Source organism: Klenkia sesuvii, from assembly GCF_037083825.1.
GTDB classification, from domain to species: Bacteria; Actinomycetota; Actinomycetes; order Mycobacteriales; family Geodermatophilaceae; genus Klenkia; species Klenkia sesuvii.
The window spans coordinates 1-56,040 of record NZ_JBAPLU010000007.1; the positions used below are offsets into that span (position 1 = coordinate 1).

Annotated in this window: 58 protein-coding genes, 1 tRNA gene, 1 pseudogene and 1 riboswitch; of the genes and pseudogenes, 25 read left to right on the forward strand and 35 right to left on the reverse strand. The window is 74.5% G+C overall.

What is annotated here, in order from left to right; genetic code table 11:
• Positions 1 to 51 precede the first annotated feature (51 nt).
• Positions 52 to 411 carry a type II toxin-antitoxin system VapB family antitoxin gene (locus TEK04_RS08435; RefSeq protein WP_432277324.1) on the reverse strand — a complete coding sequence of 120 codons (360 nt, stop codon included), beginning with the start codon at positions 409 to 411 and terminating at the stop codon, positions 52 to 54.
• Positions 412 to 538: 127 nt separating this feature from the next.
• Here TEK04_RS08435 and hrcA point away from each other — a divergent pair, with 127 nt between their 5' ends.
• From hrcA to TEK04_RS08480, 9 genes are all read left to right on the forward strand, one after another.
• Positions 539 to 1,585, forward strand: a complete 1,047-nt coding sequence (hrcA, locus tag TEK04_RS08440) for a heat-inducible transcriptional repressor HrcA (RefSeq protein ID WP_336403888.1) — start codon at positions 539 to 541, stop codon at positions 1,583 to 1,585.
• A gap of 14 nt (positions 1,586 to 1,599) precedes the next feature.
• The gene (dnaJ, locus tag TEK04_RS08445) at positions 1,600 to 2,739 is read left to right on the forward strand and encodes a molecular chaperone DnaJ (RefSeq protein ID WP_336403889.1); all 1,140 of its coding nucleotides are present in this window, start codon (positions 1,600 to 1,602) and stop codon (positions 2,737 to 2,739) included.
• Entirely contained in the window at positions 2,736 to 3,491 is a 756-nt protein-coding gene (locus TEK04_RS08450; protein ID WP_336403890.1) for a 16S rRNA (uracil(1498)-N(3))-methyltransferase, read from the forward strand. The genes dnaJ and TEK04_RS08450 overlap by 4 nt, the downstream gene beginning before the upstream one ends.
• 17 nt (positions 3,492 to 3,508) lie before the next feature.
• Complete coding sequence (locus TEK04_RS08455) at positions 3,509 to 3,868, forward strand: HIT domain-containing protein (RefSeq protein WP_336403891.1); 360 nt, start codon at positions 3,509 to 3,511, stop codon at positions 3,866 to 3,868.
• A 19-nt stretch (positions 3,869 to 3,887) separates the two neighbouring features.
• Positions 3,888 to 4,709, forward strand: a complete 822-nt coding sequence (locus TEK04_RS08460; RefSeq protein ID WP_336403892.1) for an enoyl-CoA hydratase/isomerase family protein — start codon at positions 3,888 to 3,890, stop codon at positions 4,707 to 4,709.
• An 89-nt stretch (positions 4,710 to 4,798) separates the two neighbouring features.
• Entirely contained in the window at positions 4,799 to 5,854 is a 1,056-nt protein-coding gene (locus tag TEK04_RS08465) for a PhoH family protein (RefSeq protein WP_432277325.1), read from the forward strand.
• 3 nt (positions 5,855 to 5,857) lie between these two features.
• Positions 5,858 to 6,349 (forward strand): rRNA maturation RNase YbeY, encoded by a 492-nt coding sequence (gene ybeY / locus TEK04_RS08470; protein ID WP_092803647.1) that lies wholly within the window; start codon positions 5,858 to 5,860, stop codon positions 6,347 to 6,349.
• Positions 6,346 to 7,830 carry a hemolysin family protein gene (locus TEK04_RS08475; protein WP_336403893.1) on the forward strand — a complete coding sequence of 495 codons (1,485 nt, stop codon included), beginning with the start codon at positions 6,346 to 6,348 and terminating at the stop codon, positions 7,828 to 7,830. Before ybeY ends, TEK04_RS08475 begins: the two co-directional genes overlap by 4 nt.
• Positions 7,827 to 8,159, forward strand: a complete 333-nt coding sequence (locus TEK04_RS08480) for a cytidine deaminase (protein ID WP_336403894.1) — start codon at positions 7,827 to 7,829, stop codon at positions 8,157 to 8,159. The genes TEK04_RS08475 and TEK04_RS08480 overlap by 4 nt, the downstream gene beginning before the upstream one ends.
• 89 nt (positions 8,160 to 8,248) lie before the next feature.
• On the opposite strand, the gene TEK04_RS08485 is transcribed toward TEK04_RS08480, so the two are convergent.
• From TEK04_RS08485 to TEK04_RS08495, 3 genes are all read right to left on the reverse strand, one after another.
• A complete protein-coding gene (locus TEK04_RS08485) occupies positions 8,249 to 8,713 on the reverse strand; it encodes a GNAT family N-acetyltransferase (protein ID WP_336403895.1) in 465 nt (154 codons plus the stop codon).
• Positions 8,710 to 9,756: a tryptophan--tRNA ligase gene (trpS, locus tag TEK04_RS08490; protein WP_336403896.1), complete on the reverse strand. Its 1,047-nt coding sequence runs from the start codon at positions 9,754 to 9,756 to the stop codon at positions 8,710 to 8,712. Before trpS ends, TEK04_RS08485 begins: the two co-directional genes overlap by 4 nt.
• A gap of 234 nt (positions 9,757 to 9,990) precedes the next feature.
• Positions 9,991 to 10,587 carry a hypothetical protein gene (locus TEK04_RS08495; protein ID WP_336403897.1) on the reverse strand — a complete coding sequence of 199 codons (597 nt, stop codon included), beginning with the start codon at positions 10,585 to 10,587 and terminating at the stop codon, positions 9,991 to 9,993.
• A 50-nt stretch (positions 10,588 to 10,637) separates the two neighbouring features.
• On the opposite strand from TEK04_RS08495, the gene era reads away from it, so the two are divergent.
• Genes era through TEK04_RS08510 form a run of 3 tightly spaced genes read left to right on the forward strand, consistent with a single transcriptional unit; the run spans position 10,638 to position 13,100 of the window.
• Positions 10,638 to 11,552, forward strand: a complete 915-nt coding sequence (era, locus tag TEK04_RS08500) for a GTPase Era (RefSeq protein WP_336403898.1) — start codon at positions 10,638 to 10,640, stop codon at positions 11,550 to 11,552.
• Between the two features lie 28 nt (positions 11,553 to 11,580).
• Entirely contained in the window at positions 11,581 to 12,327 is a 747-nt protein-coding gene (recO, locus tag TEK04_RS08505; RefSeq protein ID WP_336403899.1) for a DNA repair protein RecO, read from the forward strand.
• Complete coding sequence (locus tag TEK04_RS08510; protein ID WP_336403900.1) at positions 12,324 to 13,100, forward strand: isoprenyl transferase; 777 nt, start codon at positions 12,324 to 12,326, stop codon at positions 13,098 to 13,100. The genes recO and TEK04_RS08510 overlap by 4 nt, the downstream gene beginning before the upstream one ends.
• Position 13,101: 1 nt before the next feature.
• On the opposite strand, the gene TEK04_RS08515 is transcribed toward TEK04_RS08510, so the two are convergent.
• From TEK04_RS08515 to TEK04_RS08530, 4 genes are all read right to left on the reverse strand, one after another.
• Positions 13,102 to 14,631, reverse strand: a complete 1,530-nt coding sequence (locus tag TEK04_RS08515) for a serine/threonine-protein kinase (RefSeq protein WP_336403901.1) — start codon at positions 14,629 to 14,631, stop codon at positions 13,102 to 13,104.
• 95 nt (positions 14,632 to 14,726) lie between these two features.
• On the reverse strand, positions 14,727 to 16,502 hold the full coding sequence (locus TEK04_RS08520) for a serine/threonine-protein kinase (RefSeq protein ID WP_336403902.1): 1,776 nt from the start codon (positions 16,500 to 16,502) through the stop codon (positions 14,727 to 14,729).
• 98 nt (positions 16,503 to 16,600) lie between these two features.
• The gene (locus tag TEK04_RS08525) at positions 16,601 to 17,008 is read right to left on the reverse strand and encodes a Fur family transcriptional regulator (RefSeq protein ID WP_336403903.1); all 408 of its coding nucleotides are present in this window, start codon (positions 17,006 to 17,008) and stop codon (positions 16,601 to 16,603) included.
• A complete protein-coding gene (locus tag TEK04_RS08530) occupies positions 17,008 to 17,349 on the reverse strand; it encodes an ArsR/SmtB family transcription factor (protein WP_336403904.1) in 342 nt (113 codons plus the stop codon). The genes TEK04_RS08525 and TEK04_RS08530 overlap by 1 nt, the downstream gene beginning before the upstream one ends.
• A gap of 59 nt (positions 17,350 to 17,408) precedes the next feature.
• Here TEK04_RS08530 and TEK04_RS08535 point away from each other — a divergent pair, with 59 nt between their 5' ends.
• The 8 genes from TEK04_RS08535 (at position 17,409) to TEK04_RS08570 (ending at position 25,243) form a co-directional block, all read left to right on the forward strand.
• Positions 17,409 to 17,669: an antibiotic biosynthesis monooxygenase gene (locus tag TEK04_RS08535; RefSeq protein WP_336403905.1), complete on the forward strand. Its 261-nt coding sequence runs from the start codon at positions 17,409 to 17,411 to the stop codon at positions 17,667 to 17,669.
• A 63-nt stretch (positions 17,670 to 17,732) separates the two neighbouring features.
• Positions 17,733 to 19,130 (forward strand): glycine--tRNA ligase, encoded by a 1,398-nt coding sequence (locus TEK04_RS08540; RefSeq protein WP_336403906.1) that lies wholly within the window; start codon positions 17,733 to 17,735, stop codon positions 19,128 to 19,130.
• A 176-nt stretch (positions 19,131 to 19,306) separates the two neighbouring features.
• On the forward strand, positions 19,307 to 20,455 hold the full coding sequence (dusB, locus tag TEK04_RS08545) for a tRNA dihydrouridine synthase DusB (protein ID WP_336403907.1): 1,149 nt from the start codon (positions 19,307 to 19,309) through the stop codon (positions 20,453 to 20,455).
• On the forward strand, positions 20,452 to 20,904 hold the full coding sequence (locus TEK04_RS08550) for an Rv0361 family membrane protein (RefSeq protein ID WP_336403908.1): 453 nt from the start codon (positions 20,452 to 20,454) through the stop codon (positions 20,902 to 20,904). Before dusB ends, TEK04_RS08550 begins: the two co-directional genes overlap by 4 nt.
• A gap of 28 nt (positions 20,905 to 20,932) precedes the next feature.
• Positions 20,933 to 21,553: a YdcF family protein gene (locus TEK04_RS08555; protein ID WP_336403909.1), complete on the forward strand. Its 621-nt coding sequence runs from the start codon at positions 20,933 to 20,935 to the stop codon at positions 21,551 to 21,553.
• Positions 21,550 to 21,762, forward strand: coding sequence for a hypothetical protein (locus TEK04_RS08560; protein WP_336403910.1), 213 nt, complete (start codon positions 21,550 to 21,552; stop codon positions 21,760 to 21,762). Before TEK04_RS08555 ends, TEK04_RS08560 begins: the two co-directional genes overlap by 4 nt.
• A gap of 113 nt (positions 21,763 to 21,875) precedes the next feature.
• Entirely contained in the window at positions 21,876 to 24,710 is a 2,835-nt protein-coding gene (gene dnaG / locus TEK04_RS08565; protein WP_336403911.1) for a DNA primase, read from the forward strand.
• Positions 24,707 to 25,243: a hypothetical protein gene (locus TEK04_RS08570; protein WP_336403912.1), complete on the forward strand. Its 537-nt coding sequence runs from the start codon at positions 24,707 to 24,709 to the stop codon at positions 25,241 to 25,243. The genes dnaG and TEK04_RS08570 overlap by 4 nt, the downstream gene beginning before the upstream one ends.
• A gap of 38 nt (positions 25,244 to 25,281) precedes the next feature.
• On the opposite strand, the gene TEK04_RS08575 is transcribed toward TEK04_RS08570, so the two are convergent.
• Positions 25,282 to 25,482 carry a hypothetical protein gene (locus TEK04_RS08575; protein WP_336403913.1) on the reverse strand — a complete coding sequence of 67 codons (201 nt, stop codon included), beginning with the start codon at positions 25,480 to 25,482 and terminating at the stop codon, positions 25,282 to 25,284.
• Positions 25,483 to 25,598: 116 nt separating this feature from the next.
• Between TEK04_RS08575 and TEK04_RS08580 the strand changes: the two genes are divergently transcribed.
• Positions 25,599 to 25,671 (forward strand) — tRNA-Asn (locus TEK04_RS08580).
• A gap of 205 nt (positions 25,672 to 25,876) precedes the next feature.
• Here the strand turns inward: TEK04_RS08580 and TEK04_RS08585 are convergent.
• From TEK04_RS08585 to TEK04_RS08610, 6 genes are all read right to left on the reverse strand, one after another.
• Positions 25,877 to 26,050, reverse strand: a complete 174-nt coding sequence (locus TEK04_RS08585) for a hypothetical protein (RefSeq protein ID WP_336403914.1) — start codon at positions 26,048 to 26,050, stop codon at positions 25,877 to 25,879.
• Positions 26,051 to 26,198: 148 nt separating this feature from the next.
• Positions 26,199 to 26,609, reverse strand: a complete 411-nt coding sequence (locus tag TEK04_RS08590; RefSeq protein WP_336403915.1) for a PaaI family thioesterase — start codon at positions 26,607 to 26,609, stop codon at positions 26,199 to 26,201.
• A complete protein-coding gene (locus tag TEK04_RS08595; RefSeq protein WP_336403916.1) occupies positions 26,606 to 27,709 on the reverse strand; it encodes an ABC transporter ATP-binding protein in 1,104 nt (367 codons plus the stop codon). The genes TEK04_RS08590 and TEK04_RS08595 overlap by 4 nt, the downstream gene beginning before the upstream one ends.
• Positions 27,706 to 28,575: an ABC transporter permease subunit gene (locus tag TEK04_RS08600; protein WP_336403917.1), complete on the reverse strand. Its 870-nt coding sequence runs from the start codon at positions 28,573 to 28,575 to the stop codon at positions 27,706 to 27,708. The genes TEK04_RS08595 and TEK04_RS08600 overlap by 4 nt, the downstream gene beginning before the upstream one ends.
• Complete coding sequence (locus TEK04_RS08605; RefSeq protein ID WP_336403918.1) at positions 28,572 to 29,333, reverse strand: ABC transporter permease; 762 nt, start codon at positions 29,331 to 29,333, stop codon at positions 28,572 to 28,574. Before TEK04_RS08605 ends, TEK04_RS08600 begins: the two co-directional genes overlap by 4 nt.
• Positions 29,334 to 29,449: 116 nt before the next feature.
• Positions 29,450 to 30,592: an ABC transporter substrate-binding protein gene (locus TEK04_RS08610; protein WP_336403919.1), complete on the reverse strand. Its 1,143-nt coding sequence runs from the start codon at positions 30,590 to 30,592 to the stop codon at positions 29,450 to 29,452.
• Between the two features lie 208 nt (positions 30,593 to 30,800).
• Here TEK04_RS08610 and TEK04_RS08615 point away from each other — a divergent pair, with 208 nt between their 5' ends.
• Complete coding sequence (locus TEK04_RS08615) at positions 30,801 to 32,051, forward strand: inorganic phosphate transporter (protein ID WP_336403920.1); 1,251 nt, start codon at positions 30,801 to 30,803, stop codon at positions 32,049 to 32,051.
• Positions 32,052 to 32,100: 49 nt separating this feature from the next.
• On the opposite strand, the gene TEK04_RS08620 is transcribed toward TEK04_RS08615, so the two are convergent.
• A complete protein-coding gene (locus TEK04_RS08620) occupies positions 32,101 to 34,194 on the reverse strand; it encodes a SpoIIE family protein phosphatase (RefSeq protein WP_336403921.1) in 2,094 nt (697 codons plus the stop codon).
• Between the two features lie 44 nt (positions 34,195 to 34,238).
• Positions 34,239 to 35,216 (reverse strand): helix-turn-helix transcriptional regulator, encoded by a 978-nt coding sequence (locus TEK04_RS08625; protein WP_336403922.1) that lies wholly within the window; start codon positions 35,214 to 35,216, stop codon positions 34,239 to 34,241.
• Between the two features lie 430 nt (positions 35,217 to 35,646).
• Here TEK04_RS08625 and TEK04_RS08630 point away from each other — a divergent pair, with 430 nt between their 5' ends.
• Positions 35,647 to 35,862 (forward strand): hypothetical protein, encoded by a 216-nt coding sequence (locus tag TEK04_RS08630; RefSeq protein WP_336403924.1) that lies wholly within the window; start codon positions 35,647 to 35,649, stop codon positions 35,860 to 35,862.
• Between the two features lie 42 nt (positions 35,863 to 35,904).
• On the opposite strand, the gene TEK04_RS08635 is transcribed toward TEK04_RS08630, so the two are convergent.
• The 8 genes from TEK04_RS08635 to aztB form a co-directional block, all read right to left on the reverse strand.
• Entirely contained in the window at positions 35,905 to 36,786 is an 882-nt protein-coding gene (locus TEK04_RS08635) for an energy-coupling factor ABC transporter ATP-binding protein (protein WP_336403925.1), read from the reverse strand.
• The gene (gene cbiQ / locus TEK04_RS08640; RefSeq protein ID WP_336403926.1) at positions 36,783 to 37,520 is read right to left on the reverse strand and encodes a cobalt ECF transporter T component CbiQ; all 738 of its coding nucleotides are present in this window, start codon (positions 37,518 to 37,520) and stop codon (positions 36,783 to 36,785) included. The genes TEK04_RS08635 and cbiQ overlap by 4 nt, the downstream gene beginning before the upstream one ends.
• The gene (locus TEK04_RS08645) at positions 37,517 to 37,828 is read right to left on the reverse strand and encodes an energy-coupling factor ABC transporter substrate-binding protein (RefSeq protein ID WP_336403927.1); all 312 of its coding nucleotides are present in this window, start codon (positions 37,826 to 37,828) and stop codon (positions 37,517 to 37,519) included. The genes cbiQ and TEK04_RS08645 overlap by 4 nt, the downstream gene beginning before the upstream one ends.
• Entirely contained in the window at positions 37,825 to 38,511 is a 687-nt protein-coding gene (locus tag TEK04_RS08650; protein ID WP_336403928.1) for an energy-coupling factor ABC transporter permease, read from the reverse strand. The genes TEK04_RS08645 and TEK04_RS08650 overlap by 4 nt, the downstream gene beginning before the upstream one ends.
• A 94-nt stretch (positions 38,512 to 38,605) precedes the next feature.
• A riboswitch (cobalamin riboswitch) is annotated at positions 38,606 to 38,730 on the reverse strand.
• Between the two features lie 176 nt (positions 38,731 to 38,906).
• Positions 38,907 to 40,151: a zinc metallochaperone AztD gene (aztD, locus tag TEK04_RS08655; RefSeq protein WP_336403929.1), complete on the reverse strand. Its 1,245-nt coding sequence runs from the start codon at positions 40,149 to 40,151 to the stop codon at positions 38,907 to 38,909.
• 44 nt (positions 40,152 to 40,195) lie between these two features.
• Entirely contained in the window at positions 40,196 to 41,107 is a 912-nt protein-coding gene (gene aztC, locus TEK04_RS08660; RefSeq protein ID WP_336403930.1) for a zinc ABC transporter substrate-binding protein AztC, read from the reverse strand.
• The gene (locus TEK04_RS08665) at positions 41,104 to 42,318 is read right to left on the reverse strand and encodes a hypothetical protein (RefSeq protein ID WP_336403931.1); all 1,215 of its coding nucleotides are present in this window, start codon (positions 42,316 to 42,318) and stop codon (positions 41,104 to 41,106) included. The genes aztC and TEK04_RS08665 overlap by 4 nt, the downstream gene beginning before the upstream one ends.
• A 29-nt stretch (positions 42,319 to 42,347) precedes the next feature.
• Positions 42,348 to 43,187: a zinc ABC transporter permease AztB gene (aztB, locus tag TEK04_RS08670; RefSeq protein ID WP_336403932.1), complete on the reverse strand. Its 840-nt coding sequence runs from the start codon at positions 43,185 to 43,187 to the stop codon at positions 42,348 to 42,350.
• A 49-nt stretch (positions 43,188 to 43,236) separates the two neighbouring features.
• Between aztB and aztA the strand changes: the two genes are divergently transcribed.
• A complete protein-coding gene (aztA, locus tag TEK04_RS08675) occupies positions 43,237 to 43,890 on the forward strand; it encodes a zinc ABC transporter ATP-binding protein AztA (protein ID WP_336403933.1) in 654 nt (217 codons plus the stop codon).
• Here the strand turns inward: aztA and TEK04_RS08680 are convergent.
• From TEK04_RS08680 to TEK04_RS08715, 8 genes are all read right to left on the reverse strand, one after another.
• A complete protein-coding gene (locus TEK04_RS08680; RefSeq protein ID WP_336403934.1) occupies positions 43,878 to 44,681 on the reverse strand; it encodes a TIGR03943 family putative permease subunit in 804 nt (267 codons plus the stop codon). The two genes, aztA and TEK04_RS08680, sit on opposite strands and share 13 nt — an antisense overlap.
• The gene (locus TEK04_RS08685) at positions 44,678 to 45,607 is read right to left on the reverse strand and encodes a permease (RefSeq protein ID WP_336403935.1); all 930 of its coding nucleotides are present in this window, start codon (positions 45,605 to 45,607) and stop codon (positions 44,678 to 44,680) included. Before TEK04_RS08685 ends, TEK04_RS08680 begins: the two co-directional genes overlap by 4 nt.
• 209 nt (positions 45,608 to 45,816) lie before the next feature.
• The gene (locus tag TEK04_RS08690) at positions 45,817 to 47,076 is read right to left on the reverse strand and encodes an MFS transporter (protein ID WP_336403936.1); all 1,260 of its coding nucleotides are present in this window, start codon (positions 47,074 to 47,076) and stop codon (positions 45,817 to 45,819) included.
• Entirely contained in the window at positions 47,073 to 47,783 is a 711-nt protein-coding gene (locus TEK04_RS08695; RefSeq protein ID WP_336403937.1) for a class I SAM-dependent methyltransferase, read from the reverse strand. Before TEK04_RS08695 ends, TEK04_RS08690 begins: the two co-directional genes overlap by 4 nt.
• 5 nt (positions 47,784 to 47,788) lie before the next feature.
• Positions 47,789 to 49,000 (reverse strand): GTP-binding protein, encoded by a 1,212-nt coding sequence (locus TEK04_RS08700; protein ID WP_336403938.1) that lies wholly within the window; start codon positions 48,998 to 49,000, stop codon positions 47,789 to 47,791.
• A complete protein-coding gene (locus TEK04_RS08705) occupies positions 48,997 to 49,983 on the reverse strand; it encodes an ABC transporter substrate-binding protein (protein ID WP_336403939.1) in 987 nt (328 codons plus the stop codon). Before TEK04_RS08705 ends, TEK04_RS08700 begins: the two co-directional genes overlap by 4 nt.
• On the reverse strand, positions 49,980 to 50,780 hold the full coding sequence (locus tag TEK04_RS08710) for an ABC transporter ATP-binding protein (protein WP_336403940.1): 801 nt from the start codon (positions 50,778 to 50,780) through the stop codon (positions 49,980 to 49,982). The genes TEK04_RS08705 and TEK04_RS08710 overlap by 4 nt, the downstream gene beginning before the upstream one ends.
• Entirely contained in the window at positions 50,777 to 51,922 is a 1,146-nt protein-coding gene (locus TEK04_RS08715) for a FecCD family ABC transporter permease (protein ID WP_336403941.1), read from the reverse strand. Before TEK04_RS08715 ends, TEK04_RS08710 begins: the two co-directional genes overlap by 4 nt.
• A gap of 47 nt (positions 51,923 to 51,969) precedes the next feature.
• On the opposite strand from TEK04_RS08715, the pseudogene TEK04_RS08720 reads away from it, so the two are divergent.
• Positions 51,970 to 52,428: pseudogene (locus TEK04_RS08720) on the forward strand (class I SAM-dependent methyltransferase); the annotation flags it as partial.
• Positions 52,429 to 52,715: 287 nt separating this feature from the next.
• Here TEK04_RS08720 and TEK04_RS08725 read toward each other — a convergent pair.
• Complete coding sequence (locus tag TEK04_RS08725; protein WP_336403942.1) at positions 52,716 to 54,467, reverse strand: ABC transporter permease subunit; 1,752 nt, start codon at positions 54,465 to 54,467, stop codon at positions 52,716 to 52,718.
• 28 nt (positions 54,468 to 54,495) lie between these two features.
• Entirely contained in the window at positions 54,496 to 56,013 is a 1,518-nt protein-coding gene (locus TEK04_RS08730) for an ABC transporter substrate-binding protein (protein ID WP_336403943.1), read from the reverse strand.
• Positions 56,014 to 56,040 lie beyond the last annotated feature (27 nt).

Genomic DNA, 56,040 nt, shown 5'->3' on the forward strand with positions numbered 1-56,040 from the left:
ACGCCGCGGGGGGCGGGGGACGCCGGGGGCGGCAGGGACGCGGGACGGCGGTCAGGCGCCGGGCATCAGGGAGTCGAGGTCGAGCACGCGCACGTGGATCACGTTGCGCTGCTGCAGGGCCGCCCGGAGCGCGCGGTGCAGGCCGTCCTCCAGGAACAGCTCCCCGTGCCACTGGACGGCGTGCGGGAACAGGTCGCCGTAGAACGTGGAGTCGTCGGCCAGCAGGGCGTCGAGCTCGAGCTGCCGCTTGGTGGTGACCAGCTGGTCGAGCCGGATCTGCCGGGGCGGGATCATCGCCCAGTCCCGGGTCGAGAACCCGTGTTCGGGGTAGGGACGCCCGTCGCGCACCGCCTTGAAGATCAGTGCCCGACTCCCCTCAGACCGTGGCCCGGGGTCCCCGGGCCGCACCACCGCGACCCACCCTAGTGGGGTCCGCCCGCGGCCCGAGGTGCGGGACGGGGTGCGTGTCCGGTCGTATGCTGATCGCTGGCACTCGGGATCGGTGAGTGCCAGACGGACGGCGGACGGGAGGTGGCACGTGGCCCACGAGGACCGCCGGTTGCAGGTCCTGCGGGCGATCGTCCAGGACTACGTCTCGACCAACGACCCGGTCGGGTCCAAGGCCCTGGCTGCCCGGTACGACCTGGGCGTGTCGCCGGCCACCATCCGCAACGACATGGCGGTGCTGGAGGAGGAGGGGTACATCGCCCAGCCGCACACCAGCGCCGGGCGGGTGCCCACCGACAAGGGCTACCGCTTCTTCGTCGACCGGCTCTCGCAGGTCAAGCCGTTGTCGGCGGCCGAGCGGCGGGCGATCGAGCGCTTCCTCGACGGCGCCCTGGACCTCGACGACGTGCTCAGCCGCACGGTGCGCCTGCTGGCCCAGCTGACCCGCAACGTGGCCGTCATCCAGTACCCGACGCTGTCGCGCTCCGCCGTCCGGCACCTGGAGGTCGTGCAGCTGGCCAGCAACCGGCTGCTCGTCGTCCTCATCACCGACACCGGCCGGGTCGAGCAGCGGGTGGTCGAGATCCCGCCGGTCACCGACGCGCCGACCGGCGTCGACCCGGTCGCCGAGCTGCGCACGCTGCTCAACGGGGCCTTCGTCGGCGTCAAGCTGGCCGAGGCCGGGCTCACGGTCGCCGACCTGCTCGACACCGCGCCCCAGCACCTGCGCGGGCTGGTCGCCGCCGTCAGCGCGACCCTCGTCGAGACCCTCGCCGAGCCCGGTGAGGACCGCCTGCTGGTCGGCGGCACCGCCAACCTGACCCGCGGGGGAGCGCTGGACTTCCCCGGCTCGCTGCGCCCGCTGCTGGAGGCGCTCGAGGAGCAGGTCGTGGTGCTGCGGCTGATGGGCGAGGTCGACCCGGGCCACGTGCTGGTGCGCATCGGCGAGGAGAACGCCCACGAGGGCTTCACCGGCGCGTCGGTGGTGTCGGTGGGCTACGGCTCGGCCGGGGGCACCACCGACCTCGCCCTCGGGGGGCTCGGCGTCGTCGGGCCCACCCGCATGGACTACCCCGGGACCATGGCTGCGGTACGAGCCGTGGCCCGCTACGTCGGCCAACTGCTGGCCGAGAGCTGAGGACTGAGAAGACAGTGGCAACGGACTACTACGGCGTGCTCGGGCTGGCCCAGGGGGCCACCGACAAGGAGATCAAGAGCGCGTACCGCCGCAAGGCCCGCGACCTGCACCCCGACGTGAACCCCGACCCGGGTGCGAAGGAGGAGTTCCAGCAGGTCAGCCGGGCCTACGAGGCGCTGACCGACCCCGACAAGCGGCGCATCGTCGACCTCGGCGGCGACCCCTTCGAGACCGGCGGCGGGGGCGGGGGAAACCCCTTCGGCGGCGGCGCCGGCTTCGGCGGCCTGGGCGACATCATGGACGCCTTCTTCGGCGGCGGCACGGCCACCCGCGGCCCGCGCAGCCGCACCCGGGCCGGGGGGGACGCCCTGATCCGGGTCGAGCTCGACCTGGCCGAGACCGTCTTCGGCACGACGACCGACATCACCGTCGACACCGCCGTCCTGTGCACCGCCTGCACCGGCGCCGGCACGGCCCCGGGCACCCACCCCGCGCAGTGCACCACCTGCAACGGGCGCGGTGAGGTGCAGAGCGTGCAGCGCTCGTTCCTCGGCCAGGTGGTGGCCTCCCGGCCCTGCCCCACCTGCGCCGGCACCGGCCAGGTCATCCCGCAGCCGTGCCCGCAGTGCGCCGGCGACGGCCGGGTCCGCGCCCGCCGCACGATCCCGGTCAAGGTCCCGGCCGGGGTGGAGGACGGCATGCGCATCCGGCTGTCGGGCCACGGCGAGGTCGGCCCCGGCGGCGGCCCCGCCGGTGACCTGTACGTGGAGGTGCACGAGCGCCCGCACGACGTGTTCACCCGCGACGGGGAGGACCTGCACTGCCGGGTGACCCTGCCGATGACCGCCGCCGCCCTGGGCACGACGCTCACCCTGCGCACCCTCGACGGCGACGAGCCGCTGGACATCAAGGCCGGCACCCAGTCGGGCAGCGTGCTCACGCTGCGCGCGCACGGCGCCCCCCGGCTGCGGGCGACCGGCCGCGGCAACCTGATGGTGCACGTCGACGTGCAGACCCCCACCAAGCTCGACGGCGAGCAGGAGGAGCTGCTGCGCACGCTGGCCGCCGCCCGGGGCGAGGACCACCCCGAGGCCAGCCGGGCCCAGCACAACGGCCTGTTCGGCCGGGTCCGCGACGCCTTCAACGGCCGATGAGCGAGCCCGCCGAGCTCGCCCCGGACGGCGCCCCCCTGTTCCTGGTGGACGAGCTCCCACCCGGGGACACGGTGCTGGTCACCGGGCACGAGGCCCGGCACGCCGTGGACGTGCTGCGCCTGACGGCGGGGGAGCGGGTGCGGGTCGCGGACGGCGCGGGCACGGTCGTCGCAGGCGTCGTCGCCGCGGCCGGCACCGAGGGCCTGCAGGTGGAGGTGCTGAGCCGGCACGAGGTGCCCGTGCCCGAGCCCGAGCTGGTGCTGGTGCAGGCCCTGCCCAAGGGTGACCGCGGTCCGCTGGCCGTCGAGCTGGCCACCGAGCTGGGGGTCGACCGCATCGTGCCCTGGACGGCGTCGCGGTGCGTGACCCGCTGGCGCGACGACCGCGTCGACAAGGGCCTGGCCAAGTGGCGCTCGGCCGCCCGGGCCGCCAGCAAGCAGGCCCGCCGCCCGCGCGTCCCCGAGGTCACCGAGCCGATGAGCACCCGGGAGGTGTGCGGGCTGCTCGGCGACACCGACCTCGCGCTGGTGCTGCACGAGCAGGCCCGCCGCCCCTTCGCCGCCGTCGACCTCCCGGCCGAGGGGGTCGTGGCCGTGGTCGTCGGCCCCGAGGGCGGCATCACCGACGGCGAGGCGGTGGCCTTCCGGGCGGCCGGCGCGGTCGTCGTGCGCCTCGGCGAGGAGGTGCTGCGGACCTCGACCGCCGGCCCGGCGGCCCTGGCCGCGCTGAGCGCCCGCACCCGCTGGACCTGACATCTAGGGTCCTGCACGTGACCGACTGCCTGTTCTGCCGCATGGTCGCCGGGGAGATCCCGGCCGACGTCGTGCACGAGACCGAGCGCACCCTCGCCTTCCGGGACATCAACCCGCAGGCCCCCACCCACGTGCTGGTGATCCCCAAGGACCACCACGCCACGGCGGGTCTGCTCGTGGGCGCCGACCCGCAGCTGCTGGCCGAGGTGGTGGCCGCCGCGCACGCGGTCGCCGTCGCCGAGGGCCTGGCCACCGCGGAAGCCCCCGAGCCCGGCTACCGGCTGGTCTTCAACTCCGGACCGGCCGCCGGGCAGACCGTGCACCACGTGCACGGCCACGTGCTCGGCGGCCGCGACCTGGGCTGGCCGCCCGGCTGAGCTGCTGCATGATCGGGGCGTGACCACCCCCGCAGCCCCCGTCCGGATCGAGCGCGACGGGGACGTCGCCGTCCTCGTGCTCGACAACCCGCCGCTGAACCTGTTCGACGCGGCCACCTTCGACGCGCTCGAGGCGCGGGTCGCCGAGCTCGCCGACCTCACCGACCCGGGGCGCCCCGACCGGGCCCGCGCCGTGCTCGTGCGGGCCGAGGGCAGGGTCGTCTCCGGCGGGGTCGACGTCACCGTGTTCGCCGGCATCGCCGAGGGTCCCGACCCCGCCGGGGAGGGTGGCGCGCTGTGGGCCCGGCTGCTGGGCATCGCCCAGGCCGTGGAGGACCTCCCGGTGCCGACCGTGTTCGCCGCGCACGCCCTCACCCTCACCGCGGCCTTCGAGCTCGCGCTGGCCTGCGACCTGCTGGTGGCCACCGAGCGCGCCTCCTTCGGCCTGGTGGAGATCGTCGTCGGGCTGACCCCGTCGATGGGCGGCCCGCAGCGGCTGGCCGAGCGGGCCGGGAGCGCCCGGGCCAAGGAGCTCGTGTTCACCGGGGAGCGCTACGACGCCGCGACCCTGCACGGCTGGGGCGTGGTCAACCGGGTGCTGCCGGCCGAGGGCTTCACCGAGGCCGCCCTGGCGTTCACCCGTCGGCTGGCCGCCGGCCCGACGGTCGCGCACGCGGCCACGAAGACGGTCGTGGCGACGGCGGTGCGCGCCGGCGTCCGGGCCGCCGACGTCGTCGTCCCCGCGGTGTCCGGTGCGTTGTTCACCACCGAGGACCTGCGCTCGGCCACGGCGTCGTTCCTGGCCGACGGGCCGGGCCGGGCCACGCACGCGGGTCGGTGAGCGCGGGAAAGCGGGCGCCGCGCCCCCGGCGACCGGCGTAAGCTCACGCCGGTCACACTCCCGTCGCAGGAAGGCAGGGTCGAGCGTTCTTGCCCGACACCTCTCCGAGCACCACCCCCGCCGAGGGCCCCGCCCCGGTGCGGACGTCGATCACCGTGCCCGAGGGCGTCCCGATGGTGGCCCTGCTCGGGTCCGCCGACGAGCTGCTCCGGCTGGTCGAGACCGAGCTGGCCGCCGACGTCCACGTGCGCGGCAACGAGATCACCCTCACCGGCGCGCCCGGTGACACGGCCTTCGCCGTCCGGGTGCTCGACGAGCTGATCGCCCTGGTCCGCCGGGGCCAGACGCTGCGCCCCGACGAGGTGCGCCGCGTCGTCGGCATGCTCCGCACCGGCGGCAGCGAGCGGCCCGCCGAGGTGCTCAGCCTCGACATCATCAGCCGCCGCGGGCGCACCATCCGGCCCAAGACGCTGAACCAGAAGCACTACGTCGACGCCATCGACCGCAACACCGTGGTGTTCGGCATCGGGCCGGCCGGCACCGGCAAGACCTACCTGGCGATGGCCAAGGCCGTGCAGGCCCTGCAGACCAAGCAGGTCGACCGGATCATCCTCACCCGCCCGGCGGTCGAGGCCGGGGAGCGGCTGGGCTTCCTGCCCGGCACGCTCAGCGAGAAGATCGACCCCTACCTGCGGCCGCTCTACGACGCGCTGCACGACATGGTCGACCCCGAGTCCATCCCGCGGCTCATGCAGTCGGGCACCATCGAGGTCGCGCCGCTGGCCTACATGCGCGGCCGCTCGCTGAACAGCTCGTTCGTCATCCTCGACGAGGCGCAGAACACCACCGCCGAGCAGATGAAGATGTTCCTCACCCGCCTGGGCTTCGGTTCCAAGATGGTCGTCACCGGCGACGTCACCCAGGTCGACCTGCCCGGCGGCGCGCAGTCGGGCCTGCGGGTGGTCCGCGACATCCTCGCCGACGTCGACGACATCCACTTCTCCGAGCTCACCAGCTCCGACGTCGTCCGGCACCGGCTCGTGGGCGACATCGTCGAGGCCTACGACCGCTACGACGTCGCCACCGCCCCCCGCACCGCCGACCCCGTGCGCGGCTCCGGGCCGCGGCGGCAGAAGGGCAGCTGACCCGTGGCCGTCGAGGTCGCCAACGAGTCCGAGATCGCCGTCGACGAGACGTCGTTGACCGGCATCTGCCGGTTCGTGCTCGCCGAGATGGGCGTCAGCCCGCTGGCCGAGCTGTCGGTGCTGTGCGTCGACGTCGAGTACATGGCCAGCCTGCACGAGCGGTGGATGGGCGAGAAGGGCCCCACCGACGTGCTCGCCTTCCCCATGGACGAGCTCGACACCAAACGGCCCGACGACCCCGAGCCGGGCCCCGAGCTGCTCGGCGACGTCGTGCTGTGCCCGGCGGTGGCGATCCGGCAGGCCCGCGCGGCCGGCCACACCATGGACGACGAACTGCTGCTGCTGGCCACCCACGGCGTGCTGCACATCCTGGGCTACGACCACATGGAGCCCGACGAGGAGAAGGAGATGTTCGGCCTGCAGGCCGACCTCCTGAAGAAGTTCGCCGCGGTGCCCCGCGACCAGGTCACCGGCGAGGAGACCGCGCCGCGATGAGCTCCACCGCGATCACCCTGTTGGTGATCGCCGTCCTGCTCGTCCCCGTCGCCGGGGTGTTCGCCGCCGTCGACTCCGCCCTGGCCGGGATCTCGCGTGCCCGGGTCGAGACGCTGCGCCGCGACGGCGTCCGGCGGGCGGAGACCCTGCTGAAGGTGGTCGAGGACCGCGCCCGGCACGTCTCGCTGCTGCTGCTCCTGCGCATCGCGTGCGAGACGACCGCCGCCGTGCTCATCGGCGTCATCCTCTTCGTCGAGTTCGACGGTGTCGGTGCCGGTGTGCTCACCGCCGCGGCGCTCATGACCGTGGTCAGCTACGTGCTGGTCGGGGTCGGGCCGCGCACCCTCGGTCGGCAGCACGCCTACCGGATCGCCCTCGCCGCGGCCGGCCCCACGCGGCTGCTGGGCCGGTTGCTGGGCCCGGTCTCCACCCTGCTGATCCTCCTCGGCAACGCGATCACGCCCGGGCGCGGGTTCCGCGACGGCCCGTTCGCCACCGAGGTGGAGCTGCGCGAGCTGGTCGACATGGCCGAGGAGCGCGGCGTCGTGGAGAGCGACGAGCGCGACATGATCCAGTCGGTGTTCACCCTGGGCGACACCATCGCCCGCGAGGTGATGGTGCCCCGCCCCGACGTGGTGTTCGTCGAGAGCACGAAGAACCTGCGCCAGGCGTTGGCCCTGGCGCTGCGCAGCGGGTTCAGCCGCATCCCGGTGATCGGGGAGAACGTCGACGACATCGTGGGCGTGGTCTACCTCAAGGACCTCGTGCGGCGGACCCAGGGCGACCAGGACGTGAGCCGCATCCGGGTCGAGGAGATCATGCGGCCGGCGTCGTTCGTGCCCGAGTCCAAGCCGGTCGACGTGCTGCTGCGCGACATGCAGGCCCGCCGCATCCACATGGCGGTGGTCGTCGACGAGTACGGCGGGTTCGCGGGCCTGCTCACCATCGAGGACATCCTCGAGGAGATCGTCGGCGAGATCGACGACGAGCACGACACCGTGCAGCGCCCACCGGTCGAGGAGCTGCCCGACGGGTCCTACCGCATCACCGCCCGGTTGCCGGTCGAGGACCTCGCCGACCTGTTCCGCGTCGAGCTGCCCGACGACGACGACGTCGAGACCGTCGGCGGCCTGCTGGCCCGAGCCATCGGTCGGGTGCCCATCGAGGGCTCGGAGACCGTCGTCGGCGAGCTGCACCTGGTAGCCGAGCAGACCGGGGGCCGCCGCAACCAGATCGACACGATGCTGGTGCGCCGGGTCGAGGATCCGACCGAGGAGCCCGAGGTCGAGGAGCCGGCGGTCGACCCCGACGACGAGGAGCGCGCCGAGCGCCGCGCCCGCCGCAAGAAGGAGAAGAAGGAAGCGGCCGCAGCCGCCGCGGCGGCCGCAGCATCCGGGTCCGAGCCGGACGAGCCGGCCGGGCCTGCGGTGGCCGAGGCCCCGGTGGGTGCCGACGGCGGAGCTGCGAAGCTGTCGGGGTGACCGACCTGCAGCCCGAGGACCAGAAGCTCGTGACGCTCGCCCGCTCGGCCCGCGGCCGCACCGGGGCGCCGGAGGGCGCCGCCGTCCGCGACACCGACGGGCGCACCTACCTGGCGGCCACGGTCGCGCTGCCCTCGCTGCAGCTGTCCGCCCTGCAGGCCGCGGTGGCCGCCGCGGTGTCCTCGGGTGTCGAGGGCCTGGAGGCGGCGGCGGTCGTCTCCGGTGCCGGCGCGGTGGAGGAGGCAGGGCTGGCCGCCGTCCACGACCTGAGCCCGGACGCCCCGGTGCACCTCGCCGGCCCCGACGGCGCCCTCGTGCTCACCACCTGAGCGCGCGGGCGTCGGATGCCGACTGTGCAGTTGCGTTCGCGACACCTCCGCCACGCCGACCCGGGCGACCGCGACTGCACACTCGCCGGTCAGAGGCCCAGCCTCTTGGTCAAGTGGACGAGGATGACCGTGGCGGTCAGGGGCTCGCGGTGGGTCTCCCGGTAGCCGAGTCGGGCATAGAGGCGCAGGTTGGCCGTGCTGCGGTGACCGGTGAACAGGGTGGCCGTGGTGCAGCTGGAGGCCTCCTCCGCGGCGGCGAGCAGACGGGAACCGAGTCCCCGGCCCTGCAGGTCGGGCGCGACCACCAGGCGCCCGACGTGCAGCACGCCGTCCACCGCACGGGTCCGGACGGCGCCCACCAGGCGTGGACCGAGCCAGGCAGCGGTGCAGGACGACGCCCTGAGCTCGGCGGTCAGCTCGTCGAGGGTCTGGGTGAGCGCGGGTAGGCGGGTGTCGTCGTACAGCTGCGCCTCGGTCACGTACGCCGCGCGCTGCAGCGTGAGCAGCTCCCCGACGTGGCCGGCCGTCAGCGGGCCGAGCACGATCTCGTTCACCGGTAGACCGTGCCCATCGCGGCGCGCACGCGGTCGAGGGTGGCCTCGGCGAGGGCGTTCGCGTGCCGGTTGCCGTCGTCGAGCACGCGCAGCAGGTACCCGGGGTCGGCGGCCAGCTCGCGGCGGCGGGCCCGCAGTGCCCGGAACCGTTCGTTGACCGCTTCGGTGGTGAGGGCCTTGAGCGCTGCCGAGCCGTCGAGACCCTCGGCGAGGTCGGCGGGGTCGCGGTCCAGGCAGAGACCGGCCAGCTGCAGCAGGGTCGCCACCCCGGGCCGCTCGGCCGGCTCGTAGGTGATGTCGCGCCGGCTGTCGGTCACCGCCCGCTTGATCGCCCGGGCCGTGGTGTCCTGGTCGTCGCCGAGCCGGATGGTGTTGCCCCGGCTCTTGCTCATCTTGTGGCCGTCGAGGCCGAGCAGCAGCGGGGTGTCGCTGAGCAGGGCGTCGGGCGTGACGAACAGCGGGGCGTAGCGCTGGCCGAACCGGCGGGCGACGTCGCGGGTCACCTCCAGGTGCGGCAGCTGGTCGCGGCCGACCGGCACCAGGTTCGCCCCGCAGAAGAGGATGTCGGCGGCCTGGTGGACGGGGTAGGTCAGCATCAGCCCGGACACGGCGCGCCCCGCGTATCCAGCGACCTCGTCCTTGACGGTCGGGTTCCGCTCGAGCTCGGCGACGCTCACCAGGCTGAGGAACGGCAGCAGCAGCTGGTTCAGGGCCGGTACTGCGCTGTGCACGAAGACCGGTGTGCGGGCCGGGTCGATGCCGGCGGCCAGCTGGTCGGCCAGCAGGTCGAGCACGCTGGCGCGCAGGTCACCGGGGTCGTCGCGGTCGTAGATCACCTGGTAGTCGGCGACGACGAGCAGCACCTGGACGCCGAGGTCCTGCAGTCGCACGCGGTTGGCCACCGTGCCGAAGTAGTGCCCCAGGTGCAGTGCGCCGGTTGGCCGGTCGCCGGTCAGCACCCGGTAGCGGTCGGGGTGGACCGCGAGGTCGGCCTCGATCTCCGTCGAGCGGATCGCAGCCTGGTGGAAGGACGAGTCATGCATCGGGGTCTCCAGCGGGGAGGGAGCGCCCGAGGGGGAGGCCCACGCGTCCGGTGAGCTGCCGACGGGCAGCTCGGGGACGGGTCAGGTCACGGCTGCGCGAGCAGCTGCCACCAGGTGGTCGGGGACACGAACACGCGGTCAGGCTAGCGGGTCGACCCACCCCGGCGTCGGTTGGTCCGCGACACGGCATGGACCAACGGGCGCTCGCGGGGGGTGACCCACTCAGCAGCAGGGTCAGGGCAGCGGGTGGCCGAGCGCGTCGGCGAACTCCTCGGGGTCGCGGACCCAGACGGTGAAGGCCCGGTCGGCCGCGCCGTCGGCGGACAGGTGCCGGACGACGACCCGGCGCCGCCCCGGCCACCACCCACCCCGTCGCCTGGCCCGCGGCCAGTCGGCCGGCGCCGGGGCGAGCACGACGTCCTCGACCAGCACGAGGGGGACGACCCCGAAGGACGACGTCTGGCGCAGCCCGGCGATGTCGGTGGACACCGCGTGGTCGGAGACGGTGAACCGACTCGTGGCCAGCACCAGCACGAGCAGCCCCAGGACGACGGCCAGCGGCGCCTCCTGCCGGGCCGCCGGCCAGCCGCTGATCAGCCCCAGCGCCACCAGCCAGACGACGACGGCCAGCACCGTGGCCAGCGCGACCCCGGGGCTGACGAGGTTGTACTGCCAGTACCGCAGCGGGGCCGGGGTGACCGTGACCGAGCGCTTGGGCCCGCGCCGGGCGAGGAAGCCGTAGCTGGTCACCTGGCTGGTGTGCCGCTCCCGGTCGCGGGCGGCGCGCACCGCGGGCGGCTCGTCGTCGGGTCGTCGCTGTCGGCGGGCCATGGCGTCCATCCTCGCAAGCGCTGTCGGACCCCGGTGGGAGACTGGTCGGCGTGAGCACCCCCGACGCGCCGTACCGCAGCGGCTTCGTGGCCCTGGTGGGCCGGCCCAACGCGGGCAAGACCACGCTCACCAACCGCCTCGTCGGCGACAAGGTCGGCATCGTCAGCAACCGGCCGCAGACCACGCGGCACGCCATCCGCGGCGTGGTGCACCGGCCCGAGGGCCAGCTGGTGCTGGTCGACACCCCCGGCCTGCACAAGCCGAAGAGCCTGCTGGGCCAGCGGCTCAACGACGTCGTGCGCGACACCCTCGCCGAGGTCGACGTCGTCGTGTTCTGCATCCCCGCCGACCAGCCGGTGGGTGCCGGCGACGCGTACATCGCCCGCCAGCTGGCGAACGTGAGCACCCCCGTCGTCCTGGTGGTCACCAAGACCGACGCGGCGTCGAAGAAGCAGATCACCGCGCAGCTGGTCGCCGCCTCCCAGCTGGTCGAGGCCCGCGAGGTCGTGCCGGTCAGCGCGGTGGCCGACGAGCAGGTCGACCTGCTCGCCGACCTGCTCATCGGCATGCTGCCCGAGGGCCCGCCGCTCTACCCCGACGACCAGCTCACCGACGACGACGTCGAACGGCAGATCGGTGAGCTGGTGCGCGAGGCCGCGCTGGAGAAGGTGCGGCAGGAGGTGCCCCACGGGCTGGCGGTCAGCGTCGAGGAGATCATCCGCAAGCCCGACCCGCGCGACCCCGAGGCGGTGTTCACCGAGCTGCACGTGCTGCTGCACTGCGAGCGCCCCAGCCAGAAGCCCATGCTGCTGGGCAAGGGCGGGGCCACGATCAAGGCGATCGGCAGCGAGGCCCGGGTGGGTCTGGAGCAGCTGCTCGGTGGCCGGGTGCACCTCGCCCTGCACGTCACCGTCCTGGGGGAGTGGCAGGACGACCCCAAGAAGCTGCAACGGCTGGGCTATTGAGCAGCCGAGGCGACGACGGAGCCGAGCCATGAGCACGGTGCCGAAGTCGTTGTACCGCGACGAGGGCGTCGTCCTGCGGGTGCAGAAGCTCGGTGAGGCCGACCGCATCGTCACCGTGCTCACCCGCCGCACCGGCAAGGTGCGCGCGGTGGCCAAGGGCGTGCGCCGCACCAAGAGCAAGTTCGGCGCCCGGCTCGAGCCGTTCAGCCACGTCGACCTGCAGCTCTACACCGGCCGCAACCTCGACATCGTCAGCCAGGCCGAGTCGCTGCACTCCTACGGCCCGAAGATCGTGGCCGACTACCGGGCCTACACCGCCGGCACCGCGGTGCTCGAGACGGCCGACCGGCTCACCGCCGAGGAGAAGGAACCCTCGCTGCGCATGTTCCTGCTGGTCATCGGCGCGCTGCGCAGCCTGGCCGAGCAGACCCACCCGCCGGGCCTGGTGCTCGACGCCTTCCTGCTGCGGGCCATGTCGGTGGCCGGGTGGGAACCGGCCCTCACCGACTGCGCCCGCTGTGCCGAGCCGGGCCCGCACCGGCACTTCTCGGTCCCCGGGGGCGGCATGGTGTGCCCGGCGTGCCGACCCACCGGGTCGTCCCTGCCCAGCCCGGTGACCGTCGAGCTGCTCGAGGCGCTGCTCACCGGCGACTGGGCGACCGCCGAGGCCAGCCAGGGCATCAACCGACGTGAGGGGAGCGGGCTCGTGGCCGCGTTGCTGCAGTGGCACCTCGAGCGCGGGCTGCGCTCGCTCAGCCTGGTCGACCGCACATGAGGCGCGGTGCAGCGCGGGAGGTCCGGCCGCCGAACCCGCACCCCTCCGGCGCCGTGCCACCGGCGATCCCGCGCGACAAGGTGCCGCACCACGTCGCCGTCGTGATGGACGGCAACGGCCGGTGGGCCAAGCAGCGTGGGCTGCCGCGCACCAAGGGGCACGAGGCGGGGGAGTCCTCGCTGTTCGACTGCGTCGAGGGCGCCATCGAGCTCGGCATCGGTGCCATCAGCGCCTACGCGTTCTCCACCGAGAACTGGAAGCGCAGCCCCGAGGAGGTCCGCTTCCTCATGGGGTTCAACCGCGACGTCATCCGGCGCCGGCGCGACGAGATGCACGAGCTGGGGGTCCGGGTGCGCTGGGCCGGTCGTCGGCCGAAGCTGTGGGGGTCGGTGATCAAGGAGCTGGAGATCGCCGAGGAGCTGACCCGCGACAACGACGTCCTGACCCTGACGATGTGCGTGAACTACGGCGGGCGGGCCGAGATCGCCGACGCCGCGGCGGCGATCGGCCGCGAGGTGGCCGCCGGCCGGCTCGACCCCGACCGGATCACCGAGAAGACCGTCGCCCGGTTCCTCGACGAGCCCGACATGCCCGACGTCGACCTCTTCCTGCGCAGCTCGGGGGAGAACCGCACCTCCAACTTCCTGCTGTGGCAGAGCGCCTACGCCGAGCTGGTCTTCCAGGACGTGCTGTGGCCCGACTTCGACCGCCGTCACCTCTGGGCCGCCTGCGAGGAGTACGCGTCCCGCCAGCGCCGCTTCGGCTCGGCCTGACTCAGCCGAAGCGGGTGCTCTCCTCCGACCACCACGACGTGAGGTCGGACAACCCCTGCCCGCCGGTGCCGGCGTCGGTGCCGGCGACCACCAGCACCCGCTGGTCGGCCTCGGTCCAGAACAGCACGGCCTGCCCGCGGGGGGTGGCGTAGCAGGCCACCCGCCCGGCGGTCTGCTGCTGCTGGTCACGCCAGTAGTAGTAGCCCTGCGACCCGGGGCAGCTCTGCGACGACGACAGCGGCGACAGGTCCTGGTCGTCGACCATCCGCAGGAACGCCGCGTCGGCTGCGCCGGCGTCCTCGAACCGGGAGACCTGCACCGAGGACGGGCCGGGGCGCTGCGGGCCGGGCCCGCAGTCCAGCCGCGCGGTCTCCCCCAGCGACGACGGGTCGGCGGAGGTGCAGTCGTCGATGGCGGCGGGGAGGACGCCGCGGAGCTCGGCCTCCGCCGCCGACGTCGTCGGCGGCGCCGAGCTGCTGGCGGACGGCTCGTCGGCGGACCCGCCGGTGGCGACCACCCCGACGACCACGGCCACCGCGGCCACCGCGGCGGCGGCCGCCCCGCCGGCCGCCCACGGGGCCCAGCGCCGCCGGCCCGTCGTCGCCGGGCCCCACCCGGGGCCGGACATGCCGATGGCCTGCGGCGCCGGGGGAGGCGGCCCCGGCGCGGTGGCCGCCTCGTGCTGCGGGACGACCCCACCGGAGGTCAGCGCGGCGCGGGCGGCGGCGGCCATCGCCCCGGCGGTGGGCCAGCGCTGCCCGGGGTCCTTGGCCAGGCCGCGGGCGACGACGGCGTCGAGGCCCGGGGGCAGCCCGCCGCGCAGCGCCGAGACCGGTGGGGGGGTGGTGTGCAGGTGGGCGAACATCGTCGTCGCCAGGTCGTGGCCGGTGAACGGACGCCGGCCGACCAGGCACTCGAACAGCACGCAGGCCAGCGAGTAGACGTCGGTGCGCCCGTCGACGGGCCGCTCCATGAACCGCTCGGGGGCCATGTAGTCGAAGGAGCCCACCGCCGAGCCGGTCTGCGTGAGCTGCCGGTCCTGCGCGTCCGCCGCCGACCACGCGATGCCGAAGTCGACCAGGTAGACGAACTCGTCGCCGGGGTCCCCGGTCACCAGCACGTTGGAGGGTTTGACGTCCCGGTGCACCAGGCCCTCCGCGTGGGCGGCGTCCAGGGCCCGTGCCAGTTGGCCGACCACCGCGACCGCCCGTGCCGGGTCCAGCGCGCCCCGGGCGTGCAGCAGCTCGGCCAGGTCGGTGCCGCTGACCAGCCGCATGTCCAGGAACAGCCGACCGTCGATCTCCCCGTAGCGGTGGATGGGGATGACGTGCGGCTCGGACAGGCGGGCCACCGCGTGCGCCTCGCGGCGGAACCGCTCGCGGAAGTCGTCGTCACCCGCGGCGCCCGCCGACAGCACCTTGAGGGCCACCGTGCGGCGGTGCTCGGTGTCGTAGGCCCGGTGGACCTCGCCCATCCCGCCGCGCCCGATGAGCTCCTCGATGCGGTAGGGCCCGAAGCGACCGGACTCCACGGGCCTCCTCCACCGACGACACCGCAGGGCTGCGACGACGGGCTGATGCTAATCGCCGCCCCGCCGTCGGCGGACCTGCCGACGCGGCGGGGCCCTCAGCCGACCTGGAAGTCGCTCTTGGTGGAGTCGACCCACCACTCCCACAGCGCGGCCAGGTCGGCCTCGCCGTCGGAGACGGCGACGTAGCCCTCGGCCAGGGCGTCCTCCTGGGTCCAGAAGATGATCCCGAAGCCGTCGGCGTCGACGAAGCAGGCCACCGAGCCCGCCTCGACGCCGTCCGCGCCGTTGTAGTCCAGCCACCCCGGGGTGCCGGGGCACCCGTCCTCGGCGGTGACCCGGGTGAGGCCGTTGCGGTCGACGTCGCCCTGGAAGGCGTCGCGGAGGGTCTCGACGTCGGGGTAGCCGTAGAAGCGGGCCGCCTCGGGCCCGGTTCCCGAGATCGACCCGCCGCACTCGACGGCGGCCTCCGCGCCGTCGGAGGGGAGCTGGTACTCCTCGCAGTCCTGCTCCTCGAAGTCGGCGGGCAGTCGCGCGAGGAGTGCCTCGGTGGCCGTGTCGTCGTCGGGCGGCGACGTGCTGGTGGCCGTGCTCGTCGGGTCGGCGCTGGTGGTGGGGGCGTCGGTCGTCGGAGCGGCGCTGACCGACGTGCCGCCGTCCCCGCCGCTGCGGGTGACGACGACGGCCACCACGACCATGACCGCGACCACGACGGTCGTGGCCAGCGCGACCAGCAGACCGGGGCTGGTCTGCTGCGGCGGCGACGAGCTCCACGGTGCCGGCTGGGCGGTGCCGGGTCCGAAGGGCGGGCCGGGCGGGACCGGCGGCGCGGACCACGAACCGGGACCCGGTCCGGGGCCGGCCGCAGGCGCGAAGCCCCCACCGGTGCCGCCCGGTGTGCCGAACCCGCCGCCGGTGCCACCACCCGTGCCCGGGGACCCGCCGGAGGGGTCGGTGAACCCGATCGTGCGCGGGTGGCCGGACGGTGCCGGCCCGCCCGGGGGCGACTGGGGGACGGCGACCGCCCAGCCCTGGCCGCCCGCACCGGCGAGGGCGGCGCGAGCGGCTGCGGCGAGCTCGCCGGCACTGGACCACCGCGCTGCCGGGTCCTTGGCCAACCCCCGGGCCACGACGGCGTCGAGCTGGGCGGGCAGGCCCGGCACCACCGCGGACGGCGGGTCGGCCTGCGTGTTGACGTGGGCGAACATCTGGGCGGCCAGGCCGGTCGTCGGGAAGGGTCGGCGGCCGGTCAGGCACTCGAACAGCACGCAGGCCAACGCGTAGACGTCGACCCGGTGGTCGATCCCGCGCTCGAGGAAGCGCTCGGGGGCCATGTAGTCGAACGAGCCCAGGGCCGCGCCGGTCTGGGTCAGCGCGGGGCCCTGCGCGTCGGTGGTCGAGCGGGCGATGCCGAAGTCGACGAGGTAGGCGAACTCGCCGTCCCCGCTGCCGGTGAGCAGGACGTTGGAGGGCTTGACGTCGCGGTGCACCAGGCCGTCGGCATGGGCGGCGTCCAGGGCCCGGGCGACCTGGCTGACGATCGAGACGGCGCGGACGGGGTCCATCCGCCCCTCGCGGGCGAGCACGGTGGCGACGTCGTCGCCGTGCACCAACCGCATGTCCAGGAACAGCCGGCCGTCGACCTCGCCGTAGCGGTGGATCGGGATGACGTGCGGCTCGGCCAGCCGCGCCGCCAGGTGGGCCTCACGGCGGAACCGCTCGCGGTAGCCCCGGTCGGCCGCCAGGTGCTCGGACAGCACCTTGAGGGCCACGGTGCGCTCGTGCTCGGTGTCGAAGGCGCGGTACACCTCGCCCATGCCGCCGCGGCCGATCAGGGCCTCGATGCGGTACGGGCCGAACTGCTCGGACTGCACCGCCCGCCCCCTCCCGATGGTGCGCGGGCACCTGCCCACCGCGACGGGAGTCTAGGGAACGGCACCGTCCCGACCAACGGGTGCGCCGGGGCCGCGGGTCAGCCGGCCGGGGCGTCCTGGGTGTCCTGGGCCCGGCACGCCGCGCACGTCCCGAAGATCTCGAGCGTGTGGCTGACGTCGGCGAACCCGTGCTCCTCGGCCGTGCGGTCGGCCCAGCGCTCGACGGCCGGACCGGCCACCTCGACCGTGCGACCGCAGCTGCGGCACACGAGGTGGTGGTGGTGACGGGTGCTGCACCGCCGGTACAGGGCCTCGCCGCTGGCGGTGCGGATGGAGTCGAGCTCGCCGTCCTCGGCCAGCGCCTGCACGGCGCGGTAGACCGTCGACAGGCCCACGCTGTCGCCGGCGGCGCGCAGCCGGGCGTGCACCTCCTGGGCGCTGTGGAACCCCTCGAGGCCGTCGAAGACCGCAGCGACCGCGGTGCGCTGGCGGGTGGTGCGGACCATCACGCGATCGTCGCAGACGGCGCGGCGGCGTGGGCGGCGTGCTCGATGGCGTCGCGCACGATGTGGCCCACGTGGTTGTCGACCAACCGGTAGTGCACCTCGCGGTGCTTGCGGTCCCCGACGACCAGGCGGGCGCCGCGCAGCACGCGCAGGTGCTGGGAGACCAGGGGCTGGGGCACCCCGAGGGCGTCGACGAGCTGGTGGACGCACAGCGTGCCGTGCTCGTCGAGCAGGGCGACGATGGACAGGCGCAGCGGGGCGGCCAGGGCCGACAGCAGCTCGCTGGCCGCCGCGACGTCGTCGGGGAGCCGGCGGGGGAGCGGGAGGGGGACGGCCGACATGGCACCATCATCCCTGCATGTGAGAACCATTGTCAAACGTGGAGGTGGCGGTGTTCGCCGTGACCAGGTTCCGCGCGCCCGACCGTGCGGCACTGCTGTCCGACGGGGCGGTGCTGCTGGCCGCGCTCCGGGCCCGACCGGGCTTCCGGACCGGTGAGTTCGGCGTCGCCGTCGACGACGAGGGGCTGTGCGCGCTGCTGACCACCTGGGACGGCGTGGGGGCCTACCGCCGCGCGCTGTCTGCGCCCGAGGTGAAGATCGCCGGCGCCCCGGTCTGGCTGCACGCCGTCGACGAGCCCGGGGTCTACCTGGCTGAATGATCTCGCAGGGGGCGTCTAGCGTTGCGGGGCAACCGCCGACCGCCAGCCGGATGGAGATCCTCCGTGAGCACCGCCAAGCACGACCCCGCCCGCCTCGACAAGGTGGTCAACCTCTGCAAGCGCCGGGGGTTCGTCTTCCCCGCCGGGGAGATCTACGGCGGCACCCGCTCCGCCTGGGACTACGGCCCGCTGGGCGTCGAGCTCAAGGAGAACATCAAGAAGCAGTGGTGGCGCACGGTCGTGCAGAGCCGTGAGGACGTCGTCGGCCTGGACTCCTCGGTCATCCTGCCCCGGCAGGTCTGGGTGGCCTCGGGGCACGTCGGCGTGTTCAGCGACCCGCTCGTCGAGTCGCTGCTCACGCACAAGCGCTACCGGGCCGACCACCTGTGGGAGGCCTACGAGGCCAAGCACGGTCACGCCCCGGAGAACGGCTGGGACGACATCCCCGACCCGGAGACCGGCGTTCGCGGGAACTGGACCGAGCCGCGCGACTTCAACATGATGCTGCAGACTCACCTCGGGCCGGTCCAGGACGACTCCGGGCTGCACTACCTACGACCGGAGACCGCGCAGGGCATCTTCGTCAACTTCGCCAACGTCATGGGCGCCGCCCGCAAGAAGCCGCCGTTCGGCATCGGCCAGATCGGCAAGAGCTTCCGCAACGAGATCACGCCGGGGAACTTCATCTTCCGCACGCGTGAGTTCGAGCAGATGGAGATGGAGTTCTTCGTCAAGCCCGGCGACGACGAGACCTGGCACCAGTACTGGATCGACGAGCGCACCCGCTGGTACACCGACCTCGGCATCGACCCCGACAACCTGCGGCACTTCGAGCACCCCGCCGAGAAGCTGTCGCACTACTCCAAGCGCACCGTCGACATCGAGTACCGCTTCGGGTTCCAGGGGTCGGAGTGGGGCGAGCTCGAGGGCATCGCCAACCGCACCGACTTCGACCTGTCCACCCACACCGAGCACTCGGGCACCGACCTGTCCTACTTCGACCAGACCACCAACGAGCGGTGGACGCCCTACGTCATCGAGCCCGCAGCCGGGCTCACCCGCTCGCTCATGGCGTTCCTGGTCGAGGCCTACCGCGAGGACGAGGCCCCCAACGCCAAGGGCGGCACCGACACCCGCACCCTGCTCGCGCTGGACCCGCGGTTGGCCCCGGTCAAGGCCGCCGTGCTGCCGCTGTCGCGCAACGCCGACCTCTCGCCCAAGGCGCGTGACCTGGCCGCCGAGCTGCGCAAGAACTGGAACGTCGAGTTCGACGACGCCGGTGCCATCGGCCGCCGGTACCGCCGCCAGGACGAGATCGGGACGCCGTTCTGCCTCACCGTCGACTTCGACACCCTCGAGGACCAGGCCGTCACCGTGCGCTCCCGCGACACGATGACCCAGGAGCGGGTCGGCCTCGACCAGGTGACGACCTACCTCGGCTCCCGCCTCCTCGGTTGCTGAACCGGTAGCTCCCGCCGTCCCCCTGCCCGGCGCGGTTCGGCACAGACTCACGCCGTCCAGGGATCCTGCGATCCTGCAGTGGCACAGGATCCCTGGACGGCGGGAGTCTCGGACGGCGGGCGCCCGGGCGGCGGGGGACGGGCGGCCGGCGCCCGGGCCCCGCCTACCCTGGAGCGGTGACCGTCCTCGACACCCGCCTGCCGCCGTTGCGGCTGGGCGCGTTGACCGTCGACCCGGCCGTCGTCCTCGCCCCCATGGCCGGCATCACCAACCCGGCTTTCCGCACCCTGTGCCGCGAGTTCGGGGCCGGGCTGTACGTGTGCGAGATGATCACCACCCGGGCGCTGGTCGAGCGCAACGAGAAGACCCTGCGCATGGTGCGGGCCACCGCCGAGGAGCGCGACGCGTTCAGCGTCCAGCTGTACGGCGTCGACCCGGCCACGGTGGGCCGTGCGGTCGAGATGCTGGTCGACGAGGGCGTCGCCGGCACCCGCCCGGCGCACGTCGACCTCAACTTCGGCTGCCCGGTGCCCAAGGTGACCCGCAAGGGCGGAGGCTCGGCGCTGCCCTGGCGCCGCCGGTTGTTCGGCGACATCGTGACCGCCGCCGTGCGCGCCGCCGGCGACGTCCCGGTCACCGTGAAGACCCGCATCGGCATCGACCCCGAGCACCACACCTACCTCGACGCCGGGCGCATCGCGCAGGACGCCGGGGCCGCGGCGATCACCCTGCACGGGCGCACCGCCGACCAGCTCTACAGCGGCACCGCCGACTGGTCCTACATCTCCCGGCTGGTCGAGGCCGTTGACATCCCGGTGCTGGGCAACGGCGACGTCTGGGAGGCCGACGACGCGCTGCGCCTGGTGGCCGAGACCGGGTGCGCCGGGGTGGTGGTCGGGCGCGGCTGCCTGGGCCGGCCGTGGCTGTTCGGCGACCTCGCGGCGGCGTTCGCCGGGTCCTCCGAGCGGGCCCTCCCGACCCTGCGCGAGGTCGCCGCGGTCATGCACCGGCACGCCACCCTGCTGGCGGCCGAGCACGGCGAGCAGCACGGCTGCGCCGACTTCCGCAAGCACGTCGCCTGGTACCTGAAGGGGTTCTCGGTCGGCTCGACCACCCGCCGGGCACTGGCCATGGTCAGCTCGCTCGACGAGCTGGCCGGGCTGCTGGCCGGCATCGACGACCAGCCCTACCCGGCCGCCGTGCTCGGCGAGCCCCGCGGGCGCACCACCCCGCCCCGGCCGGTGGCGCTGCCCGAGGGGTGGCTGGACGACCGCGACGACCCCCGCCCACCCCGCGGCGCCGAGCTGGAGGTCAGCGGCGGATGAGCGCCCCCGACTACCTGTACGACGACGACCCCCAGCCCCTGCACGCCGGGCGCGGGCGATCCCGCAAGGGGCTGCTGGTCGCCCTCGGCGTGGGCACGGTCGCGGTCGCCATGGGGGCGGCCGTGGTGCTGCCGCTGTTCCAGGGCAGCGGCGCCGAGCAGGCCGCCGAGGTGGTCACCGTGTTCACCCGCGCCATGGCCGCCGGCGACACCGAGACCTCGTGGGGCCTGCTGTGCGAGGACGAGCAGGCCCGCCTGGCCCCCGACGAGGTGGCCGGCGCCTACCAGCGCCCCGGCACGGCGAGCGTGGGCGACCCGGTCGAGGGCGAGCTCGACGGCCAGCTGGCCGAGGTCGTGCCGGTGACCTGGGACGACGGCGGCTCGCTCACCACCGTCCAGCTGACCGTCATCGCCCAGGACGGCGCGAAGGTGTGCGGCCTCTCCGCCTGATCCACCTGTCCGTGGTACCCATGACCTCGTGGTCGCAGGGTTCGTGGGGCGCGCGGTGGGGGCCGCCGTGCTCGCCGTCGCGCTCGTGGTCGTGTCGACCGCCGCGGCCATCTGGTGGACCGCCCGCCAGGACGCCGAGCCGCGCTCCGACGCGGTCGTCGTCCTGGGGTCCGCGCAGTACAACGGCGTGCCGAGCTCGATCTTCGAGGCCCGCCTCGAGCACGCGCTGGCCCTGTGGCGCGACGGGGTCGCCCCGGTCGTGGTGACCGTGGGCGGCAAGCGCAGCGGCGACGAGTTCACCGAGGCCGAGGCCGGCCGCGACTACCTGCTCGCCGCCGGCGTCCCCGCCGACGAGCTGGTCGCGGTGACCGACGGGGTCGACACCCTGGAGAGCATGCGGTTGGTCGCCGCCGAGTTCACCGAGCGCGGCTGGTCCACCGCCGTGCTGGTCACCGACCCCTGGCACGCCATGCGCGCCGAGCGCATGGCCGACGACGCCGGTCTGGACGCCGCCAGCTCCCCGACCCGGCAGGGCCCGGCCGTGCAGACCCGCGGCACCCAGTTCCGCTACATCCTGCGCGAGACCGCGGCCTACCTGCTCTACCGCGCCACCGGCGAGAGCGTCGCCGGCGCCCCGGGCATCGGGTGACCACCTACACGCTGGTCCGTCCGGGCCGGCGCGGGGCCGAGAAGGGCGTGCAGCCCGTCGTCGCCGGCGGCGAGGGTGACAAGGACGCGACCGGCGGGCTGCAGGTCGCCACCCTGGCGCCCGGTCGCTGGCGCGAGCGGGCCACCGCCGTGGTCGACGGGGTGGAGCACGTGCTCACCCGGCGCACCCAGGCGGCCGCAGCCGCGTGACACGACGTCGTCCACAGGCGCGGTGTACCGGGTGGCCACGCGCTGGGATGATGGTGTGACGGGCGGCCGCTGGGCCGGCCCGGGGAGGGGACCAGTGCAGGGGACAGGCCGTCATGGCGGGTGAGCGGCGTGGTCGCATCCGGGCCGCCGACATTGCGACCGTGCGCGAGCGGGCCAAGATCGACGAGGTGGTCGGCGAGCACCTGCAGCTCAAGCGGGCCGGCGGCGGGTCGCTGAAGGGCCTGTGCCCGTTCCACGACGAGAAGTCGCCGTCCTTCCACGTCACGCCCACGCGCGGTCTGTTCCACTGCCTGGCCGGTGAGACCAAGGTGCTGACGGAGGACGGCGCCGTGCCCATCCGCGAGCTGGCCGGCAGGACGGTCCCGGTCCTGACGAGCAACCGGACGTGGGTCGAGGCCCCGTTCCGCTCCTACGGCGTGCAGCGCTTGATGCGTGTGACGTTGAGCCGCAACGGACGGACGAAGGAGCTGTACGCGACCGACCAGCACCGCTGGTTCGTCAGGACCAGCGGGACGCGCGGACGGCGGGAGCGGCTCACCGCCGATCTCCGGCTCGGGGACAGGCTGGTCCACAACTTCACCGCTTCTCGCATCGGTCACCCGTCGACCGTCCCCTCACCGGTCGGTGTCGCGCGCGGACTCGTCTACGGCGACGGAACCCGCTCGGGAGCCGGCTCCATCGCTGTCCTGTACGGGGAGAAGGACGCGGAACTGGCGCCCTACTTCGCGGGCTGTCGTTCGTGGTCCGACGAGATCGGTACCCGCTTCTACGGACTTCCCGCCCACTACAAGGACGAGCGCCCCGCCATCCACGACGACACCGCTTACCTGCTCGGTTGGCTGGCCGGGTGGTTCGCGGCGGACGGCTGCGTCGCGGACGACGGCGACACCATCCTCAACTCCGCTGACCCCGACGACCTCGAGTACGCACGCGCACTGTGCACCAGGCTGGGCATCGGCACGTTCGGGATCGCGAAGCAGAGCCGGGTCGGCATCGACGGCGTCGTCGGCGACATCTACAACCTGCGCTTGATGACCGCTGGACTGCCCGAGTCGTTCTTCCTCCTCTCGCACCACCGGGAGCGGATCGTCCGGAGCACGAAGAAGTACGCGCGCACGCACTGGGTGGTCAGGGGCGTGGAGTGGACCGACCGGTTCGAGGAGGTGTTCTGCGCCGAGGTCCCCGGCACCCACGACTTCACCCTCGAGGACAACATCCTCACCGGCAACTGCTTCGGGTGCGGCGCCGGCGGCGACGTCATCAAGTTCGTGCAGGACATCGACCACCTCTCGTTCTCCGAGGCGGTCGAGCTGCTGGCCGGCCGGGCCGGCGTCCAGCTGCAGTACGAGGACGACGGCGGGCGGCCCACCGGGGCCCCCGACCGGGCCGCCGCGGGCCAGCGCGCCCGGCTGGTGGCCGCCAACACCGCCGCCGCCGAGTTCTACCGGGCCCAGCTGGCCACCCCCGACGCCGCGATCGCCCGCACCTTCCTGGCCCAGCGCGGCTTCACCCGCGAGATGGCCGCGGAGTTCGGGTGCGGGTTCGCCCCCGCGGGCTGGGACACCCTCACCAAGCACCTGCGGCAGGCCGGGTTCAGCCAGCAGGAGCTGGAGACCGCGGGGTTGAGCAAGCAGTCCTCGCGCGGCACGTACATCGACCGCTTCCACCGCCGGCTGCTGTGGCCGATCCGGGACATCACCGGCGACGTCATCGGGTTCGGCGCCCGCAAGCTGGTCGACGACGACCCGGGGCCGAAGTACCTCAACACCCCCGAGACCCCGCTCTACAAGAAGTCGACCGTCCTCTACGGCGTCGAGCGGGCCAAGCGCGACATCGCCCGCAAGCACCAGGCCGTCGTCGTCGAGGGCTACACCGACGTGATGGCCTGCCACATCGCCGGCGTCACCACCGCGGTCGCCTCGTGCGGCACCGCGTTCGGGGCTGAGCACATCAACGTGCTGCGCCGGCTGCTCATGGACCAGGACGAGTTCCGCGGCGAGGTCGTCTACTGCTTCGACGGCGACGCGGCCGGCCAGGCCGCGGCCATGAAGACCTTCGCCGAGGACCAGCGGTTCGTCGGCCAGACCTTCGTGGCCGTCGAGGGCGAGGGCCGGGACCCCTGCGAGCTGCGCCAGGCGCACGGGGACGCCGCCGTCCGGGACCTGGTGGCCCGGCGGGTGCCGCTCATCGCCTTCGTGCTCAAGACGACGTTGGCCGGCTACGACCTGGACACCGTCGAGGGTCGGGTGCACGCGCTGGACAAGGCGGTGCCGATGGTCGCCCAGATCAAGGACCACGCGCTGCGGCCGGCCTACGCCCGGCAGCTGGCCGGCATGCTCGGCAACACCGACGAGGCCGAGGTGCTGGAGCGGGTGCGGGCGCTGACCGGCCAGGGGGCTGGCAACGGCCGCCCCCGGCCGCGCACCCCGGTGCGCACCGCCGACGACACCGCGGCGTTCATCGAGCGGGAGGCGGTGAAGACCGCCCTGCAGTGCCCCGAGCTCGCCGGACCGGTCTTCGACGCGATCGCCCCCGAGTCCTGGACCCACCCCGAGTACGCCCAGGTGGCCGCCGCCGTCGCCGCGGCGGGCGGGGCCGCGGGGGCGACCGTCGGCGGGGCTGCCTGGATCGACCTGGTCGGCACCTCGTCCGCCTCCGAGGACGTCCGCCGGCTGCTGCCGGCGCTGGCGGTCGAGCCGCTCAAGTCCCCGGCCGAGGAGCCCGACAGCGGGTACGTGCACGCCGTGCTGACGCGTCTGCAGGAGATGGCCACCGTGCGCCGGGTGACCGAGACGAAGGGCCGGCTGCAGCGGATGAACCCCGTCGAGGACCCCGAGGGCTACGCCAAGGTGTTCGGCCAGCTGCTGGCCCTCGAGCAGGAGGCGCGGTCGCTGCGAGAACGCGCCATCGGCGGGCTGGCGCGGTGAACCTCCGCAGCCTGCTGGTCCAGCGGTTCGGCCGGCCCCCGGCGGACGTGGCGCAGGCGGCCGCCGGTGCCGACGTCCTCGCCTGGGGCTCGCGTGCGGACGGCGGCTGGCTGGTGGCGACCTCGGCCGGGCTGCAGGCGGTGCCCGGTGGCGAGCTGCTGCCCTGGCACCTGGTCGCGCACGCCCGGTGGGTGGCCGCAGCCGACGGCGGGACGTTCGCGGTGACCCCGTTGCTGGAGGTCGAGCCAGGGGTGCAGGCCCGCGGGCCGGTGAGCCGGCACGTGCTCGCCGACGCCGGCGAGCTGCCGGCGGTGGTGCGCCGGCGGGTGGACCAGACCGTGGTGGCCAGCAAGCGGCACCCGCTGCCGGGCGGGGGAGGAGTGCTGCTGGTGGCCCGGCGGGTGCCCGGTCAGGTCGCCCGCGAGTGGAGCGTGGTCTTCGACGACGACGCCGACCGCGACGACCCGGCGGCCCGGGAGGTCGCGCGCCGGCGGCTGGCCGAGGCGGTCGACGCCGAGGACGCCAGCCGCTGAGCCGGCTGCGGCCACCCGAGCCACGTCGAGGGAACCGGCTACCGGCCGCGCAGCTCGTCCTTGACGGTCTTGACCGCGGCGTCGGCCTGCGCCTGCAGGGTGCCGGCGACCGACTGCACGCGGGGGTCGTCCTTGGCGTGGTCGTAGGCGCGCCGGATCTGCTCGTAGCGCTCGCGGCCGGCCCGGGCGCCCAGGACGTAGCCGGCACCGAAGCCGGCGAGGAAGGACAACTTGGCCACGGGAGGACCTCCAGGGAGGGGATGGGGAGTGATCGACGCTACCGGTCCGACACACCCGGGGGTGCCCCCAGGGGCCGTGCCCGGTGTGGGGTAACCTTCTCGACCGGAGCACACGGTCCCCCGTAGCTCAATTGGCAGAGCATTCGACTGTTAATCGAACGGTTTCTGGTTCGAGTCCAGACGGGGGAGCTTGACCTGCAGGTACGGCCTGCAGAGCCTGCACCAGACATCATCGACTCATCGGGAACGGTGAGGAGATGATGTCTGGTGGGCGCAGGTCGACCTCCGCTGCCCGTGGGTACCTACGGCACAGCCGGCGGTTCGGCATGCCGACGAGTTAGCCAGGCGTCCGCCCCCAGGCGTCCGCCCCCAGGTGGCCGTCCCGGGGCCGGGGTCAGTCGGTCTCGGTGACCTCCGGGGTGGGGAAGGGCGTGCTGTCCGGCATCAGGTCATCCCGGTCCGCGTCGTTCGCGGACGAGGTCGGATCCGTCGCGTCCGCGACGTGGTCCGGCTCGACGTCGGTGGTCGGGTCGGCGTCGGGGCGTTCCTCGAAGGGTGTCGTCGTCATGGTGCACGAGTGCCCCGGCAGGGCCGGAGTTCACCCGTGGCCAGATGAACATTGCGGGTGGGGCCCGGCGGGCGGTGTTCGACTGACCGTCCACGTGGTGGTCGCGTGACCGTCGTCCCGGCGGTGGACGGTTCTGACCAAGGGGTGATCAGGCCCAGGGCACGACGGTCTTGGTGATCTGGGCCCGGGCGACGACCTCGTCCTCCATCTGGGCGACGGCGGTCAGGAAGGCGGTCCGCCGGCCCCGGCGGTCCAGGTGCGCGCTGGCGTGCACCCAGACCCCGGCCGGGGCCGCGGACACCAGCTGCAGGGCCACGGCGTGGGACACCGCGTGCTCCTCGGGGCCGAGGGACGGGGTCAGGGCGAGGTAGGCGGCGAGCTCCATCGCCGCCGAGAGCGCGGAGGCGTGCGCGCCGCCGGCACCGTTGGCGGCCAGACCCGAGACGGGCAGCCGGACGCCGGCCTCGGGGTGGGCGGGGTCGAGCAGCTGCACCCCGAGTGCGGCGACCAGCGGCACGGAGAGCGCCAGTAGGGCGCGGTCGAGCGCGAGGGCGGTCACAGGTCGGCCGCCGCGACGAGCAGGACCGGGCGGTCGGTGGGGGAGACGTCGACCGCGGTGCCCGGGACCAGGTGCGTGGACTCGGTGCTGACCAGGTCCGCGGCCACCTCGGTGCCGTCGGGCAGGACGGCGGTGATGCGGGTGGTGCCGCCGGAGAACGTGCGCGTCACGACGCGGCCGGTGCCGTGGTCGTCGGCGCGGACGAGGACCTGCTCGGGGCGCAGCAGCGCGACCACGTCACCGGGTGGCACCGATCCGTCCACGGGTCGGGTGGTGTCGAGCAGGTCGACCGCGCCGTCGGCACGGACCGTGGCCGGCACGATCGACGTGGTGCCGACGAACCGGGCGACGAAGGAGGTGGTGGGCCGGGAGTACAGCTCGTCGGGGGTGGCGACCTGCTCCAGCCGGCCGGCCCGCAGTACGGCGACCCGGTCGGCGACCGAGAGCGCCTCGGCCTGGTCGTGGGTGACGAAGACGGTCGTGGTGCCCAGCTCCAGCTGGATGCGGCGGATCTCCTCGCGCAGCTGCACCCGCACCTGGGCGTCCAGCGCCGAGAGGGGTTCATCGAGCAGCAGGACCTGCGGGGCGACGGCGAGGGCACGGGCGAGCGCGACGCGCTGCTGCTGGCCCCCGGAGAGCTGGTGGGGGTAGCGCCCACCGCGGTCGGCGAGGCCGACGAGCTCGAGCAGCTCGGCCGCCCGCGCCTGTCGCTCCTTCGCGGGACGACGGCGCACCTGCAGGCCGTAGGCGACGTTCTCCGCCGCGGTGAGGTTGGGGAACAGGCTGTAGGCCTGGAAGACCATCCCGGTGCCCCGCTTGGCCGGTGGGGTGCCGGTGACGTCCCGGCCGTCGATGAGCACCTGCCCGGCGTCCGGGCGCTCGAAGCCGGCGATCGACCGCAGGGCAGTGGTCTTCCCGCACCCGGACGGCCCGAGCAGGGCCAGGAACTCCCCGCCGGCGATGTCGAGGTCCAGCCCGTCGAGGGCGAGGACGTCGCCGTAGCGACGGGTCAACCCCGACAGCCGGACGCCGACCCCGCCGCGGTCGCCGGGGACGGCGGCGACCGGTGGGGTGGTCGGGTGGTCGGTGGTGGCGGTCATGGGGTGTCCTTCCCCGCCCGGCGGCGGTCCAGGGTGGAGATGAGCAGCAGCAGGCCCCAGGTGACCAGCAGGGACAGCACCGAGACCGAGACCGACAGCTGCGGCTGGGAGCCGGAGATCTCGACGATCCAGGTGGGGAACGTCTGGAAGCCGAGGATCGAGGCGATGGTGAACTCGCCGAGGACCAGGGCCACGGTCAGGAACGCGGCGTTGAGCACGGCGGTGCGCAGCACCGGGAGGACGACGCCGAGCAGCACCCGGGGCCAGGAGGCGCCGAGGTTGCGGGCGGTCTCGGTGAGGGTGCGCAGGTCGACCGAGCGGATCCCGGCGTCCAGGGCCCGGTACACGAACGGCATGGCCAGCACGACGTAGACCAGCACGAGGATCCAGGGCAGCGCGGGTTCCTGGAGGGCGAAGAACGCCTCGGCCAGCGGGGTGCCGTAGAAGTAGTCCGGCGCCCAGGCCAGCACGCTGCGCACCCCGACGACCAGCGCGATCGGCGGCAGCATCAGCGGCAGCAGGGTCAGCAGCTCGACGGTGGCGCGCAGCCGGGGCAGCCGCAGGTCGACCAGCACCATCGTGGGCAGCATCAGCAGCAGGGACAGGACGACGGTCAGCGCGGCGAGCAGCAGCGACCGGCCGAAGGCCTCGGCGAAGCCGGGTGCGGTGGGCACCCCGGTGTAGAAGCGGGCCGTCAGCTCGCCGTTGCTGCGGATGCTGAACCACACCGATGCCGCGATCGGCACCAGGAAGTACAGCCCCAGGACGGCGAGCACCGCCCACCGCCACCCACCCCCGCGCCGCCGTGGTGCCGCCGCGGCGGTGACCATGTCCGCCGACGGGGTGGTCGGCAGGGTCGCGGTCACCGCAGCCACCGCTGCGTGCGCCGCTGCACCCAGGTGTAGAAGACCAGGACCAGGCCGACCAGCACGACCATGCCCAGCGCGAGGGCCTTGCCGACGTTCTCCGACCCGACCAGCACGTTGGAGCTCAGCGCGTCGGCGATCTGCAGCGGCACCAGCGGGATGCTGGAACCGACCAGGGCGCGCGCGGTGGCGTAGGCGGCGAACGAGGAGGCGAACAGCAGCATCGTGGCGCCGATGACCGGCGGGGCCAGCACCGGGCCGCCGACCCGTCGCCAGTACTGCCAGGCGTTGCCGCCCAGGACGTCGGAGGCCTCCCGCCACTGCGGCCGCAGCCCCTCCAGCGCCGGCACGATGATGAGCACCATCAGGGGGACGAGGAAGTACAGGTAGACCAGCGCCAGGCCGGTCATGGAGTAAAGGCTGAACCCGTCGAGGCCGACGCGGCCCAGGAGCGCGGTGACGACGCCGGCGTTGCCGATGGTGGCGATGAAGGCGAAGGCCAGCGGGATGCCGCCGAAGTTGGCCAGCACCCCCGAGGCGGTCAACACGAGCCGGCGCAGCAGCTGCCCCCGGCGGGCCTGCAGCACGGCGACCGCGAGGGCGAGCCCGAGGACCGAACCCAGGACGGCCGTGATCGCCGACAGCTGCAGACTGCCCAGGTACGCCCGGCCGTAGGCGCCGCCGGTGACGGCGGTGACCGACGCCGTCGACCAGGACTCCTCGTAGGTGACCGGGTCGGTGGCGCGGAAGGCCTCCACGGCGAGCACCCCGACCGGCAGCAGCAGGAAGAGGGCCAGGTAGCCGAAGAACGGGACGGTCCCGAGGAGGGCGAGGCGGTGCGCCCGCCCTCCCCGGGACCCCGTGCGGGTGGTGCTCAGCCCGAGATCTCCGCGTTCCAGCGGGTCGCGACGACCTGCTGCGCGGCGGAGTTCTGCTCCTGGGTCGGGAACTCCGCCGTCCCCCCGACCGCGGGCAGCGCAGCCAGGGACTCGGCGTCGGCTGACCCGTCCTCCTGCATCACCGGGAGGCGGACCGGGCGGGCGCCGCCGGCCAGCCAGATGTTCTGGCCATCGTCGCTGTACAGGAACTCCTGCCACAGCCGGGCCGCGGCCGGGTGCGGGGCGTAGGCGCTGATGGCCTGGCTGTAGTAACCGCCGAACAGGCCATCAGTGGGTACGTTGACCTGCCACTCGACGCCCTGCTCGGACAGGTTCTCGCTCAGCGCGGCGTTGAGGTAGTCCCAGTCGATGGCCAGCGGGGTCTCCCCGGACTGGATGGTCGCCGGGGTGACCTCGACGGGGTTGAAGTTGCCGGCCTGCTTGACCTCGGCGAAGAAGTCGATGCCCGGGCCGATGTCGTCCAGGCTGCCGCCGTTGGCCAGCGACGCCGCCCACACCCCGCCGAAGGCGGCAGCGGCTTGGGTCGGGTTGCCGTTGAGGGCGACCTGGCCGGCGTACTGCGGGTCGAGGAGGTCCTCGAAGCTGGTGGGGCAGGTAGCGATGACCGTGGCGTTGCAGCCGATGGAGATGTAGCCGCCGTAGTCGTTGTACCAGAGGCCGGAGGACTCCTTCTGGTCCTCGGGGATGTCGTCCCAGGTGGCCACCTGGTAGGGGGCCAGCAGGTCCTGCGCGGCGGCCTGCTGGGCGAAGGAGGTGCCGAGGTCCAGCACGTCGGGGGCCCGGTCCTGACCGCGCTGGCTGGTCACCGCGTTCAGCTCGTCCTGGCTGGACCCGTCCGGGGAGGCCGAGTTGATCTCGATGTCGTACTTCTGCGAGAAGGTGTCGAGCATCTCGCCGTAGTTGGCCCAGTCCGGCGGCAGCGCGATGACGTTGAGCGTGCCCTCGGCCTGCGCCGCGGCGACCAAGGCGTCCAGGTCGCCGAAGTCGGCCAGCGACGTCGCCGAGGCGGCGTCGGTGTCGCCGCCACCGCCGTTGCCCGAGCTGTCGGAACCGCAGGCGGTCAAGGCCAGCGCCGCGGTGAAGAGCACGGCCGCCGGCCGTACGAGGGTCGTCCTCACGTCGATCTGCTCCCAGGTGCACAGGGGGCGTCGCCCAGGCCCGGTGACCCGGCACGAGGTGCCCGGGGGAAGTAGGCGGTGCCCGACTGAACCGGTGCGGGCACCGAGGTGGTCGCCAGGTGAAGAACGGATGACCGCGCCCCTGCTTCACCAGATGTTCACCCGGCTCGGCGCGCGGGGAGGTGGTTGGCAGGAGCACCTTCCTGGCGTGGACCTCGCGCTGTGGACCCTCGTCGGGCTGATCGCCCTGGCGCTGCTGTTCGACTACACCAACGGGTTCCACGACGCGGCGAACTCCATCGCCACCGTCGTCGCCACCCGGGTGCTCAAGCCCCGCTGGGCGGTGGTCTGGGCCGCGGGGTGGAACCTGGTCGCGTTCTTCTTCGTCGGCACCGCGGTCGCCAACACGGTCGGACAGACCGTCCAGGTGGAGTTCTTCGGCCCAGCCGTGGTCTTCTCCGCGCTGCTGGGCGCGATCATCTGGAACTTCACCTCCTGGCACCTGGGCCTGCCGACCTCCAGCTCGCACGCGCTCGTCGGCGGACTGGTGGGCGCCGGGCTGGCCGCCGGTGGCCTGGCCGCGATCAAGGGCGAGAGCGTGCAGAAGACCGCCCTGTTCATCGTCGTCAGCCCCGTCGCAGGCCTGCTGCTGGGCGGGGTGGCCATGACCCTGCTGCGTCTGGCGCTGCGCCGCGCGGACGTGCCGGCCACCGAGAAGCGGTTCCGGGTGCTGCAGCTGGCGTCGTCGGCGGCGGTGTCGCTGGCCCACGGCGGCAACGACGCCCAGAAGACGATGGGTGTCATCGCCGCGCTGCTCGTCAGCACCGGGTACCTCACCACCGGGGACGACGGGACGCTGCCGATCCCGCTGTGGGTGGTGCTGATCGCCTACGCCGCCATCGCCGCCGGCACCCTCTCCGGGGGCTGGCGGATCGTGCGGACGATGGGCTCGAACATCACCCACCTGCGCCCGGTCAGCGGGTTCGCCGCCGAGACCGCAGCCGCCGTCGCCATCTTCGGGTCCACCGCCCTCGGTGCGCCGGTCTCCACCACCCACACCGTGGCCGGGGCCATCACGGGGGTCGGTGCCACCAACCGCGGGGCCGCCGTGCACTGGCGGGTCTTCGGGCGGCTGACCATCGCCTGGGTGGTCACCATGCCCGCAGCGGCGCTCGTCGCAGCCTTCTCCTTCTTCCTCACCACCGCCCTGCCGCACCCCCTGTCGGCCGTCGTCATGACCCTGCTCCTGCTCGTCCTCGTCGCCGGCCTGGTCATCGCGCTGCGGTCCGCGCCGAAGGCCGCCGACGTGCAGCCCGACCCCGACGAGGAGATGCAGGTGCCCCTGCGCACCGGCGCCGGGTCGATCATCGACGCCCGGCGGGTCCCCGCGAGCCCCGAGGTGCAGCAGCGGGACGTCGCTGGCGACCGACAGTTGATGCGCAACCCGCAGCCCCTCTGACGCTGGCTCAAGCACAGACATCACGCAGCGCCGTCGATGCGTCGGACGGTCAGCCCGGGCCGCCGGGGACGGCGTGCGGGTCGTCCGTGGTGTGGGGCAGGCCGACCAGGCTCAGGATCTGGTGGGCGGTGCTGCCGACCGGCGCGTGGAGCCGCAACGGGTAGCCGCCGTCCGTCGGTGCGACCCGGTGCAGCTCGGCGACGACGGCGCTGGCCAGGTGCGTGACGCCCGCCAGGTCGACGGTGAGTTCGCGGGTGCCGGCGAGGGAGAGGCGGTCGAGCTCCGACCCGAACTCCTCGACGTTGCTGGCGTCGAGAGGGCCGTCCACGGCCAGTCGGCCCGGGTGGGCCGTGAACGTCGTGTGCTCCGGACGGTGTGCGGGTGTGTGGCGTCCGAAGGCGATCTGGTCGGCGGTGAGCAGGATCGCTGCGTGCGACGCCCGACGCCGCACCGTGACCGTCGTCCCGGTCGCGCCGCGGTCGATGTGCAGGTCGTCGACCAGCGCCGCGGTCATCGCGAGACCGTATCCGCGGTTCCCCGGCGATCCGTCGTGGTCGTGGACGGGGTCGCGCCAGCAGCCGTCGTCGGCGACGCGTACCCGTAGGTGACCGCCGTCGTCCAGCTCGGCGTCCACGGAGATGGTGGTGCGCGAGTGCTCGCCGGCATCTGCGGGCGCGTGCTCGTAGGCGTTGGTGACCAGCTCGACCACGGCGTGGTCGATGGCCACCTGGTCCTCGTCGCTGGCGTGCAACCCGGCCTGCCATGCGTTCACCGCGGCGCGGGCCAGCGAGATCGCCTGCGGTGCCGCCGGGAGGTCCAGGTGCAGCGGCGGGACCGGGGCGCGTGGCGTGACGGCGAGGAGCGTGATGTCGTCGCGGTGCCCGGTGGGGCGGATCAGCAGCTCGAGGGTCTGGGTGGTCAGGCGGTCCGCGGGCGACTCCCCGTTCCCGCGGAAGGCGCGGTCGGCGGTGACGTTGCTCGTCACCTGCATGAGGTCCACCGTGCTCGCCCTCAGGTCGCGGCCTGGGCGCTCCAGGATGCCGTCGGTGTAGAGCAGCAGCCCCTCGGTCGGGTCGATCGTCGCCGTCGCGGTGGAGAAGCTCGACCCGACGCCCAGCGGCCCCGCGCCGGTGGCCGGGAGGTACCGGGACTCGCCGAGCCCGGAGACGACCAGCGGGGGCGGGTGCCCGGCAGTGCAGTACTCCAGCACCCCGGTCTGCACGTCGACCACGACGACGCCGACGGTGGCCGCCCGTGCCCCCGGTGTCACGGTGGCGACGCGGTCCACCGCCTGCAACGCCGCCACCAGGTCGCCGGACGCCGCGAGCCGTTCGTGGAGCACGACGCGGAGCTGTCCCATGGCTGCCGAGGCAGCCACGCCGTGCCCGACGACGTCACCGACGACCAGGGCGATGCACCCGCCGCTCAGCAGCACCACGTCGAACCAGTCGCCGCCGGCGGCGTTGTCGGCATCGGCGAGCAGGTAGCTCGCGGAGATCTGCACGCCGGGGACCACGGGCAGGCGGGTCGGCAGCAACGCCTGCTGGAGCTCGATCAGCACGTCCCGTGTCGCCCGGTAGCGACGGTGGGCATCGGCTGCGATCCGGGCGTTCTCCCGCTCGGCCGCTTCCCGTTCCCGAACCCGCTCGGTCACCTCCGTGAGGTAGGCGAACGTGCCGATCACCTCACCGGCGTCATCGCGGCGTGCGGTCACGTTGAAGTCCGTGTACAGCGTCTCCGACGTCCCACCGGGGCCCCGGTCGAGCTGGTGACGCCACTCGCGCCCCACCTGCGGTTGGCCGGTCGCGTAGGCCCGATCCATGACCTCGTAGATCTGCTGCCCGGCCAGGTCGGGGAACACCTCGCGCACCGTCTTGCCGATGAGTTCCCCGCGCCCGGCCAGTGCGCGGTACGCAGCGTTCGCGGCGACGAACCGGTGCTCGGGCCCCACCATCGCCGTGAGCGCGATAGGCATCTCCTCGAAGACCTCGCGGACCACCTCGGCGTCACCTGTTCGCGCATCCGGGTCGGCATCGCTCATGCCGCCATCATGGCGCGACAGGACGACGTCCTCGACCCCCACGTCCTCGACCCCCACGTCCTCGACCCCCACGTCCTCGACCCCCACGTCCTCGACCCCCACGTCCTCCGACCCCCACGTCCTCGTCGAGCGCTCGGGGGCTCAGGTCATCGCTGCAGGGTCGTGCTCGGCGGCACGCCGTAGGTGGCTCGGTAGGCCTGGCTGAACCGTGGGGGGTCCCATCCCCAGCGGGTTGCGACGGCGGCGACGGTGGTGCCGTCGTCGGGGATGGCCGCGGTGAGCTCGTCGTGGGCGGCGGCCAGCCGTGCCCGGCGGAGGTACTGCATCGGGGTGCAGTCCAGGTGGCGGCGGAAGGCGAGCTGGACCGCCCGTGGGGTGACGCAGGCGGCCTGGGCGATGTCGGTCAGCCCGATCGGCTGGTGGGCCGAGGACTCGATGAACGCGACGGCCCGGCGCAGGGTGGCCGGGTGCGCGTCGGGCCGGTCGGGCGGTCGGGCGGCAGGGACCAGGTCGTTGCTGAAGGTGCTCAGGGTGACCGCGGCGAGGGTGCGTGCGACGGCGTCCACCAGCAGGGGGGTCGCCGACCGGGCGGCCGGTCCGGTGAGGACGCTGTGGGTGGCGTAGGCCAGGCCCCGGTGGAACCGCTGCGCGGCGACCGGGTACACGGGGTCGCCGATGGTCATCCCGGTGACGCGTTCGGTGTCGGTCCCGGTGACGGAGGCGAGCAGGTCGTTGTCCAGCACGACGGTGCGGACGCCGATCGGTGGGCCGCTCCACGCGCACCGGTAGGACGAGCGCGGGTTGGCCAGGACGAAGGCGTCGCCGGGGCCGAAGTGCTCGCTGCGGCCGTCGGTGTCGCGGGTGACGAGGCCGGTGTCGACGACGAGCAGCATCAGCTGACCGGGCGGGTCGATGTCGGCGGTCGCCCCGGTCATGCGCACGGTGTCCACCGACATCGACGGCACCGCTGCCCGGTCGTGCCGCAGGTGGTAGGACTCCTGGCCGCCGGTCAGCGAGATCGGTGTGCCGTAGGCCTGGGTCAGGAAGTGGTCGATCTCGTCGGGGTCGACGCTGGACCAGGTCGACGAGACAGGACCGCGTGCGGGGTGCAGGTCATCGGTCACGGCTGTTCCTCACGGTGTCGTGGTCCGTCCGGCGCGGTCGGCACCGATCCAACCGGCGGGTCGGGGGGCCGTCCACCGGGTGGCTCGGCCCCGTGCCGGCGTCCGGTCGGGCATCTGCGGCCGGTGCTGTCTCGTAAACGCGGCTTGCGCTGATGCTCGCCAGACCGGGTCGGCTCGGGGTCGCCGGGAACTTTCTCGGACTTCCTCGTTCCGTCCAGCGACGACGACGACGAGGGCGACGTCGCCGGCCCCGGCGCGCGGGACGTGTGCCTGCCCGCCGGGTGGGTAGGGCGGGGTGGCTCCAGGCCAGGGGTGCGCCGCACAGCCCACCAGGAGTTCTTGTGCCGAAGGTCGTGTTCACCGCCTGTCACGCCGTCGGGCAGCCCCCGGCGGGGGCCCCGTCCGCCGAGCGGTGGCCGTGGTGGTCCGCGTGAGCGCGCCGGGGACCCCGGGCCCCGGCCGCACGTGCGGGGTCGACCTGGTGGTCGCCGAGCTGCTCCGTCGGGGCCGGCGCACCGAGGCGCGGCGCGCCGAGCAGGAGCTGCCGGAGCTGGTCCACCTGCGTCGGGACCGGGCCCACCTGGCCCTGCTGGGCGTCGACGCCGACGTGTCCGATGCCCAGCACGTCGTCCTGCTCGGCGACTGAACACAGGGCTCGACGGCGGGCCCCGCCGCGCGGTGCGGTCGGTCAGGGCAGCGGCGGGCGGCCGGGGCCCAGCGGCACCGTGCTGCGCGGCGAGGGTGCGGCGGGGAGAGCGGCCAGCAGGTCGTCGACCCGGCGGGGCAGCGGGCCGGCCGGCAGCAGGCCGAGCTCGCGCAGGCGTGCGCCGACGGCGATCGTCCAGGGCTGGTCCAGCCGGGCCCGGTCGAGCACGGCCCGGTCGGCGAGCACGTCGTCGGGGGCGCCCTGCACCACCCGACCGTCGACGACGACCGCGACCTCGTCGGCCCAGCCCAGCGCGAGGTCGACGTCGTGGGTGCTCATGACCACGGTGCACCCCCGGCGGCCCAGCCGGTCGAGGGCGGTCAGCGCCTCGGTGACGGCGGTGGGGTCCAGGCCGGCGGTGGGCTCGTCCAGCAGCAGCACCCGGGGCCGCATCGCGACCGCGCCGGCGATGGCCACCCGCTTGCGCTCGCCGTAGGAGAGCTGGTGGGTCGGCCGGGCAGCCAGGTCGGTGACCGCGAGCAGCTCGAGCGCCTCGGCCACGCGCTCGCGCACCTCGTCCTCGGACAGGTCCATGTTCAGCGGCCCGAAGGAGACGTCCTGGGCGACCGACGCGCTGAACAGCTGGTCGTCGGGGTCCTGCAGCACCAGCTGCACCGCCCGGCGGTGGGCGTGCAGGCCGCGGCGGGTGTGCCGCAGCGCCGCGCCGTCGACCGTCACCTGGCCCGCCGCCGGGGTCAGGGCCCCGGACAGGCAGCGCAGCAGGGTGGTCTTCCCCGACCCGTTGGCGCCCAGCAGCGCCAGCCGCCGTCCGGCCGGCACGGTGAGCGACGCGCCGTCCAGCACCCGGCGCCCGCCCGGGTAACCCACCCCGAGGTCGGCCGCGGCCAGCGCTGCACCGCTCACGCCAGCACCAGGGTGAGCGCCGACAGAGCACCCAGGCCGACCACCGTGGCGACCACGAAGGACCGCGACGACGGGAGCACCTCGGGCAGGACCCGCAGGTCGGTGGTCATGCCGCGCCCGGCCAGGCCCTCCTGCAGCCGTCGGGCGCGGTCCCAGGAGCGGGTCAGCACGGCGGCGGCGAGCAGGCCCGAGGAACGCAGCCCGCGGCGCACGCTCGTGTGGCCCAGGCGGGCGGCCTGCGCCTCGCGGATGGTGCGCAGGCTGTCCAGCAGCACGAAGAGCAACCGGTAGGTCACCGAGGCCACCTCCACCACCGCGGCGGGGACGCGGGCGCGGCGGAGGGCGGGCAGCAGGTCCGACACCGGGGTCGTGGTGGCCAGCAGCATCACCGCGGCCCCCCCGGCGAGGGCGTGCCCGACGAGTGCACCCCCCGTGCCGGCCGCACCGGGCGCCCAGCCGATGCCGGCGCCGGACACCTGGACCACCGCGGTGAGGGCGCCGATCACCACGAAGGCCAGCGGCAGGCGCACCGCCCGCGCGAACACCCGACCGGGCACCCGCGCCGGGCCCAGCGCGAGGGCGACGGCGGTCAGCCCGACCAGCAGCGACCCGGGCCAGACCGGGAGCACCAGGGCGCAGAGCACCAGGCCGAGGGTGAGCAGCAGCTTGTCCCCGACGGCCCGGGGCCGCCAGGCGCTGGCCCAGGCCGCGTCGTCGAGGGCGAGGCCGCTCACCGCTCACCGTCGGTGGCGCCCGCCGCCGCCCGGGAGCGCCGTCCGCGCAACCGGCCCAGCACGTAGCCGAGCACGCCCCCGCCCAGTGCGGCCTGCAGCGCGAACAACCCGGACTCCACCTCGCTGGAGCCGGGGGAGAAGAGCGGGTCGAACCAGGGCACGTAGTCGGGGTTGCTGGCCTGGATCTGCTCGGTGGCCAGGCTGTCGGTGCCGGCGTAGTCGCTGGGTGCGCCGAGCAGGAGGGGGAGGGCGAACAGCGCCACGACGGCTGCGACCAGCACGACCGTGACCCAGGTGCGGCGCGTCATCGGGTGGTCTCCCCGGTGGGCTGCGGGCGCAGGATGCCCAGGCGCTCCAGCTCGGGTCGGGCGTTGACGGTGAGCACGCGGAAGAGCAGCACCCCCAGGACGCCCTCGGCGAGCGCGAGCGGCACCTGGGTGACGGCGAAGACGCCGAGGAACTTGACCGCGGCGCCGAGGAAGCCGCTCCCGGCGTCGGGGAAGGCCAGTGCGAGCTGCAGGGACGTGGTGACGTAGGTGGCGAGGTCGGCGACCGCCATGCCGGCGAAGACCCCGACGAGCAGGTTGCCGGTCGTGCGCCGGGCCAGGCGGTAGGCCCCGTAGCCGGCCCACGGCCCGATGACGGCCATGGAGAAGGCGTTGGCGCCGAGCGTGGTGATGCCGCCGTGGGCCAGCAGCAGGGCCTGGAACAGCAGCACCACCGTGCCCAGCAGCGTCATCACCGGCGGGCGGAACAGGATGGCGCCCAGGCCGGTCCCGGTGGGGTGCGACGAGGACCCGGTCACCGACGGGAGCTTGATCGCGCTGAGCACGAAGGTGAACGCGCCGGACGCGCCGAGCAGCAGCGTGGAATTCGGGTTCTCCCGGACCTCCTTCACCACCGCCCGGGCGCCGTGCACGACGAAGGGGGCCGCGGCGATGGTCCAGCCCACCGCGTGCGCGGGCGGCAGGAAGCCCTCAGCGATGTGCACGCAGCACCGCCGCGGGGTCGAGCAGGGCAGGGGTCAGCACGGTGCCGTTCCTCTCCCGGGTGTCCACGCCCGGAATCGCAGGGACGACGGCTGGAGTCTCCTGGCTCCCGGATCGACGTCCGCCCCCGACCTTCCCGGCCCGGGGGCCAGTGGTCGAGCGTGGGGGCGGACTCCCCGGTCACAGTGGCGGGACCGCGCCGGGATCGCACCGGGCTTCCTCCACTGCCGTCGTGGTGCGGCGAGCACACCACACCGAACTGCCCCCGGGAAGGGGAGCGCACGGGCGCGGTGGACATGCGCAGGTGCGCAGGTCCGAAGCCGGGACGACGACCGGGGACCCGGCGCACGTGCGCCGAGCCCCCGGTCATGCCTCCGGTGGTGGGTGGTCGAGCCGATCAGCCGGCCACGACGGCGATCTCGTTCGGGGTGACGTCGAGCTGCCCGGTGGCCAGCACCTCGCCGGTGCTCAGGTCGAGGGCGTGGACGGCGTCGGCGGCGGGGTCGGTGACGTAGGCGATGCCGTCGTGGACCTTGATGGCCGGGTGCGGGTCCTGCCACTCGGCCGGGCCCTCCCAGGCGTCGACGACGGGGTAGCTGGTGAGCAGCTCACCGGTGCCCTCGTCGAAGAGGTGCACGTTGCCGTCGGTCCCGAGGATGACGGCTTCGTCCTGCGGGCCGCGGGCGAGGTCGCGGAAGGTGTAGGCCACGCCCTCGGGCATCGCGACGACCTGGTACTGGTCGGTGCTGGTGTCGGTGAGGGTGAAGGCGGTCAGCTCGTAGCCCTCGGCGTCGGGGTCGCTGTTGTAGTCACCGAACGCGACGGGGGAGTCCTCGGTGGTGAAGATGTTCCCGGTGCGGCCGTAGGCGTCGGGGGCGCTCAGCTTGGTGAACTCGCCGTCGTAGACCAGCACGCCGTCCTCGCAGCCGAAGACCGCCACCTCGCCGGCCACGGTGCCCTCGCCGTGCACGCCCGGGCACTCCTCGGAGCGGGCGACCTCGGTGCCGTCGGCGTCGAGGACCCGTACGCCGGTGCGGCCCTCCTCGTCGCCCAGGGTGGACAGCAGGGTGCCGTCCTCGAGCTCGATGGCCACGCCGTGGTGGGCGGCCTCCGAGGTCCACTCCTGGGTCTCGGGCAGGCCGTCGGAGGTGAGCAGGTCCTCGGTGGCGAAGGAGGTGATGTCGCCGGTGCCGTCGGCGAACAGCACGGTGCGGTCGCCGTGCACGACGACGTGGCCGGCGGTGTCGGCCTCGAACACGTCGTCGGTCAGCGCGGACTCACCGGCCCAGGACTCGCCGTCGGCGGTCCAGACACCGGCGTCGAGGACCTGGAACCCCTCCTCGGTGGTGACCAGGGCGTGGCGCCCGTCGCCGGACGGGTTGACCCGCAGGAACCCGTCGCGCTCGTGGTCGCCGACGACCTCGAGGGTGTCGGCGTCGAGGACGAGGACGCCACCGTCGTAGGTGAGGGCCAGCCGGGTCTGCGGGGCGGCGACGGTCTGCGCCGAGGACTCGTCGGCCGTGCTGGTGGAGGTGCCCGAGGCGGACTCGGGGTCGGCGGAGCCGGAGCAGCCGGCGAGCAGGAGGCCGGCGGTGCCGAGGGCCGCCAGGCGCAGGGGGGACAGGTGTCGAGCTGTGGACATGCTGGACATCTTACCGAGAATGATTCTCATTACGGATGGCGGGGTCATGCGAGCCCCGCCACGATGTCCTCGGTGTTGGCGCGCATCATCTCCAGGTAGGTCGCTGCTCCGCCGCCGGGTGGCGTGAGCGACTCGGTGAACAGCGGCACGACCGCGACGTCGAGCCCGGCCTGCTCGGCCAGCACCTGCACCAGCCGGTCGGACTGCGACGAGTCGGCGAACAGGGTCGACACCCCGGCGTCGCGGATGGCACCGGCGAGCTCGTCGAGGTCGCGGGCACTGGGCGAGGCCAGGGTCGACCCGCTGGGGATGACGGCGCCGACGACGGTGTAGCCGAAGCGCTGCGCCAGGTAGCCGAACACGTGGTGGTTGGTGACCAGGTTGCGCCGCGGCTCGGGCACGCGGGCCAGCTGGTCGACCATCCAGGTGTCCAGGTCCTCCACCTCGGCGCGGTAGGCGGCCGTGTCGGCGGCCAACTGGTCGCCGTCCACGCCGTCGACGTGCTGGGCGAGCGCGGCGGACACGGTGTCGACGACGGCGAGCATCTGCGCCGGGTCGGTCCAGAAGTGCGGGTCGACACCGGTGGCGTCCTCGGTGGTCCACTCGACGGTCTGCACCGCGTCGCCGGCCTCGACGACGACCACGCCGTCCTCGCGGGCGGCCTCGACCTGGCCCGTGACGCCCTCCTCCAGGCCCAGTCCGTTGGAGACCAGCAGGTCGGCCTGGCGCATCCGCGCGGCCTCCTGGGCGGAGACCTCGAAGGAGTGCGGGTCCGCCCCCGCCGGCATCAGGGTCACCACCTCGGCCTGGTCACCGACGAGCTCGCCGACGACGTCGCCGAGGATGTTGGTGGTGACCACCACCAGCGGCCGGTCATCGGCGCCCCCGGCCCCGCACCCGGCGAGGACGACGGCGCTCGCCAGGACGGCGACCAGCCCGCCGGCCAGCCGCCTCATCGGCCGGTCTCCGCGAGGTGGGCCGGGACGACCTCGGCGGCCAGCGTGCGGGCCACCCGGGCGCCGTCGGCGTGGTCGATCTCCAACAGGTCCGTGGTCCCCGGGACGTTGAGGTACGTGCGGTCGGCGTCGACGTGCACGTCCACCTCGGCCAGCCGGTCGACCGGCAGCAGCGGACCGGTGCCGGTCACCACCCCGGTGGCGGGGTCCAGCACCACGACCTGGCCCGTGCTGTCCACGCCGACCACCCGGTCGGCGTCGTCGTCGGCGGCCACGGCGGTCACCCACGGGGTCGGGGTCGGCACCAGCTGCCAGCTGCGGGCGCGGGTGTCCAGCAGCCACACGCCCTGGTCCCCCGCCGGTGCGGCCACCGACGGCCGGCCCGGGCGGTTGTCCAGCCCGGCGGCGCGGTCGGCGTCGTCGACGGCGACCGGGTAGGGGATCTGCTCGAACTCCAGGCCGCCCTCGGCCTCGGTGGCCAGCACGGCGCCGTCCGCGCAGGAGACCACGACCCCGACGCGGGTGGCGTGCCCGCCGCGGGGGTCCGCGCAGGGCGCCTCGGCGTCGGGCAGCGGCGCACCGTCGGCGTCCAGCCCGCGCACCGACGTCCCGTCGGTGGCCACGACGTGGTTGCCGAGCGGGACCAGGGCACCGTCGTGGGGCTCGGACCCCACGGAGGCGAGCTCGGTCAGCTCGCCCTCGCCGAGCGCGGCGCGGTCGAGGACGACGCCGGTCCCGGTGGTGGGGGAGAACACGGCGGTGAGGGTCTCCGAGGACGCCGTTTGGACGTCGCCGTCCCAGGTCATCGTCCCGACCACCCGGGCGGGGGCCCGGTAGTAGTGCACGTGGTCGCCGTGGTCGACCGTCCACGTGCCGGTGTCGACGACGGTCAGCTCGCCGCCGCTCGCCGAGGTGGTGAAGAGGAACCGGCCGTCGGTGGCCATGGTGTCCACCGGCCCCAGCTCACCGAGCTCGGTGCTCTCCCCGGTCAGCAGGTCCAGGGCGTGCGCGGACCCGGCCGCGTCGGTGTAGGCCAGCTGCAGCTGGGGTTCGGACAGCTCCGCGGCGCCGGCCACATAGCCGTGCGGGGTGGCCGAGGGGGAGCTCTCGGCGGACGGGGCGGAGGGCTCGCCGCCGCAGGCGGTGAGCGCGAGCGCGGACGCCGCGCCGACCCACCAGCGGTGTCGACGGGTCCGGTTCGGGTGGTGCACGGGGTCCTCCAGGTTCGGGGGGTGGGGGGTCACGAGCGGGTGGGGACGGCGGCCGACCGGGCCGCGACGGAGCGGGCCGCGACGGACAGGGCCACCAGGGCCACGGCGCACAGGGCGATGGATGCGCCGCCGGCGGTGCCGGCGTGCCAGGACAGCAGGAGGCCGGCGGCGACGGAGACGGCGCCGAAGACGGCACCCAGGGCCACGGTCGGGGGCAACCGGTGCGTCCACTGCCGGGTGGCTGCCGAGGGGGCCAGCAGCAGCGCGACGACCAGCAGCGCGCCCAGCGCCTGGTAGGACACGACGACGGCGGTGGCGACGAGCAGCACCATCGCCACGTGGGCGGCGCGCGGGCGCATGCCCAGCACGGCGGCGGTGCGGGTGTCGAAGCACAGCGCCAGGAAGGGGCGGTGCAGCACCAGGGACGCCGCGAGCACGACGACCAGCGCGCCGGCCAGCAGGGCGATGTCCGCGGTGCGGATGGCCAGCACGTCACCGAACAGGATGGAGGTGAGGTCGGTGGCGAACGACCGTGACCGGGACACGATGACCACGCCCAGGGCGAGCATGCCGGCGAACAGCAGGCCGATGGCGGTGTCGGAGGACAACCGGGCCCGACGGGCCACCGCGCCGACACCCACGCTCATCACCGCGGCGCTGGCCGCCGCGCCCAGGACCGGCGGCCAGCCGGCCAGGGTGGCCACGGCGACGCCGGGCAGCATGCCGTGCGCGAGGGCCTCGCCGAGGAAGGCCATCCCGCGCACGAGGACCCACGTGCCGACCACGGCGCAGATGACCGCGGCCACGGTCCCGCCCAGCAGTGCCCGCTGCATGAACGGGACGGCGAACGGTTCCAGGAGCCAGGCCACGACGAGCCACCCTACTGGGAATGATTCCCGCTACCCCTAGGGTGGGGTGGTGAGCACGGGCATCGACCTCGACCGCCTCGGGGTCCGGCGTGGCGACGTCCACGCCCTCGCCGACGTCACCGCGCGGCTCGGGCCGGGCTCGGTGACAGCACTCGTCGGGCCCAACGGAGCCGGGAAGTCGACCCTGCTCGACGTGCTGGCCGGGGTCCGCGCGCCCACCTCGGGCCGGGTGGAGGGACTGGCCGGTCGGTCGGTCGCCTACGTCCCGCAACGCAGTGCCGTGCCCGACGACCTGCCGGTCACCGTCGGCGACGCGCTGACCATGGGCCGGTGGCGCGAGCGGGGACCCTGGCGGCGGCTGCGCGACGGCGACCGGGCGCTGGTCGCCCAGGTGGCCGAGCGGTTGGAGCTGACCGGCCTGCTGCGCCGGCCGCTGTCGGCGGTCTCCGGCGGTCAGCGCCAGCGCGCGCTGGTGGGGCAGGGGCTGGTGTGCCGCGCCGACGTCCTGCTGGTCGACGAACCGACGGCCGGCGTCGACGCCGGCACCCTGGACGCGGTCCTGGCCGCGCTCGCGGCCGAGGCCGAGCGGGGTGCGCTCGTCGTGCACGCCACCCACGCGGAGGAGGCCGTCGGCCGGGCCGACGCCGTGCTGGCGCTGGCCGGCGGCCGGGTGGTCACGAACCCGAGGGCTCAGTCCTCGTAGCTGTCGGCCGGCCGGTCGGTCGGGGTGACCTCGTCCACGGTGATGACGGCCTCGGGGTAGCCGCCGGTGGGGTGCAGCTGCGGCGGGGCCCAGTGGCCGATGACCTCGACCCACTGGTCGGCCTGCCAGTCCTCGGTGGCCGGCCCGTCGAGCACCACCGACACGGGGATGGCGTCGGCCGCGCAGCAGCTGATCAGGATCCGGCTGACGTACCAGCCGCCCCCGGCCCGCGGGGTGAGGAAGCCCTCGAGCCTGACCTGGCGCCCCTCGAACGCGTCCGGGTTGCCCCGCGACCAGATGGCGTAGGCCATCAGCGCCATCGTCCGGTAGGGCCGGCCCTCGTCGTCGGGGCCGAGCCCGGTGACGTTGGTGGCGACCTGGGCGAGTGCGGTCTCGGCAACCGGCGCCGGGGCGGCCTGCCGGGCAGCCGTGAAGGCCCCGAGTGCGGAAGGTGCGACCACGAGCAGGACGGCGACGGGCGCCAGCAGCAGCCAGGCCACCCGAGGTGCGTGCTCGTGCTGGTGGTCGTGTTCGTCCCGTCCCCCTCGTCGGGGCTGGGGCGCCCGGCTGCGCGCGGAGTCGTACAGCAGCCCGCCGAGCCGGTGGTAGACCCGTTCGGAGGAACCGCGGAGCAGCCCGTGCAGGGCGAGCAGGACGACGAGGGCGCCGGCGACGACGAGCACCGGCCGGTAGCCGCCCTTCACGTAGGACAAGTAGTCCTGCCCGAGCGAGACGCTCAGGGTCACCGCGCCGAGCAGGAGCAGGACGAGGTGCTGCACGGTGCGGCTCACAGCAGCGCCCACCCGACGGCGAGGGCGCAGAGGACCGCGACGACGAAGGTGGCCGGTGCGAAGCGCAGCGCGAACCGGGGACCGAAGGTGCCGGCCTGCAGCGCGATGAGCTTGACGTCCACCGCGGGGCCGACGACCAGGAAGGTGAGGCGGGCAGTCAGGGAGAAGCTGGTCAGCCCGGCGGCGACGAAGGCGTCGGCCTCCGAGCAGATGGCCAGCACCACGGCGAGGACGGCCAGGACGAGCACCGCCAGCACCGAGTGGTCGGCCACCGCCTCCAGCCACGACCTCGGCACCAGCACGTTCAGGGTGGCGGCGGTCGCTCCGCCGACGACCAGGAAACCGCCGGCGTGCAGCAGGTCGTGCCGGGCCGAGCTGAGCAGGGCCGCCCACCGCCCGGTGCCGGTCGGCACCTCCGGTCGGTGACGCAGCACGAGCCAGTCGTCCCGGCCCAGGGCGTGCCACAGCCAGCCCATCAGGACGGCGACCAGCAGCGAGGCGACGAAGCGCGCGGCCACCATCTCGGGGTCGTCAGGGAAGGCCACCGCGGTGGCGACCAGCACGATGGGGTTGATGGCCGGTGCCGACAGCAGGAAGGCCAGCGCCGCAGCCGGGCTGACCCCGCGCCGGACCAGGCTGCCCGCGACCGGGACCGAGGCGCACTCGCAGCCGGGCAGCACGACCCCGGCCGCACCGGCGACCGGCACCGCGAGCTGCGGGCGCGAGGGCAGGGCCCTGGTGAAGAACGACGCCGGCACCAGCGTGGCGATGGCGCCCGACAGCAGCACGCCCAGCACCAGGAAGGGCAGCGCCTGCAGGCAGACCGCGACGAACACGGTGGACCAGGCGGCCAGCACCGGTCCGTCGAAGAGGTCGGGGACGACGTACCGGCCGACCAGGACGAGCGCGACGACGATGCCGAGCACGTCACCCGATCGCAGCCCTCGGCGTCGCGGGGTGGGCTGGCGCCGTCGCGGCGCAGGGCGGGGGCCCGCGACGGGCCTGCGCGGTCGGTCGACCGCCGGGCTGCTCGGCACGGTTGGCTCCTTCCCCGATGCGGGTCGGCCACACCAGATCAGAAGCAGGTTGTCACGATACAGCCACGGATCGTGGCACCTCGCCGAGCGGCGACCGGTCAGGCGCCTTCAGGGAGCAGCCGGCGGCGGCGCAGGGGGGAGGCCGTCGACAGCACCGCGGACAGCCCGACCCCGACGGTGGCCACCAGGAACGCCGTGCGGACGTCGGTGGCGCCGGCCACGGCGCCCCCGGTCAGCGCGCCGACCGGCGCGCCGCCCCAGGCGATCATCCGGGCGGTGGTGTTGACCCGGCCCTGCAGGGCGTCGGGGGTGACCCGCTGCCGCGTGGTGATCCCGTTGACAATCGAGAGCACCGACGCCGTCGACCACGCCACCAGCAGCGCCAGCGCCGGCACCACCACGGTGGTCAGCGCCAGGGCCAGCAGCAGCACGGCGTTGGCCGCGTAGGCCGCGATCGTGATCCAGCCGACCGGCACCCGGCGGCTGAGCGGGGTCAGCGAGGCCCCGGCGATCAGCCCGCCGGCGGCGACGGCGACGTAGAGCCCACCCACCAGCCCGGAACCGGGGTCCAGGCCGAGCCCGTCCACCCCGTAGACGACCAGCAGCCCGGTCACCGCGCCGGCGCTCAGCGACTGCCCGAACCCGAAGAGCGACAGCGCCCGCACCACCGGCTGCTGCCACAGGAAGACCAGGCCCTCCCGGATGTCGCCGGCGGTGCGGGCGAGGAGACCGGGACCCTCCGCCGCCGGCGGCCGGCGGGCATCGGACAGCGGCACCCGGATCGAGGCGATGAGCAGGCCGGCGACCAGGTAGGACAGCACATCCAGGCCGAGGGCGAAGGCGGGGCCGACCAGCGCGATGAGCAGCCCGGCCACAGCAGGGAAGGACACGTCGACGACGCTGGCCGAGGTGAACACCAGGCTGTTGGCCTCGGGCAGCCGGCTCCGACCGACCAGCCGGGGGAGCGCACCGAAGGAGGCCGCGTCGAACCAGACGAAGGCGGTGAACAGCACGGCCGCGGCCGCCAGGACGTGCCCTACCGTGAGCACGTCGAGCGCGGCGGCGAGCGGGACGGTGGCCAGCGCGGTGCCGGCGACGGCCTGGCAGCCCAGCATCAGCCGGCGGCGGTCCACCCGGTCGGCCAGCGCCCCGGCGACCAGCCCGAACACCAGGTAGGGCAGGACGGCGACGGCGGAGACCGCGGCGGTCAGGAACGCCGAGCCGCTGAGCCGGAACACCAGCAGCGGCAGCGCGACGCCGGTGACCGCGGCGCCGGCGACCGCCACGGTGCGGGCAGCTAGGAAGCGCAGGAAAGCAGGGTCCCGGCGCAGCGGCACCGGGGTCGTGGCCGTGCTCACCGGCGGGCCACCACGAGCGAGCACCTCGGGCCCGGGGCCCGGACGGAGACGTGGCTGAACCCGGCTGCCAGCAGCGTCCCGGCGCGGTCGCCGGGCGGCACCGGTGGTGGGTCGGCCTGGCCGCTGCGGTCGGCCGGGGAGGGTCGGCCCAGCGCGCGGGCGAGGTCGGCGGCGTAGCGGCCCACCGTGTCGGCGACGGGCATGGCCGATCGGGCAGGTTCGGCGTCACCGTGCAGGTCGACGTCGACGAACAACCCGCCCGGGCGCAGTGCCCGGGCGGCTTCCCCTGCGACGCTGCGATAGCCCGCCGCGCCGACCATGTGCAGGGCGCAGCAGCTGACCACCGCGTCGGCCGGCCCGGGCAGCGGCCTGGACCAGCCCGTCCCCCGCAGGTCGTGCTCGATGGTGCGCACCCGGCCCGGTGCGGCGAGGGCCGCGACCTGCAGCGCCGCCGGGTCGGCGTCGACGCCCCAGACCTCGGCGGCCGGGAAGCGGTCGGCCAGCACGCAGGCCATCGTCGCCGGTCCGCACCCGAGGTCGACCAGCCGGACCGGTGTGCCGGCGGTGGCCTCGGCGACCAGATCCCCGACCTGCGCCCACACCTGCTCCTGCTCGGGCAGCCAGCCGGCCATGAGGTCGCGCCAGCGGTCGACCCAGGCGGCAGCGGTGCTGCCGTCGGGCAGGGCCTGGGTGGACGTCCCGGCCACGGACGTCACCGCGCCGGAACGGGGGCGACCCCGTGCAGGTGGTCGTGCAGGTGGTCGTGCAGGTGGTCGTGGCCGGTGCCGTCGTCGTCGGCCCAGGGCGGGAACGGGTCCTCTCCCGGCTCCTCGCCGTCGGCCAGGAGGCAGCGGTCGAGGGCGGCGAGGACGGCGTCGTGGCGCAGATCGACGCCGATGAGCACCAGCTCCTGACCGGCGGTCTCGCCGTCGCGGACGCCGGAGGGCTCGAGCCGGAAGACCGACCCGGCGTGCGACCACAGCGCGGTGGTGCCGGGCCGGGTGGCCAGCCAGCAAAAACCCTTGGAGCGCAGCACCCGGCCCAGCGTCCCGTCGTCGAGGGTCTCGGTGACGAACTCCCACAACCGGCCGGGGTGGAAGGCCCGGTCGGCTCGGAAGACGACGCTGGAGATGCCGTACTCCTCGGTCTCGGGCACGTGGTCGCCGTTGAGCTCGGCAACCCAGCCCGGTGCCTGCTGGGCCCGTTCCAGGTCGAACAGGCGGGCGCCGACCAGCTCGCCGACCGGAACGTCGCCGTGGCTGGCGCGCAGCAGCCGGGCGGACGGGTTCAGCCGCTGCAGCACGGCCGCCACCCGGTCGGCCTCGGCCGGGGCGACCAGGTCGGTCTTGGACAGCACCAGCAGGTCGGCGAACTCGATCTGGTCGACCAGCAGGTCGGTGACGGTGCGCTCGTCGTCCTCGTAGGCGGCCAACCCGCGGTCGGCCAGGGCCGTGCCGGCGTCGAGCTCGGTGAGCAGGTTGGCCGCGTCGACGACGGTGACCATGGTGTCCAGCTCGGCCACCTCGTCCAGCGTCGCGCCGTCGTCGCGGGGGAAGGAGATGGTGGCGGCCACCGGCAGGGGCTCGGAGATGCCGCTGCTCTCGATGAGCAGGTGGTCGAACCGGCCGGCGGCGGCGAGGGCCGCGACCTCCTCGAGCAGGTCCTCCCGCAGGGTGCAGCAGATGCACCCGTTGGTCATCTCGACCAACCGCTCCTCGGTGCGCGAGAGCGACCCGCTGCCGGCCACCAGCTCGGCGTCCAGGTTGATCTCGCTCATGTCGTTGACGATGACCGCCACCCGAAGGCCCTCGCGGTTGGCCAGCACCCGGTTCAGCAGGGTGGTCTTGCCCGCTCCGAGGAACCCGGAGAGCACGGTGACCGGCAGTCGGGCCGGCGCGGCGGGCACGGCGGGCACGCGGCTCATCGCAGCTGAGCGAGCTGGTCGGCCAGGCTCTGCACGCCGTCGACCACGCGCAGGTTGGTGGAGTCGATCTGCGGCAGGAAGACCAGCCGGTCGGCCGCCACCGCGGACAGGCTCGGGAAGTCCTGCTGCAGCAGGGCGCGGGCGGCCTCGGGGGTCTCGTCGCCGGAGAGCAGGTAGACCAGGGCCGACGGGTCGGTGGCCAGCAGCTGCTCGGCGGACAGCTCGCCGAAGTAGGTGCCCTCGGGCAGCGTGCCGGCCAGCACGTTGGCCCCGCCGGCCCGCTCCAGCATGTCGCTGTAGACGCCCTCGTAGGTGTAGACGGTGCCCTCGTAGGTGCTGATGACCGCGGCGTCGACCGGAGCCAGATCGGCGGTGCTGGCCTCGATGTCGGCGAGCTGGCCGTCGACCTGGTCCCGCAGGGCGTCGGTCTGGTCGGTGACGCCCAGCGCGGCGCCGAGGGTGTCCAGGTCGTCGTCGACGTCGGTCACCGCGGAGGTGCCGCCGTCGTCGCAGAACCCGGACAGCACGAGCACCTGGGTGCCCTGCGCGGCGAGCTCGTCGATGGTGGGGAGTTGCTGGCCGTCGAACAGGTAGCTGCCGTCGGCCCAGATGAGGTCCGGCGCGGCGGCCAGCAGGGTCTCGCGGGTGGGCGCGGCGTCGCTCAGCACCGGGACGGCGGCGTAGGCCTCGGCGTACTGCGGCAGCGGATCGCCCTGGGAGGAGGCGGTGTTGTACTGCCCGACCAGCCGGTCGCCGAGCCCGAGCTCGAGCAGCAGCTCGGTGCTGGTGGGCCAGCCGGACACGATGCGCTGGGGTGGGGAATCGAAGACGACGTCCCGGCCGCAGTTCTGCACCGTCACCGCGTCGGTGGAGCTGCCGGCCGCGCCGGGCGCGGGGTCGGCGTCCCCGCCGGAGCAGGCGGTCAGGGACAGGGCTGCGGCCAAGGTGGCGAACAGGGCGGCGGGCAGGGCACGGCGGGTCACAGGGGAACTCCAGGATGAAAGGGGGAAGGGAGGGGGGAGAAGGACAGGTGCAGGCGGCCGGTGGTCGGGTGTCGGGAGCGGTGGGCCGCGACGCCGAAGACAGCGGCGATGCGCTCCTCGGTGAGCACGTCGTCGGGGGTGCCCGAGGCGACCACCACGCCGTCGTGCAGCAGGTGGACGGCGTCGCAGTAGGTGGCGGCCAGGTTCAGGTCGTGCAGTGCGGCCAGCACGGTGACCCCGAGACCCCGGACGAGCTCGAGCAGGGCGAGCTGGGTGGCGACGTCGAGGTGGTTGGTGGGCTCGTCGAGGACGAGCACCCGGGGCTGCTGGACCAGGGCGCGGGCCAGCAGCACCCGCTGCTTCTCCCCGCCGGACAGCTCGGCGAAGGACCGCCCCGCCAGCGCGGCCATGCCCACCCGGGCCAGGGCGCCGGCCACCAGGTCCCGGTCGGTGCGCGATTCGCGGGCCAAGGAGCTCTGGTGCGGCACGCGACCGGTGCTGACCACCTCGAGCACGGTGAAGTCGAACCCGGGTCCCTGGTCCTGGGTCATCGCCGCGACCAGGCGGGCGTGCGCCCGGGCGTCGAGGTCGGACAGCACGTCCTCGTCGTCGACCAGGACGGCGCCGGAGGTGGGCCGCAGGGCTCGGTAGACCGTGCGCAGCACGGTGGACTTCCCGCTGCCGTTGGGCCCGAGCAACCCGACGACGCTGCCCGCGGGGCAGTCAAGGTCGAGCGCGTCGACGACCGTGGCGCCACCGAGCTCGACGCCCAGTCCCCGCAGTCGCAGCCGGCTCACGCGCCGCCGCCCGGGATGCGGGTGGACCGGCGCAGCAGCACCAGGAAGAACGGCACCCCGGCCACCGCGGTGACCACGTTGAGCGGTAGCTCCAGGGGTGCGGCGACCAGCCGGCCGACCAGGTCGGCCAGCACCAGGAACGCCCCGCCCAGCAACGCGGTGGCCGGCAGCAGCCGGCGGTGCTCGGGCCCGACGAGCAACCGGACGCAGTGCGGAGCGACCAGGCCGACGAACCCGACGCCGCCGGCGACGGAGATGACCACCGCGGTGAGGGCGGCGGCGACCACCAGCAGCTGCAGCCGGACCCGGTCGGCCGCCACGCCGAGGGAGGCTGCGACGTCGTCCCCGGCGAGCAGGGCGTTGAGCGACCGGCCCTGCAGGACCAGCCAGGTCGTGGCCAGCACGAGCACCGCGGTGGGCAGTGCGAGGTCGCCCCAGTCGGCCCCGCCCACGGTGCCCAGCAGCCAGAACAGGACGGCCGCCAGCTGGTTGGGTGCCGAGCGCAGCTGCAGCCAGCTGGTGGCTGCCTGCAGCAGGTAGGACAGGGCGACCCCGGCCAGCAGCAGGCGTGCGGGGTCCAGCCGACCGGCCCGGCGGCCCAGGGCGACCACCGCGACCAGGGTGGCCAGGGCGCCCAGGAAGGCGGCCCCCGGCACCCCGAGCGATGCCAGAGCGGTGCCCGAGGTCAGCCCGCCGAGGGTGAGCACGGCGACCGCGGCCAGGGACGCCCCGGCCGACACGCCCAGCACGTAGGGCTCGGCGAGCGGGTTGCGGACGACGGCCTGCAGGACGGCCCCGGCGACGGCCAGCGCGGCGCCGACCACGAAGGCGAGCAGCACCCGGGGCACCCGGACCTGCCAGATGATCTGGTCCACGACCGGCTCGCCCACGGGCCCGCCGAGCAGGTGCGCCCGGAGGACGGCGAGGACGTCGGCCGGTGGTATGGGCACGGCACCGGCCCCGGCGGCCAGGACCAGGACGACGGGGCTCGCGACCAGCAGGGTGAGCAGCAGCCTGCGGTACCTGCGACGGGCGGACCGGTCGGCCGCGGCGACGTCCCGGGCCGGGGCGCTCGGCGCGGGTGCGACCGACCCGGTGACCCGGGCGGGGGCCAGGCCGGCGACGGGCGGGGGGAGGTCCACGGCCGGGAACCCTAGCTGGGAACGATAACCATGTGCAGACTGGGGGTATGCCCCCTGGACTCCACCGACCCGCTGCCGACCTGGGGGCGTTCGACGCCGCCGCCGAGGACGCCCGGCTGCTGGCCCCGTACCTGTGGGACCCGGTCGCGGCCGGGACCCTGGCTCGCACGCGGCCGCAGCCAGGCGAGCGGGTGCTCGACGCCTGCTGCGGCACCGGGCCGTCGGCCCTGCCTGCGGCGCGCGCGGTGGGCGATCACGGCCGGGTGGACGCCGTCGACCTGTCCCGGCCCGCCGCATCGATCGCGCTGCGCGAGGCCGAGCGCAGCCGCGGTGTGCACCCGCAGCTGCGGGTGCACGTCGCCGACGTCACCAGCTGGCAGCCCGACGGGTACGACCTGGTGCAGTGCGTGCTCGGCGTGTTCTTCCTCCCCGATCCCGAGGCCGGCACCGAGCACCTGGTGCGGCGCGCGCGGCCGGGGGGGCGGGTTGCGGTGACCGTCTGGCGCACGGGGGCGCTGCGCACCGCGGGCCAGGCGCTGCTGGACGCCGTCGCCGACGTGCGCGGAGAACCGGCGGCTGTCCCGTCGGCCAGCGGTGTCGCCGAACGCCTGGGCCACGCCGAGGCGCTCACCGGCTGGTTCACCGAGCGGGGGGCCGTCGACGTCGTGGTCACCGAGGTGCCGCACGCCGTCCGGGCCGAGCCGGTCCCGCTGTGGTCCCTCGTGCTCGGCTCGGGGTTCCGCGGGCTGTTGGCCGGGCTGTCGCCCGCCGACGTGGACCGCGTCCGCGAGCGCTACCTGGCGGCCATCACCGGCGGTGCCCCGCTCGACGCCACCTCGCTGGTCGCCCTGGGCCGCCGGCGGGACCAGCCCGACAGCGACACCGCCAGCACGGCGGTGACGACCAGGGCGCCCGCCGGCGCGAACGCGGCCCACGGCGCCCGCTCCACGTAGGGCAGCCCCTCGGCCAGCAGCAGACCCCACTCGGGGCTCGGCGGGGTGGGCCCGAGCCCCAGGAAACCCAGGGCGGCCAGCGCCAGGGCGATGCCGGGCAGCCGGAGCACGGCGTTGCGGGTGACCGGGCCCAGCAGGGCGGGGACGACGTGCCGCCAGGTCACGGCCGCCGGTCCGAGGCCGAGCACGGGCAGGACGCGGACGTGCGCCGACGCCCGCACCTCGGTCCCGGCGGCGGCCACGTACGCGGCCACCGGCGCCCAGCTGACGAGCGCCACGGCGACGGCGGCCCCGGTCAGGGAGGAGCCGGCCACGGCGGCCACCAGGACGCCGACGATGACCGGCGGCGCGGCGTTGGCCACCTCGACCGGACCGACCGAGGCGCGGGGGAGGAGCCCGACGAGCAGGCCGACCAGCAGGCTGACGGCGGTGACGACGAGGGCCGTGCCGACGGTGTCCACCGCGCCGTGCGCGACCCGGGCGAGCAGGTCGCGCCCACTGGCGTCTGCCCCGAAGGGCAACGCCCAGCTCGGTCCGGCCAGGCGGGGGTGGGCCGAGGTGAACGGGTCCCGGCCGAGACCGGCTGCCACCGTGCCGACCAGCAGGGCCAGGCAGGCACCGGGCAGCACCCAGTCGCGCGGGCGCCAGATCGAGGTCGGGTCCGCGACCGGCACCGAACCGCTGCGCACGGCCCGCCCCAGCAGGAGCACGCGCAGCGCGCTGGCCGCGATGCCGAAGACGGCCGAGATGCCGAGCAGGACCAGCATGCCTGCCTGCAGGGCCGGTAGGTCCTGGGACTGCGCGGCGCCGAGGGTCAACCGGCCCAGTCCGGGGATGGCGAAGACCTGTTCCACGGCCACCGCGCCACCGGTCAGCCCGACCAGCACCAGCGCGATCTGCGTGGTCAGTGCGGGCAGGACCCGGCGGACCACGGCCCGGGCGACCTGGCCGCCCGGGGCGCCGGCCACCTGCCAGGACACGATCCAGCGCTCGCTGCTGGCCGCGCTGATCGCGTCGGCCAGCAACCGGCCGACGAGCCCCCCGGCGGGCAGGCCCATCGCCAGGGCCGGCAGCACTGCCGAGGAGGGGCCGTCCCAACCGTAGGGCGGGAACCAGCCCAGCCAGACCGCACCCACCACGAGCAGGACCGAGGCCAGCAGGAACTCCGGCAACGCGGTGAGGGCCGCCCCGGCGACCCCCGAGGGGCGACCGGGCTCGCCGCGGACCACCCGGCGCAACGCCGGCGTGCACAGCACGGCCGCGGTGACCACGGCCACGACCACGGCGAACAGCACCAGGGTCAGCGAGACGCCGGCGGCGGCGACGATGCTCGGCCCCACCGGTCGCCCCGACACCCACGAGGTGCCCAAGTCCCCCCGGACCACCCCGCCCAGCCAGGACCGCAGCAGGGCGAGGGGCCCCTGGTCGAGCCCGAGGTCGGCCCGGATGGCAGCCAGCGCCTCCGGGGTGGCCTCCTGCTCCGCGGACCGGGCACGCAGCACCGACAGCTCCGGGCTGCGCCCGGACAGCCAGGGGAGCGCGCCCACGAGGGCCACCACCCCGGCCAGGGACAGCAGTCGGGACGCCGTCACCACGGCGCGTCGTGCCCGGTCGCCCACGTCAGTCCCCGGCGGTGGTCTCGGACGTGATCAGCACGCGCTCCCGCGGGTCGCGCGCCGCGCCGGAGACGCCGGCCTGCTCGCCCTGGATGACGCGTTCGTGCAGCATCGGGACGGCGGCACCGGTGGCCAGGACCGCGGCCTCGGCCTCGAGGGCCAAGGCCCGGCGCTGCGGGCCGGCCGGTGCCGCGGCCGCCGCCTCGAGGGCGGCGTCGACGGCCGGGTCGCACAGCTGGCTGATGTTGAACGAGCCCTCGCAGGAGAAGTCGCTGGTCATGTAGGCGACCGGGTCACCGGAGTCGAGCACCGTGGCCCGGGACAGGATGAAGGCGTCGAAGGCACCGGCCAGCGCGTCGGCCTCGATGAAGGCGTACTCGCGGACGTCCTGGGTGACCGTGAAACCCACCGCCTCGAGCTGCTGCTGCACCAGGACGGCGACCTCGGGCAGCTCGGCGCGGTCGGTGAAGGTGCCCAGCGTGATCGCCGTGCCCGCGGGCACCGTGCCGGCCGCCGGCAGCGCGAGCTCGCCCCGGCCCTCGGCGGCCCACGGCAAGGCCGGGCCCAGCAGGCCCTCGGCGATGTCGGCCCGGCCCTCGTAGACGGTGTCGACGACGGTGGCGCGGTCGAGTGCGGCCTGGGCCGCCCCGCGGATGGCCGGGTCGGCGAAGGGGCCGCTCGCGGTGTTCAGGTAGAGCGTGTTCGTGCGCGGCATCGGCACCTCGTGCACCAGCTCGGGGTCGAGCAGGCCGGCCTGCGAGACCGGCACGGCCTCGACGACGTCGGCGGTGCCGGTGCGCAGTGCCGCGGCCCGGGCGGTGCCGTCGGGCACGAAGTCGACGTCGATGCCGCTGGCGGACGCCGGCTGGCCCCAGTAGTCGTCGAAGCGGTCCAGCGTGGCCCCCGAGGTGCCGTCCACGGCGACGAGCTCGAAGGGCCCGGTGCCGGTGCCGACCGGGGACACGGTGCCGTCGGCGGCGTAGGCGGACGCGGCCAGCACCGCCAGCTGGGGGCTGGACAGGCGCTGGGGCACCAACGGGTCCGGCGTCCCGGTGGTCACGACGACGTCGTCGCCGTCGGCCACCGCGGTCAGGTCGACACCGTCCAGGATCCGCGGCTGCGGGGCGGCCTCGGTCGCGGCGGTGAGCGAGGCGGCGGCCTGCTCGGCGGTGAGCTCCGTGCCGTCGTGGAAGGTCACGCCGGAGCGGACGGTGAACCGCCAGGTCCGGTCGTCGACCTGGGCCCAGTCCGTGGCGAGCGCCGGCTGGGCCTCGCCGTCGGCGTCCAGCACGACCAGGGTCTCGGCGGTCGACCAGCGGGAGAGCTTGAACGCGTCGTCGGACAGCGGTGACAGGCCCGAGCGCGGCGGCTGGAGCATGGCCAGGGAGATCCGCCCGTCGGCGGCCTCGCCGCCGGCGTCGGTCGAGCCGGAGCTGAAGCAGCCGCTGAGCAGCAGCGCGGCCGCGGTGGTGACCGCGCCGGTGCGCAACCACGGTCGTCGGTGGGTGGGGACAGCAGACATCGTCGTTCCTCAGGGTCGGGGAGCGGG

Excerpts from the sequence above, each read along its gene's own strand:
- TEK04_RS08450 (WP_336403890.1), top strand. The coding sequence starts at position 2,736 with ATGAGCGAGCCCGCCGAGCTCGCCCCGGACGGCGCCCCCCTGTTCCTG.
- TEK04_RS08475 (WP_336403893.1), top strand. The coding sequence starts at position 6,346 with ATGAGCTCCACCGCGATCACCCTGTTGGTGATCGCCGTCCTGCTCGTC.
- trpS (WP_336403896.1), bottom strand. The coding sequence starts at position 9,756 with ATGCATGACTCGTCCTTCCACCAGGCTGCGATCCGCTCGACGGAGATC.
- TEK04_RS08495 (WP_336403897.1), bottom strand. The coding sequence starts at position 10,587 with ATGGCCCGCCGACAGCGACGACCCGACGACGAGCCGCCCGCGGTGCGC.
- recO (WP_336403899.1), top strand. The coding sequence starts at position 11,581 with ATGAGCACGGTGCCGAAGTCGTTGTACCGCGACGAGGGCGTCGTCCTG.
- TEK04_RS08510 (WP_336403900.1), top strand. The coding sequence starts at position 12,324 with ATGAGGCGCGGTGCAGCGCGGGAGGTCCGGCCGCCGAACCCGCACCCC.
- TEK04_RS08525 (WP_336403903.1), bottom strand. The coding sequence starts at position 17,008 with ATGGTCCGCACCACCCGCCAGCGCACCGCGGTCGCTGCGGTCTTCGAC.
- TEK04_RS08530 (WP_336403904.1), bottom strand. The coding sequence starts at position 17,349 with ATGTCGGCCGTCCCCCTCCCGCTCCCCCGCCGGCTCCCCGACGACGTC.
- TEK04_RS08550 (WP_336403908.1), top strand. The coding sequence starts at position 20,452 with ATGAGCGCCCCCGACTACCTGTACGACGACGACCCCCAGCCCCTGCAC.
- dnaG (WP_336403911.1), top strand. The coding sequence starts at position 21,876 with ATGGCGGGTGAGCGGCGTGGTCGCATCCGGGCCGCCGACATTGCGACC.
- TEK04_RS08585 (WP_336403914.1), bottom strand. The coding sequence starts at position 26,050 with ATGACGACGACACCCTTCGAGGAACGCCCCGACGCCGACCCGACCACC.
- TEK04_RS08595 (WP_336403916.1), bottom strand. The coding sequence starts at position 27,709 with ATGACCGCCACCACCGACCACCCGACCACCCCACCGGTCGCCGCCGTC.
- TEK04_RS08645 (WP_336403927.1), bottom strand. The coding sequence starts at position 37,828 with ATGACGCGCCGCACCTGGGTCACGGTCGTGCTGGTCGCAGCCGTCGTG.
- aztD (WP_336403929.1), bottom strand. The coding sequence starts at position 40,151 with ATGTCCACAGCTCGACACCTGTCCCCCCTGCGCCTGGCGGCCCTCGGC.
- aztC (WP_336403930.1), bottom strand. The coding sequence starts at position 41,107 with ATGAGGCGGCTGGCCGGCGGGCTGGTCGCCGTCCTGGCGAGCGCCGTC.
- TEK04_RS08700 (WP_336403938.1), bottom strand. The coding sequence starts at position 49,000 with ATGAGCCGCGTGCCCGCCGTGCCCGCCGCGCCGGCCCGACTGCCGGTC.
- TEK04_RS08730 (WP_336403943.1), bottom strand. The coding sequence starts at position 56,013 with ATGTCTGCTGTCCCCACCCACCGACGACCGTGGTTGCGCACCGGCGCG.